At 33.0% G+C, this 57,671-nt stretch carries 61 protein-coding genes and 1 riboswitch (1 of these 62 cut by a window edge); of the genes, 2 read left to right on the forward strand and 59 right to left on the reverse strand.

Annotated features, from left to right (window positions below):
* The 25 genes from ACYQ39_RS04405 to ACYQ39_RS04525 form a co-directional block, all read right to left on the reverse strand.
* Positions 1–93, reverse strand: partial view of a purine-nucleoside phosphorylase gene (locus tag ACYQ39_RS04405; protein ID WP_459840659.1) — the 5' end (the start) only. Its footprint begins 732 nt before the window's first position; 93 of the gene's 825 nt are visible here — the first part of the coding sequence; it begins with the start codon at positions 91–93; the stop codon falls past the left edge of the window.
* A gap of 153 nt (positions 94–246) precedes the next feature.
* Complete coding sequence (locus tag ACYQ39_RS04410; protein ID WP_459840660.1) at positions 247–1,431, reverse strand: phosphopentomutase; 1,185 nt, start codon at positions 1,429–1,431, stop codon at positions 247–249.
* Between the two features lie 76 nt (positions 1,432–1,507).
* Positions 1,508–2,161: a stage II sporulation protein M gene (gene spoIIM / locus ACYQ39_RS04415; RefSeq protein ID WP_459840661.1), complete on the reverse strand. Its 654-nt coding sequence runs from the start codon at positions 2,159–2,161 to the stop codon at positions 1,508–1,510.
* Positions 2,162–2,179: 18 nt separating this feature from the next.
* Positions 2,180–2,893, reverse strand: coding sequence for a hypothetical protein (locus ACYQ39_RS04420; protein ID WP_459840662.1), 714 nt, complete (start codon positions 2,891–2,893; stop codon positions 2,180–2,182).
* Between the two features lie 27 nt (positions 2,894–2,920).
* A complete protein-coding gene (locus ACYQ39_RS04425) occupies positions 2,921–3,460 on the reverse strand; it encodes an NUDIX domain-containing protein (RefSeq protein ID WP_459840663.1) in 540 nt (179 codons plus the stop codon).
* Positions 3,444–4,541: a DUF3866 family protein gene (locus tag ACYQ39_RS04430; RefSeq protein WP_459840665.1), complete on the reverse strand. Its 1,098-nt coding sequence runs from the start codon at positions 4,539–4,541 to the stop codon at positions 3,444–3,446. The genes ACYQ39_RS04425 and ACYQ39_RS04430 overlap by 17 nt, the downstream gene beginning before the upstream one ends.
* Before the next feature lie 54 nt (positions 4,542–4,595).
* Positions 4,596–5,720: a M20/M25/M40 family metallo-hydrolase gene (locus ACYQ39_RS04435; protein WP_459840666.1), complete on the reverse strand. Its 1,125-nt coding sequence runs from the start codon at positions 5,718–5,720 to the stop codon at positions 4,596–4,598.
* 99 nt (positions 5,721–5,819) lie between these two features.
* Positions 5,820–5,978, reverse strand: coding sequence for a Spo0E family sporulation regulatory protein-aspartic acid phosphatase (locus ACYQ39_RS04440; protein ID WP_459840668.1), 159 nt, complete (start codon positions 5,976–5,978; stop codon positions 5,820–5,822).
* Between the two features lie 189 nt (positions 5,979–6,167).
* On the reverse strand, positions 6,168–7,280 hold the full coding sequence (locus tag ACYQ39_RS04445; protein ID WP_459840670.1) for a M20/M25/M40 family metallo-hydrolase: 1,113 nt from the start codon (positions 7,278–7,280) through the stop codon (positions 6,168–6,170).
* Positions 7,281–7,341: 61 nt separating this feature from the next.
* Positions 7,342–7,437, reverse strand: coding sequence for a MetS family NSS transporter small subunit (locus ACYQ39_RS04450; protein ID WP_459840672.1), 96 nt, complete (start codon positions 7,435–7,437; stop codon positions 7,342–7,344).
* Positions 7,437–8,948, reverse strand: coding sequence for a sodium-dependent transporter (locus tag ACYQ39_RS04455; RefSeq protein ID WP_459840674.1), 1,512 nt, complete (start codon positions 8,946–8,948; stop codon positions 7,437–7,439). Before ACYQ39_RS04455 ends, ACYQ39_RS04450 begins: the two co-directional genes overlap by 1 nt.
* Before the next feature lie 117 nt (positions 8,949–9,065).
* The gene (locus tag ACYQ39_RS04460; protein WP_459840676.1) at positions 9,066–9,881 is read right to left on the reverse strand and encodes an MraY family glycosyltransferase; all 816 of its coding nucleotides are present in this window, start codon (positions 9,879–9,881) and stop codon (positions 9,066–9,068) included.
* Between the two features lie 6 nt (positions 9,882–9,887).
* A complete protein-coding gene (locus ACYQ39_RS04465) occupies positions 9,888–10,565 on the reverse strand; it encodes a glycosyltransferase family 2 protein (protein ID WP_459840678.1) in 678 nt (225 codons plus the stop codon).
* Positions 10,558–11,142 (reverse strand): copper transporter, encoded by a 585-nt coding sequence (locus ACYQ39_RS04470; RefSeq protein ID WP_459840680.1) that lies wholly within the window; start codon positions 11,140–11,142, stop codon positions 10,558–10,560. The genes ACYQ39_RS04465 and ACYQ39_RS04470 overlap by 8 nt, the downstream gene beginning before the upstream one ends.
* 14 nt (positions 11,143–11,156) lie before the next feature.
* Positions 11,157–12,275 (reverse strand): putative cytokinetic ring protein SteA, encoded by a 1,119-nt coding sequence (steA, locus tag ACYQ39_RS04475; protein ID WP_459840682.1) that lies wholly within the window; start codon positions 12,273–12,275, stop codon positions 11,157–11,159.
* Between the two features lie 173 nt (positions 12,276–12,448).
* Entirely contained in the window at positions 12,449–13,249 is an 801-nt protein-coding gene (gene spo0A, locus ACYQ39_RS04480) for a sporulation transcription factor Spo0A (RefSeq protein WP_459840684.1), read from the reverse strand.
* Positions 13,250–13,377: 128 nt separating this feature from the next.
* Positions 13,378–14,706: a SpoIVB peptidase gene (gene spoIVB, locus ACYQ39_RS04485; protein WP_459840686.1), complete on the reverse strand. Its 1,329-nt coding sequence runs from the start codon at positions 14,704–14,706 to the stop codon at positions 13,378–13,380.
* Between the two features lie 167 nt (positions 14,707–14,873).
* Positions 14,874–16,550, reverse strand: coding sequence for a DNA repair protein RecN (recN, locus tag ACYQ39_RS04490; protein ID WP_459840687.1), 1,677 nt, complete (start codon positions 16,548–16,550; stop codon positions 14,874–14,876).
* Between the two features lie 16 nt (positions 16,551–16,566).
* Positions 16,567–17,022, reverse strand: coding sequence for an arginine repressor (gene argR / locus ACYQ39_RS04495; protein WP_459840689.1), 456 nt, complete (start codon positions 17,020–17,022; stop codon positions 16,567–16,569).
* Positions 17,023–17,052: 30 nt separating this feature from the next.
* Positions 17,053–17,910 (reverse strand): NAD(+)/NADH kinase, encoded by an 858-nt coding sequence (locus tag ACYQ39_RS04500; protein WP_459840691.1) that lies wholly within the window; start codon positions 17,908–17,910, stop codon positions 17,053–17,055.
* 11 nt (positions 17,911–17,921) lie between these two features.
* Positions 17,922–18,737, reverse strand: a complete 816-nt coding sequence (locus ACYQ39_RS04505; protein ID WP_459840693.1) for a TlyA family RNA methyltransferase — start codon at positions 18,735–18,737, stop codon at positions 17,922–17,924.
* 10 nt (positions 18,738–18,747) lie between these two features.
* Positions 18,748–20,607, reverse strand: coding sequence for a 1-deoxy-D-xylulose-5-phosphate synthase (gene dxs / locus ACYQ39_RS04510; RefSeq protein WP_459840694.1), 1,860 nt, complete (start codon positions 20,605–20,607; stop codon positions 18,748–18,750).
* 43 nt (positions 20,608–20,650) lie between these two features.
* On the reverse strand, positions 20,651–21,532 hold the full coding sequence (locus ACYQ39_RS04515; RefSeq protein WP_459840696.1) for a polyprenyl synthetase family protein: 882 nt from the start codon (positions 21,530–21,532) through the stop codon (positions 20,651–20,653).
* Positions 21,522–21,773, reverse strand: coding sequence for an exodeoxyribonuclease VII small subunit (gene xseB / locus ACYQ39_RS04520; protein WP_459840698.1), 252 nt, complete (start codon positions 21,771–21,773; stop codon positions 21,522–21,524). The genes ACYQ39_RS04515 and xseB overlap by 11 nt, the downstream gene beginning before the upstream one ends.
* A gap of 271 nt (positions 21,774–22,044) precedes the next feature.
* Positions 22,045–22,320, reverse strand: a complete 276-nt coding sequence (locus tag ACYQ39_RS04525) for a hypothetical protein (RefSeq protein WP_459840700.1) — start codon at positions 22,318–22,320, stop codon at positions 22,045–22,047.
* Between the two features lie 125 nt (positions 22,321–22,445).
* Between ACYQ39_RS04525 and ACYQ39_RS04530 the strand changes: the two genes are divergently transcribed.
* Positions 22,446–22,976 carry a hypothetical protein gene (locus ACYQ39_RS04530; protein WP_459840702.1) on the forward strand — a complete coding sequence of 177 codons (531 nt, stop codon included), beginning with the start codon at positions 22,446–22,448 and terminating at the stop codon, positions 22,974–22,976.
* 90 nt (positions 22,977–23,066) lie between these two features.
* On the opposite strand, the gene ACYQ39_RS04535 is transcribed toward ACYQ39_RS04530, so the two are convergent.
* The 30 genes from ACYQ39_RS04535 to spoIIIAA all read right to left on the reverse strand — a co-directional run bounded on the left by ACYQ39_RS04535 (position 23,067) and on the right by spoIIIAA (position 53,301).
* Positions 23,067–23,432 carry a hypothetical protein gene (locus ACYQ39_RS04535; protein WP_459840704.1) on the reverse strand — a complete coding sequence of 122 codons (366 nt, stop codon included), beginning with the start codon at positions 23,430–23,432 and terminating at the stop codon, positions 23,067–23,069.
* Positions 23,433–23,447: 15 nt separating this feature from the next.
* Complete coding sequence (locus ACYQ39_RS04540; protein ID WP_459840706.1) at positions 23,448–24,710, reverse strand: ParM/StbA family protein; 1,263 nt, start codon at positions 24,708–24,710, stop codon at positions 23,448–23,450.
* Positions 24,700–25,005, reverse strand: coding sequence for a hypothetical protein (locus tag ACYQ39_RS04545; RefSeq protein WP_459840707.1), 306 nt, complete (start codon positions 25,003–25,005; stop codon positions 24,700–24,702). The genes ACYQ39_RS04540 and ACYQ39_RS04545 overlap by 11 nt, the downstream gene beginning before the upstream one ends.
* A 205-nt stretch (positions 25,006–25,210) precedes the next feature.
* Entirely contained in the window at positions 25,211–25,399 is a 189-nt protein-coding gene (locus ACYQ39_RS04550) for a helix-turn-helix domain-containing protein (RefSeq protein ID WP_459840709.1), read from the reverse strand.
* Between the two features lie 210 nt (positions 25,400–25,609).
* Positions 25,610–26,977, reverse strand: coding sequence for an alanine/glycine:cation symporter family protein (locus tag ACYQ39_RS04555; RefSeq protein ID WP_459840711.1), 1,368 nt, complete (start codon positions 26,975–26,977; stop codon positions 25,610–25,612).
* Positions 26,978–27,107: 130 nt separating this feature from the next.
* Positions 27,108–27,201: riboswitch (glycine riboswitch) on the reverse strand.
* A 171-nt stretch (positions 27,202–27,372) separates the two neighbouring features.
* Positions 27,373–28,617: an exodeoxyribonuclease VII large subunit gene (xseA, locus tag ACYQ39_RS04560; RefSeq protein ID WP_459840713.1), complete on the reverse strand. Its 1,245-nt coding sequence runs from the start codon at positions 28,615–28,617 to the stop codon at positions 27,373–27,375.
* Positions 28,592–29,449 (reverse strand): bifunctional methylenetetrahydrofolate dehydrogenase/methenyltetrahydrofolate cyclohydrolase FolD, encoded by an 858-nt coding sequence (folD, locus tag ACYQ39_RS04565; protein WP_459840714.1) that lies wholly within the window; start codon positions 29,447–29,449, stop codon positions 28,592–28,594. The genes xseA and folD overlap by 26 nt, the downstream gene beginning before the upstream one ends.
* A gap of 114 nt (positions 29,450–29,563) precedes the next feature.
* The gene (locus ACYQ39_RS04570; protein ID WP_459840716.1) at positions 29,564–33,733 is read right to left on the reverse strand and encodes a DUF445 family protein; all 4,170 of its coding nucleotides are present in this window, start codon (positions 33,731–33,733) and stop codon (positions 29,564–29,566) included.
* A gap of 201 nt (positions 33,734–33,934) precedes the next feature.
* Positions 33,935–35,500 carry a SulP family inorganic anion transporter gene (locus tag ACYQ39_RS04575; RefSeq protein ID WP_459840718.1) on the reverse strand — a complete coding sequence of 522 codons (1,566 nt, stop codon included), beginning with the start codon at positions 35,498–35,500 and terminating at the stop codon, positions 33,935–33,937.
* Positions 35,501–35,794: 294 nt separating this feature from the next.
* Positions 35,795–37,183, reverse strand: coding sequence for an NADPH-dependent glutamate synthase (gltA, locus tag ACYQ39_RS04580; protein ID WP_459840719.1), 1,389 nt, complete (start codon positions 37,181–37,183; stop codon positions 35,795–35,797).
* Positions 37,165–38,016, reverse strand: coding sequence for a sulfide/dihydroorotate dehydrogenase-like FAD/NAD-binding protein (locus tag ACYQ39_RS04585; protein WP_459840721.1), 852 nt, complete (start codon positions 38,014–38,016; stop codon positions 37,165–37,167). Before ACYQ39_RS04585 ends, gltA begins: the two co-directional genes overlap by 19 nt.
* Positions 38,017–38,315: 299 nt before the next feature.
* Positions 38,316–39,482: an iron-containing alcohol dehydrogenase gene (locus ACYQ39_RS04590; RefSeq protein WP_459840723.1), complete on the reverse strand. Its 1,167-nt coding sequence runs from the start codon at positions 39,480–39,482 to the stop codon at positions 38,316–38,318.
* A gap of 181 nt (positions 39,483–39,663) precedes the next feature.
* Positions 39,664–40,125: a chemotaxis protein CheX gene (locus ACYQ39_RS04595; RefSeq protein WP_459840724.1), complete on the reverse strand. Its 462-nt coding sequence runs from the start codon at positions 40,123–40,125 to the stop codon at positions 39,664–39,666.
* A 1-nt stretch (position 40,126) separates the two neighbouring features.
* Complete coding sequence (locus ACYQ39_RS04600) at positions 40,127–40,540, reverse strand: bacteriohemerythrin (RefSeq protein ID WP_459840726.1); 414 nt, start codon at positions 40,538–40,540, stop codon at positions 40,127–40,129.
* A 175-nt stretch (positions 40,541–40,715) separates the two neighbouring features.
* Entirely contained in the window at positions 40,716–41,606 is an 891-nt protein-coding gene (locus ACYQ39_RS04605) for an aldo/keto reductase (RefSeq protein ID WP_459840728.1), read from the reverse strand.
* 27 nt (positions 41,607–41,633) lie between these two features.
* Entirely contained in the window at positions 41,634–42,575 is a 942-nt protein-coding gene (locus tag ACYQ39_RS04610) for a Kae1-like domain-containing protein (RefSeq protein WP_459840730.1), read from the reverse strand.
* 6 nt (positions 42,576–42,581) lie between these two features.
* Positions 42,582–43,010: a transcription antitermination factor NusB gene (gene nusB / locus ACYQ39_RS04615; RefSeq protein ID WP_459840732.1), complete on the reverse strand. Its 429-nt coding sequence runs from the start codon at positions 43,008–43,010 to the stop codon at positions 42,582–42,584.
* Positions 43,011–43,091: 81 nt separating this feature from the next.
* A complete protein-coding gene (locus ACYQ39_RS04620) occupies positions 43,092–43,331 on the reverse strand; it encodes a DUF2273 domain-containing protein (protein ID WP_459840733.1) in 240 nt (79 codons plus the stop codon).
* 14 nt (positions 43,332–43,345) lie between these two features.
* On the reverse strand, positions 43,346–43,897 hold the full coding sequence (gene amaP, locus ACYQ39_RS04625) for an alkaline shock response membrane anchor protein AmaP (RefSeq protein ID WP_459840735.1): 552 nt from the start codon (positions 43,895–43,897) through the stop codon (positions 43,346–43,348).
* A gap of 191 nt (positions 43,898–44,088) precedes the next feature.
* A complete protein-coding gene (locus ACYQ39_RS04630; RefSeq protein ID WP_459840737.1) occupies positions 44,089–44,526 on the reverse strand; it encodes an Asp23/Gls24 family envelope stress response protein in 438 nt (145 codons plus the stop codon).
* Positions 44,527–44,549: 23 nt separating this feature from the next.
* The gene (accC, locus tag ACYQ39_RS04635) at positions 44,550–45,911 is read right to left on the reverse strand and encodes an acetyl-CoA carboxylase biotin carboxylase subunit (RefSeq protein WP_459840739.1); all 1,362 of its coding nucleotides are present in this window, start codon (positions 45,909–45,911) and stop codon (positions 44,550–44,552) included.
* A gap of 105 nt (positions 45,912–46,016) precedes the next feature.
* Entirely contained in the window at positions 46,017–47,921 is a 1,905-nt protein-coding gene (gene accB / locus ACYQ39_RS04640; protein WP_459840741.1) for an acetyl-CoA carboxylase biotin carboxyl carrier protein, read from the reverse strand.
* A gap of 230 nt (positions 47,922–48,151) precedes the next feature.
* Complete coding sequence (locus ACYQ39_RS04645) at positions 48,152–48,796, reverse strand: SpoIIIAH-like family protein (RefSeq protein ID WP_459840743.1); 645 nt, start codon at positions 48,794–48,796, stop codon at positions 48,152–48,154.
* A gap of 9 nt (positions 48,797–48,805) precedes the next feature.
* A complete protein-coding gene (locus tag ACYQ39_RS04650; protein WP_459840744.1) occupies positions 48,806–49,378 on the reverse strand; it encodes a hypothetical protein in 573 nt (190 codons plus the stop codon).
* A 14-nt stretch (positions 49,379–49,392) separates the two neighbouring features.
* Positions 49,393–49,953 carry a stage III sporulation protein AF gene (spoIIIAF, locus tag ACYQ39_RS04655; RefSeq protein WP_459840746.1) on the reverse strand — a complete coding sequence of 187 codons (561 nt, stop codon included), beginning with the start codon at positions 49,951–49,953 and terminating at the stop codon, positions 49,393–49,395.
* On the reverse strand, positions 49,950–51,131 hold the full coding sequence (gene spoIIIAE / locus ACYQ39_RS04660) for a stage III sporulation protein AE (RefSeq protein ID WP_459840748.1): 1,182 nt from the start codon (positions 51,129–51,131) through the stop codon (positions 49,950–49,952). Before spoIIIAE ends, spoIIIAF begins: the two co-directional genes overlap by 4 nt.
* Before the next feature lie 13 nt (positions 51,132–51,144).
* Positions 51,145–51,534: a stage III sporulation protein AD gene (spoIIIAD, locus tag ACYQ39_RS04665; protein ID WP_459840750.1), complete on the reverse strand. Its 390-nt coding sequence runs from the start codon at positions 51,532–51,534 to the stop codon at positions 51,145–51,147.
* Positions 51,535–51,546: 12 nt separating this feature from the next.
* The gene (gene spoIIIAC / locus ACYQ39_RS04670) at positions 51,547–51,741 is read right to left on the reverse strand and encodes a stage III sporulation protein AC (protein ID WP_459841650.1); all 195 of its coding nucleotides are present in this window, start codon (positions 51,739–51,741) and stop codon (positions 51,547–51,549) included.
* A gap of 89 nt (positions 51,742–51,830) precedes the next feature.
* Positions 51,831–52,340, reverse strand: a complete 510-nt coding sequence (gene spoIIIAB, locus ACYQ39_RS04675) for a stage III sporulation protein SpoIIIAB (RefSeq protein WP_459840752.1) — start codon at positions 52,338–52,340, stop codon at positions 51,831–51,833.
* A gap of 10 nt (positions 52,341–52,350) precedes the next feature.
* A complete protein-coding gene (gene spoIIIAA, locus ACYQ39_RS04680; RefSeq protein WP_459840754.1) occupies positions 52,351–53,301 on the reverse strand; it encodes a stage III sporulation protein AA in 951 nt (316 codons plus the stop codon).
* 288 nt (positions 53,302–53,589) lie between these two features.
* Between spoIIIAA and ACYQ39_RS04685 the strand changes: the two genes are divergently transcribed.
* Positions 53,590–53,922, forward strand: a complete 333-nt coding sequence (locus ACYQ39_RS04685) for a LysM peptidoglycan-binding domain-containing protein (protein ID WP_459840756.1) — start codon at positions 53,590–53,592, stop codon at positions 53,920–53,922.
* Between the two features lie 77 nt (positions 53,923–53,999).
* Here the strand turns inward: ACYQ39_RS04685 and efp are convergent, their stop codons facing one another.
* The 4 genes from efp to aroQ form a co-directional block, all read right to left on the reverse strand.
* Entirely contained in the window at positions 54,000–54,557 is a 558-nt protein-coding gene (gene efp, locus ACYQ39_RS04690; protein ID WP_459840758.1) for an elongation factor P, read from the reverse strand.
* A 12-nt stretch (positions 54,558–54,569) separates the two neighbouring features.
* Entirely contained in the window at positions 54,570–55,976 is a 1,407-nt protein-coding gene (locus tag ACYQ39_RS04695) for a BamA/TamA family outer membrane protein (protein ID WP_459840760.1), read from the reverse strand.
* 33 nt (positions 55,977–56,009) lie between these two features.
* The gene (locus tag ACYQ39_RS04700; RefSeq protein WP_459840762.1) at positions 56,010–57,086 is read right to left on the reverse strand and encodes a M24 family metallopeptidase; all 1,077 of its coding nucleotides are present in this window, start codon (positions 57,084–57,086) and stop codon (positions 56,010–56,012) included.
* Between the two features lie 151 nt (positions 57,087–57,237).
* The gene (gene aroQ / locus ACYQ39_RS04705; RefSeq protein WP_459840763.1) at positions 57,238–57,669 is read right to left on the reverse strand and encodes a type II 3-dehydroquinate dehydratase; all 432 of its coding nucleotides are present in this window, start codon (positions 57,667–57,669) and stop codon (positions 57,238–57,240) included.
* Between the last annotated feature and the right edge of the window lie 2 nt (positions 57,670–57,671).

The following is a 57,671-nucleotide window of genomic DNA, read 5'->3' on the forward strand; positions in this document are numbered from 1 at the left end:
ACCTAAAATTAAAGCTATCTCCGGTTCTACTTCTGAATTCTTCTTTATATAATCTGCACTTTCTTGTAATTGATCTACTAAATTTTGTGACATATTTATCCCTCCAATATATTTAATTGACAATGTACAATTTACAGTTTACAATTAAAATCAAGATCAAATTAAAACTATTTACATCTCGATATATAGCAAAAAACTTTGATTTTAACTATCAATTCTCAATTTTCAATTATTAATTATAATTTGTTATTTATTCTCTATTATTTGCTCTTTGAAACTAGTTCCATTGCCTGTTCCTGTTACATCAAAAATATCAGCAATAGTAGCTGCTAAATCACTAAAACTTTCTCTAGTTCCTAAATCAACTCCAGCTTGTACATTAGCACCATAGACCAATAGAGGTACATATTCACGTGTATGATCTGATCCTTCATAAGTTGGGTCACAACCATGATCAGCAGTAATAATTAATAGATCATCATCACATAAATTATCTATAATTTCTGGTAGTCGATTATCAAAATCTTTAAGTGCTTGGGCATATCCTGCTGGATCTCTTCTATGACCATACTTCTGATCAAAATCAACTAAATTAGTAAAGATCAGTCCTGAATTATCCTCTGTTAGATAATCAATCGTCTTATCTACTCCATCCATATTATCTTCAGTATGAACAGCAGAAGTAACTCCCTGTCCCGAGAAGATATTTTCAATCTTACCTACTGCTATCACCTCTTCTTTTGCTTCCTTAAGATGATCTAATAATGTCTTTTCTGGTGGTTCTAAAGAAAAGTCTTTTCGTCTAGCTGTTCTAGTAAAATTACCTAATTCTCCTACAAAAGGACGAGCAATTACTCTAGCTACAGCATCTTCTCCTGTTAAGATCTCTCTTGCCTTATGACACATTTCATATAATTCTTCAACTGGAATGACCTCTTCATGTGCTGCAATCTGGAATACACTATCAGCTGATGTATAAACAATTGGTTTACCTGATTCTAAATGTTCTTTTCCTAACTCTTCAATAATTACTGTTCCTGAAGCTGGCTTATTACCTAAACTACCTTTACCAATTGCTTTATGAAACTGCTCCATTATTTCAGATGGAAATCCATCTGGGTAAGTCGGAAATGGATTTTCAGAAACCAACCCGGCTAGCTCCCAGTGACCAGTTGTAGTATCTTTTCCATTTGATTTCTCAGCCATCCTTCCAGTATTTGCTTCTGGAGCATCTACCTCGTCTATTCCTTCTAACTCTACAATATTTCCTACCCCTAACTTTTCTAAATTAGGTAGCTCCAATCCATTTAATTCTTCTGCTATATGTGGTAGAGTGGCTACTCCCTCATCTCCAAATTCTTCAGCATCTGGCAAGGCTCCAATACCTAAACTATCTAATACAATAATAGTTGCTCTATTAATTTCTTTCATTTTACCCCTCCTTAGTGTTGTTAGACATCAGACAACTTTCATTATCTATTATTCTTGACTAAAACCAAAGTTCCTGCTAATTAATTAAAAAATTAGCTATAAATTTTACTAAATTTGGGGTTACATAAGCCTCAATTAAACTTGCTACAAATAATAATCCAGCTAATCCCAACATCAGTGCCGAATATCTAACTAATATCTGACCAAAACTATAATTTAATCTAGGCAAATTAAAGAACCAGTTTTTACCTATTAATGAAGCATAAATTAAAGTAAATAGGCATCCCAATAATAAACTAGGTACAATAATTAAGTTCTGTGGTAGAATAGAAATAGCAGCAAGCAAAAATCCCTTAAGAAATAATTCCTTGATTAAAAAAGAAATAGTAAATCCTAGAATAAAACCCCTTAAAGCAATAATCACTGGTGCTACTATTGATCCTACAACAGTTAACCCTAAAAACCATAACATAAGAATAAACTTTAAATTAGAAATAATTAACTTCTGTACTAAAACATTTTGTTGTGTAGTTACTAATTTATTAATCTGTACTGTAAATTGATTAAGATAATTAACCAACTCTTCTTTTTGTTGATAATCAAGGTTATTAACAGCAATAGAACCAGCCACAATGCCTAACACAAAACAACCTAAAACTATCATTAATAGAAATAAATGATTACGTAAATAATAATTAAATCCCAATTTAGAGTATTTATTCTTTAGCATCTTCCACCTCCTAACCAATCATAAATCAATGCTATCTCCACTTAAAAAACCAGTATCAATAATTAATTTAGCTATCTGCTCAGCAGCTAATAAATCTTCATAACTATTAGAGCTAGCAGCTACTAAAGTAATTCCTGTCTTATACTTTCTAGCTAGTTTAATTGCTCTTGAAGCAGAATCTTGGGCTGGTTTAATTCCTTTCTTTGCTAATGTTCTAACTACTGTTCCAGTTGTCACTGCTGGAGCTCCATAATTATAAGCTGCATCAAAAGCTACCCCACCTGATTTTGTAATCAATAAGACTACTTTATCAGTAAAGTCAGTCAACTTAGTTATTTCAGTACCTATATTAGGTAAGACTTCTTCTACTTCTATTCCAGCCCGTTTAACTCCAACCAAAGCCTGTTGAATATTTTTCTTTCTAGTTTCTTCATCTTCTAAACGTGGTTCAGTTACAATTACTAAATCACTACTATGTTTTAAAGCTGTCTTACCAGCAAAATAACCAATCTTCTCTGGATTAACCTGCACTGGGGCCAAAGTATAATCAGGACTTGCTGCAAATATATCCAGAGCACCTCCATCTAATGCCGCTTCAGCACTAGTTGACATATCAATAGTATCAACAATAACTACTACATCTCCTTGTCTAGCTGCTGCTGCTGCCCCAGAGGCATTAGAGGTAATATTTAGAGTAGCTATATACTCATTATTACCAACTTTACTTTCCATATTCTCCCTCTTTTCTAGTCAATATATTTAATTATTGTCTAGCCACTGTAGTAAATACTGTAAAGCAATAATCGTCTTAGCATCCTTAAATTCTCCTGCCTCTAACTTTTCAACTACCTGATCTATAGTCATATCCCGTAAAGCAATAAACTCATCAGCATCAGTCTGTTGGTTGTATTGAGTCAAGTCAGTAGCTAGATAAAGTGTTATTAACTCATTACTAAAACCTGGGCTAGTATAAAACTGGCATAGTTTCTTAAAAGAACCAGCTCGATAACCAGTCTCTTCCTCTAACTCCCTTCTTGCTGACTCTAAAACTTCTTCCTTAACTTCTACTTTACCTGCTGGAACTTCTAATAATAGTTCTTCTGTAGCAGCCCTAAATTGCTCTACTAAAGTTACTTTACCATCTTGATAAGGAATAATAGCTACACAACCATCATGTTCAACTATCTCTCGACTAGAAGTATTCCCATTAGGTAGTTTAACCTCATCTAACTTTAAAGTAACTACCCTTCCTTCATATAACTTTGTACTCTTAAGAGTCTCCTCAGTTAAGGTATCCATCAGGTAACTCCCCCTTGATTTTTTCAACAGCAATTAATCCAGCTACTCCTGCTGTCATAAAATATTCTTTAGCCTCTTCCAAACTATGTCCCATAGTAGTTATGTTAAAATCCAACTCCTTAAGATTAGTTAATGCTCTTGCTCCTGAACGATAAAATATCTGGTGTTGATTATTAATTCCAGAATCTATTAACTGTTTCTCAACAACTTTTGTCTTATCTTGAGGTAAATAAGGTAATCCTATTAAAGCCTTAACAAAAGTCAACTCTCCTAAATTAGTTCTACTATGATGACTTAATCCATAATGACGCCCTCTGCTATCACTAAAATTAATCCTTGGGACAGCAATTGGCTCTCCATCTAATGCCTTAACTGCATGTAGAATATCAGCCTGTTCTGTACCACTAAAACCATACTTAGTTCCAGTTCCTACAATACCTGGCCCCATAGTAACTATAATTACATCAGCCTTAGCTATCTGGTAACTTCCAATTAAGCCTGAATAGATATTTACTGCCTCTAAATCACCACCAAAAGAATGACCAATAGTAATAGTCGTATCAATCAGTTCATCAGTAATAAGATAATTGACTAACTTACTAAAAGAAAGTGGTAAAGCTGCTCCATCTGTCATAATATAAGCTATCTCCAAACTAGGATCAATCTCTTTAATCATTACTGCAATAGCAGGCAACATACTATGTAAAGTTCCTACAACAACTGGTGTACCTTTTAACGACTCAAAATCTTGGACTTGATTGTGAGTACTACTTTCCTGTTCAGCTAGACTACAGGTCTGTAGTTGATAAGGAGTATAGCGTAACTTCATAATATGACCTTTATCCTGTAGTTTCGATTGTTGTCCTTTAATCCAGATAATAAAGTCATAACCACCAGTACCTAAATCTAGACTAACAGCTGTTGTATTAACTACTACTTTATCTCCTACTTTGACTGATCCTGTCAATTGGTCATAATTAATAGCTTTTCTTTCTTGATTAGCTACCAATAAGTTAACTTCTGTTATTCCAGGGCGATGGTTAATCACTTCTATAACTTCTCCTTGATTAGTCTCTATCATCAATTAACCCCCACTAAAATTTATTAACAGAAATCTCTTCAGTTCCTGCCATATTCATATATGATGATATGCTTGTTCTATAATACTTATCACTAATTCAGCCAATTTTAATATATCTTTAACTCTTACTCTCTCTTCTAAACTGTGATTACCCTCTACTCCATTTCCTAAGTTCACAGTTGGCAACTGCTGATTATTCAATATATTAGCATCACTACCTCCACCAGTAGACTTTATAGCAGGTTTTAATCCTAAATCTTTAATAGCAGCAACAGCCAATCTAACTACTTGCTCTGAGGCAGAAAGATTAAAACCTGGATAGCTTTGCTCAATGTCTAATTCAATCTCAATTTCCCAAGCTTGAGCTAAAGCTTTACAGATCTTCTTTAAGTTACTCACTTCTAAATCAAGCTTAGTCTGATCTAAACTTCTGACCTCACCTTTCAAACTGACATAGTCAGTAATAATATTGGTTTCTTTGCCACCTTCAATAGCCCCAATGTTAAATGTTGTATCTTGATTAATCCGTCCTATCTTAAGCTGATGTAGTAGTTCACCAGCTACTTTAATAGCACTAATCCCCTCTTCTGGATTTAAACCAGCATGGGCTGCTTTACCAAAAATCTCTATCCGAAAATTAATCTCTGTAGGAGACTGAGTAATGACTGTACCTACTGGATTGGCACTATCAAAAATAAAACCCAATTGAGCATCAAGTTGCTGGTAATCAAAATGCTTTGCTCCATATAATCCTGCCTCTTCTGCTACGGTAAAGAGAACTTCTATTGGCCCGTGTGGAATATCTTCTTCTTTGATCATTCTTAATGTTTCAACAATAGCAGCTACTGCTACCTTATTATCAGCACCTAAAATCGTCCTTTCATCTGTTTTAATTAAACTATCAGTTACTATAGGATTAATATCTGTCGTTGCTTTAACAGTATCAAGATGGGCATTAAATAAAATAGTAGGTCTAGTCTCAAGCCCATCTAATTTAGCTATTAAATTACCTACACTACCTCCAAACTTTTTTTCAGTCTGATCCCTATGCACTTGTAGCCCTAATTCCGATAATAAATCTTGTATATAATCAACTATTTCTGTTTCTTTAAAAGAAGGACTACTAATTTTAACCAATCTAACAAATTGATTTACTAACCGGCTTTGATGTATTTTCAACTTTTTATTATCACCTCATATCTATTATTTGTAGTTACCAACTAAAAAATACCATAAAAAAATGGCCCCTAGTTAATAAAAACTAGGGGCCAACTTGATTTAAAGTGCTAAATTCTCTTTAGTTGCTTTTACAATTAATTCATCTAATCTCTGGCTTGCCTGTAACAATTCTTGTTGCTTATCAGTCGATAATTGGTATTGATTCAACTCTTCTCTTAGCTGCCTTATTTTCTTATACAAATTATTACCGCTTTTCATTTTAATCACCTCAAAGAACAAATTAATCAGCTAATTGTATATACATTAATATAATCTATAATGCTACAATTAATAATTATACTATAAATATGTTAAATTTCAACAATTGTTTAAATTTTAACAACAAAAAAACTAAAAACCCTAGGTTATTAACGACCTAGAGTTAATTTATTACAGATTATGTAACTTTTATTCAACTGCTTGCTGAACTAAAGTTACAGAGTACTTAACTGCATTTAATAAATCTTCTACTTTGATCTTCTCTTCTGTGGAATGAACCTCTTCCATTCCTACCCCTAAGTTGATAGTTGGAATCCCTTGACTATTAAATATATTAGCATCACTACCTCCACCAGTAGACTGTAAATCAGGATTAATACCTAAATTATGAGCTGCTTTAATAGCTAGATCAACAACTTCACTATTTCTTTCTAAATTAAAAGCAGAATACATAAGTCGTTTATCAATTTTAACTTCAGCTCTATACTTTTTAGCAGCTTTCTTAAATAGATTAACCATATGTTCAACTTGTTGCTCTAATTTCTTTTCATTACGACTTCTAGCCTCTCCTTCTAATTCAACTAAATCAGGTACAATATTTGTTGCCTGCCCTCCTTTAATCACCCCAATATTAGCTGTAGTTTCATCATCAATTTGACCTAAATTCATATGAGAAATAGCTAAACTAGATACTTTAATAGCATTGACTCCAGAAGAAGGATTCATTCCTGCATGAGCTGATTTACCTTCCACTTTGACATTCAACTTACTTTGAGCTGGAGCTTGGGTAATAATCGTACCTACTGAACCACTAGAGTCATATGTAAATCCTAAATCCGCCTCTAATAGACTATAATCTAAGTTTTTAGAACCTAAAAGACCTATCTCTTCTCCTATAGTAAAGACTATTTCTAAGTCCCCATGATCTAAATCCTTTTCTTTTATTATCCGTAAGGTTTCTACAATAGCAGTAATTCCAGCTTTATCATCTGCTCCTAAAACAGTATCTCCTTGACTATAAATTACACCATCTTTGACCACTGGTTTTACTCCTTTGCCTGGAGTAACAGTATCCATATGAGCACTTAATAATAAAGCAGGTTTATCTGAATTTCCAGGTAACTTAGCAATAATATTTCCTGTCTCACTATCTACCTTCTCTCCAGTATCATCCTGAGTTACATCTAAGCCTAATTCAGTCAATAACTTAACTAAATAGTCTGCTATATCCCCTTCTTCTTTTGATACACTATCTATCTGTACCAACTCTTTAAATCTGTTAACTATCTTACTTTCTTCCATACTATCTCTCCTTTATGTAGAAAACTCTAGCTTAGGTAAAACCCAAGCTAGAGTAATTGATTTATTGATTCTTTAAAGCAATACTTAAACAGACGCTTAAACCACCTAGTAATATAGTAGAACCAAAAGCTAACATACTCCATGCTCCAATACTCATTATAACTCCTCCTTTAGTTCATCAACTTTTACTTCTCGATTCCATGCTATATGTCTCATAAGATAAGCAATAATAATTAAGCCAAATGTCACTCCCCAACCTAAAGTTAATATTGCACTTAGTGGATAACCGGCATATAAAGAAGTCAATTCTCCTTTTAACTTTATAACTAAACTAATACCTAACACTATAGCAGTTATATATTTAATAGCAACTTTCCACCAGTCTCCAACTTCAAAATCAGAAACTCGGTTAACATGGCTTTTAACATGATCTAAATTCCAGAAGTAACCAAGTAATAAGCATTCAATAACTCCAATTAATGCTAAGTTATAGTTATTCATCCAATTATCTACTACATCTAAAACTACTAATCCCATACCAGTAGCATAAATTGTACTACCTAAAAATCCTACTCCACAGACTAATGAAATAGCTTGCTTTCTAGTCATCTGGAACTTATCCATAATTGAAGATGAAAAAGCTTCTATTAATGACATAGTTGAAGATAATCCTGAAATAACTAAACATAAGAAGAATAAGAAACCAAAAGCTCCTTTAAATCCAGGTAATAGATTTATTGCTTTTGGAAAAGCAATGAAGGCTAATCCAATTCCACTACTAACAACTTTATCAAAGGCAACATTCTGAACTTTAGCCATATAACCTAGAATTCCAAAAACACCTATTCCAGCTAAAAAGCTAAATCCACTATTAGCAAAAGTCGTAATAAAAGCATTATTAACAACATCTGATTTCTTAGGTAGGTAACTAGCATAAGTTATCATAATCCCAAAACCTAAACTTAAAGTAAAGAATACTTGCCCATAAGCACTAACCCAAACACTAGGATCTTTTAAAACAGAAAAATCAGGCTGTAAGAAATTGTTCAGTCCATTTAAAGATCCTGGTAAAGTAACACCTCTCACTGTAATTAACACAACTAATACAGCTAAAATAGGCATAAATACTTTAGCAGCTTTCTCAATACCTTCTTTAATTCCATTGTATAAAATAAAGTAATTCAGTCCCCAAACAGCTGCTAAACCAGCTAGTACATTAAATCTAATACCACCAATCTTCCAAAAGCTAGTCATTTGTAAAAAATCCTTAAAGAAATAACTATCTGGTTTAGAACCCCAACCTTGATTAAAAGCTAAAAACATAAAGTTAATAGCCCACGCTATAACCACCGAATAATAAATTGTAACTACAGCAGTAACTAATACTGCCCACCAACCAATTGTTTCATACTTTTCTTTAACTTTACGAAAAGATAAAGGTGCAGAACCACGCATTTTATGTCCTAATCCCATCTCTAAAACTAATAATGGAATTCCTGCTGTCAATAAAGCAAAGAAATAAGGGATTAAAAAGGCCCCTCCACCATTTTCATAAGCCATATAGGGAAAACGCCATATATTCCCTAAACCAACAGCTGAACCAATAGCTGTCAATATAAAACCAAATCTACTCCCCCATTGATCACGATTTTCTTCTTGCTGCTCCATACTCTTAACTCCCCCTTGAAAAAATTATTTCCTTCTCAATGCTCTAGCTACTAATAATTCACTAAAAGATTGCTTGTTTATTATATACTTTTTGATTATTTTAGTCAACCATAGAGCCTAATTTGGACGACCAAGCCGGTCAAGATAACGTAATATTTTATTATTATTAATCAATTTTGATAAAGAATAAAACTCAGTATAGATATGAACAAATACAAATAATACCATAATAGCCATTCGAACATATATATCAAAACTAATAATCAATAAGTAGCCAATAATAACTCCTAATACATTAGATCCTACATCTCCCATCATTCCTGATGCTCTAAGATCAAAGGGGAGCGAAAATAAAACAGTTATTATTATAGGAATACTTAATAAATAATTGGAAAAATTAAGTGTTAAAATAATCAATAGCCAGAATAAAGTTACCTTTAAAGCTCTTCCAGGCCTTAAATCCAATAGATTAATAAAATTAGTTGTTAATAAAATAAGCAGAGTATTAATAATTATATTACTCCAACTATAACTACTATAAAAATTAATAAAAAAAACTACTAAGAAACTAAACAAAGCTTTTATAGCTCCTGTAGTCAACTGTTGTTTGAAAATTAATACTTTAAAATGACCACTAAACCCCTGACTATCTTTATCTCCTAATACATCATCTAGTGTACCAACAAAAGCCATCACTAAAACTAAAATCATTAGCTGTTGTACTTGAGAAACTTTATAATAACCTAATAGCGAACCGACGATTAAGATAATTAACATATTTAAAACAAATAAAAGGCCATATCCCACAGGAATCTCTTCTCCTTGGTAATTTTCTGTTACTAATCTTCCTTCTAATAATAGAGTAGGAACTAAATTTAATCCTAACTTACTCAGTATAATACTTAAAATAACTAATATCATTACTGGGATCATCTCTTATCACCTTTTGGTTACAAGCTTTCTACTTAATACCATTAAAACATCTTTAAACTGCTTGCCTCGATGACAAAATCCTTTAATATTTCTTCCAGTCTCTCGATGCGCCATCTGAACTGGAACTTCAACTACTTCAAAACCGGCTCGGTAAGCTTCAATAGTCAATGCTACTTCCACTCCAAAACCAGCAGCAAAACCTGATATTTCTGCTGCTAATTCTTTAGTTATAGCTCTTTGACCAGAAAGAGGAGCTTGAAATCTCTGGTTGGTTATCTTTTCTAGCCCCCAACGGGCCAACCCTTTTACTAAACCTAATCCTCCTTTTACTTTAGGAGGAGGAAACTTAGCAATTGCCATATCAGCCTCTTCTCTCAATAAAGGAGTCAATAGTTTCTCAATTTCTATTGCTGTCTTCTGTAAATCAGCATCTATAAGCAAGATAATATCTCCTCTTACATAAGATAAACCATAATTAAGAGCTGCTCCTTTCCCTTGATTTTCTTCTAATTTAACTGCCTTAATTCCAGCTTTCTTAGCCCGACTAAATGTTTTATCTTTAGAACCATCATCAACAACTATTATTTCATCTATAGTCTCTATTTCTTTCACAGTTTCAATAGTAGTTCCAATTCTATCTACTTCATTATAAGCAGGGATTAAAACAGAAACTTTTTTATTCAAAGTTGACACCCCTTAATTGACTTAGATCCTTAGAGGCTAATTGAAGAACTAACTTAATTAATCCTGAAATATTTTGTAATTGCTTAGTACCTACTGTTATAGTTTGTTTCTGTTGGCTATATTCTCTCTTGATATCATTACTTACTTTTCCCACTATCAAAACTTCATTGAACTCTTTTTCAAAATTAATTTTATTATTAACTACTTCCAGTTGATTAATATTAGCTAATTGTAGAGTATTTATCACCTTCTGTTTTAAATCAGAGTTAATATTTTTTCCTGTTACTACTAACAGTTTTTTATTCTTCAATTGCCCTTTAACAACTAAAGGTAATAGTGTCTTTTGAAATTTAAGATTACTAGCTAATTTACCTTCTAATTCTTCTATTTTAGTTTTAAATGAAGAATTTTGTGTTCTCAAATTTACTAAATTATTCTCTAAGTTATTAATCAAGTTCTGTTGTTGTTTAATAAGCAAGTCATTGCCAACCATAGTACTACCAATTAAAATACCAATTCCTAAGGTAATAAAGATAATCATTACTGTAATAATATGATATCTTAAATCAATTAACATTTTTATTACACCCCCTAAAAGCCTAGACTAAACCTTAATTTAATCATTAATAACTTAAATATCTGATGAACTGGGGGAGAAACAATACTAATTGCTATAATAGGGATTAATGAAGCAATCATCAATTGGGCAAGATGTTTAGGTTGTAAACGAGTATTATATAATTTATTAACTCCTTTAGCATCTACTAATTTATTACCTACTTTAAGACGTACTAAAAAGGTACTGGCCATTCCTGGTCTACCTTTTTCTAAGAAGTCAATCATATGCGTATGAGTACCTACTGCTACAATTAATTCTGCTCCTTGTTCATAGCCTAATAACATAGCAATATCCTCACTTGTTCCTGGAGCAGGAAATTTTCTTGCCTCCAAATTTAAATCTCTAATCCTTTCCATACCAGGTGCCTTACCATCAGGATAGGCATGTACAATCAATTCTGCTCCTGAAGCTAAAACTTCATCACTGACACTATCCATATCACCAATAATAATATCTGGTTCAAAACCATACTCTACTAAAGCATCAGCACCACCATCAACTCCAATTAAAACTGGATTTACCTGCTTAATATATGAGCTTACTGCTTCTAAATCCTGTCGATAATCTTTACCTCTAACTACAATTAAAACATCTCTATCCTGTAAATCAGTATTTACCTTAGGAATATCCAAGTCTAAAATTAAGTTCTTTTCCTTTTTAGCATAGTCTAGAGTATTATCAATAAATTTACTCAATTCTGTTTCTAAGTTGGCCCTAGTCTCTTGTAATCTAGACTCTACCCCTTCTAAAGTTAAAATATCTCCTGTAGCTATTACCTTATCTCTTTTGATAATATTTCCGTCTTTAATTTTAATTTTTTCTCCTGAATTTAAAGACTTAAAAATATTATCTCCTACTTGATCAATAATAGGTATTTTAGCTGCTAATATCTTCTGTGGACCTAAATTAGGATACTTTCCACTAATAGAAGCTTTAGCATTAACTACTGCTTTAACTCCTGCTTCTAGTAGTGACTGAGCAGCTAAATAATCTAGATCTTGATGTTTAATTACTGCTATCTCTCCAGTAGTCAAGTTCTTAACTAAGTTCTTTGTTTTGGTCCCTAATCTGACTCTACCACTTAGCTGCATAATAACCCTCCTATAGGGCCAAACTATTGCGATTTAAGTTCTAATAATCACTAATTTACTTTCACCTTTAGTATATATTGATTAAAGTCTTATCATACTTCTAATAATAGGCAGCTAAGGGAGTTTCATATTAGTTATAAAAAATAAAAGCACCCATTATTGGGTGCCTAACATTAGCTAGCTCTTAATTCAATTCTAATTTTATCTGCTATCTTAGCAATAAACTGTGAATTAGTTGGTTTACCACTAGAACTAGTAATTGAATGACCGAAAATCTTATTAATTGCTTGCGTATTACCATTCTTCCAGGACACTTCAATAGCATGACGAATTGCTCTTTCTACTCTGCTAGCAGTTGTGTCAAATTCTTCTGCTACTGACGGATATAACTTCTTGGTTACTGCACCTAACAGTTCTACCTGATCAATTACCATTTCAATAGCTTTTCTTAAATACAAATAACCTTTTATATGGGCAGGAACCCCAATTTCATGCATAATCTCAGTAATTCTTTCCTCGATGTTCAGTTTCTTCTTATTATCACCATTATTATTAATTTCTTTAACCACCCCACTATTATTAGTTATTGGGGTAGTAACCTGCTTAATTCTCTTAGACAGTTTCTCTAAATCAAATGGTTTCAAAATATAATAATCAGCACCTAAATTAACTACTCGCTGTGTCAAATCTTCTTGTCCAAAAGCAGTTAACATAATAATCTTAAATTGACCCATTAAGCCTTTTTCATTTAACGCTTCTAAAACTCCAACTCCATCTAAGTGAGGCATAATAATATCTAAAACTAAAACATCAAGTTCAACATCTTCAATCTGTTCTAATACCTCATTACCATCATTAGCTACTCCTACTACTTCAAAATCTTCTTTCTGATTTAAGTATTCTTTAAGTAGATTACAAAAATCCTTATTATCATCAGCTAATAGGACCTTAGTTATAGAACTACTCTCTGTCATTACCTATTCCTCCTTGTAGAAACTGTAAAATTTGTTCTACAGCTTATATTCTATCTATTATTTCTATACTTTTTATAAAATTCCTGTAAATTTATCTGTAAATTGTGAAAATATGAAAAACCAGAGAATCAAGAAGCTAATTCTCTGGTATGATTTTTCTCTTTAATGAGCCCTGATTCCATAACCATCCACTGAGCCAATATTCCATAGCCACGTGTAGAATCATTAACAAAAACATGAGTTACTATCCCCACTAGTTTTCCATCTTGTACAATAGGACTCCCACTCATACCTTGAATAATTCCACCAGTTCGATTTAATAGCTCAGAGTCAACTATTTTTACAATCAGCCCTTTTTCTGCAGGAGCTTTCTGTCTTCTTACCCTTTCAATTCGAACCTTAAATTTTTCTATCTTCTTTCCTGTAATGACTGTATATATATTAGCTGCTCCTCTTTTAACTTCAGTAGCACTAGCTATAGGAATAGGTTCATTAAAATAAGGGTTCCTAGGTTTAACTGATAATTTACCATATATTCCAAAACGATTATTCTTGAAGATTTCTCCTAAGACTCCTTCATCATTAAAAAAAGTTCCTAATTTTTCACCAGGAGTACCTTCATGTCCTCGGTTGATACCTGAAATATTAGCTTTAACAATTTCACCTTGTCCTACATTAATCTTCCGTTGAGTATTAGCCTCAGTAATCATATGACCTAAAGCACCATAATATCCTGACTCAGGTTCATAAAAGGACATTGTTCCTACCCCAGCTGCTCCATCATCAACATAAATCCCTATCATATAGTAGCCATCTTTATTTTTAACAGGTTTAACCTTTTTAAAAATAATTTTACCATCTTGTTTCTTTATTTTAAATTTAACCTTCTTTTTCTGCTGTCCAAACTTGTGAATTAACTGGGCTAGATGATGCTTATTTTTGATTGAAATACCATTTAACTCTAACAGACTATCTCCTACTTCTATGCCTGCTTCTTGAGCTGGAAACTTCTTTTTCCCAGCCTTAGTTTTCACATAAGAGTTTTTGACCACCATAATTCCTTCTGATCTTAAAATAACACCTATTGAATGTCCTCCAGGAATTACTTTTATCTTAGGAATAACATTGACTCTCATCTTCTGTATAGGAATAAAACCAAATAAATGAAATTTCAGATTATATTGCCCCAACGAAGAAGCTTGAATAGCTAAGGGAGAGGATAGATTAACATCCATTCCTTCCTGAGTTAACTTATGACCATTAATTTTTAAATTTTTAGCTTGTCTAGAACTGACTAAAACTTCAACTGGTAGATCAGTATTTAAATATTGTTCAGAGCCTTTTATAATCTGACAATAGTTTGGTAAGCCTAAAAAAGACATTAAGGTAGGAAATGACAATATTAAAGCTAATACTAGGGCCAAGGTAATTGTAGTAAATTTAAAATGTTTTTTCATTTCTTCTCCACTCCTACACAGCCCCACCTGTGTAGTTCCCTAGACTAAAGAATTAATTTCATCAATCTAAGTGTTATAAACAACTTTATTCTTAAAAGTACCCCAATTATAGATTTGCTATTCAATTATTATTTAACAAAATCTACCCTAGTGTCTTTTTAACTTAATTAAGCTCCTTTTAATAACTCTTCTGCATGCTTTAAAGCAGTCTGATCTGCACTCCCATCTAACATTCTAGCCAATTCTCTAATTCGTTGTTGTTCAGTCAAAGAATTAATATGTGTATAAGTAACTCCTTCTTCTACCTGTTTATTAATTAAGTAATGTTTATCGGCCTGACAAGCTATCTGAGGTAGATGAGTAATACATAATAACTGATAGTTTTGACTCAAAGATACTAATTTATTAGCTACTAATTTAGCCACTCGACCACCAATTCCTGTATCAATCTCATCAAATACTAAAGCAGTTACATTATTAATCCGAGCCATAAGTGACTTTAAAATTAACATCACTCGTGATAACTCACCACCAGAAGCAATTTCAGCCAATGATTTTAACTCTGAACCAGGATTAGGAGCCAATAAAAAATCAATTTTATCTATACCATACTGACTAAAATTCTCTTTTTTAGTAAAATCAACTTTGAATTTAGCTTCATCAATTGCTAAATCAGCTAGTTCTGTTAAAATATTGTCTTCTAATAAAGAGGCAACCTGGTGCCTTAATTGTGATAATTCTTTAGCTAAAGTTAAATATTCTGTTTCTAGCTCTTCTATTTCAGCTTTAAGTTGCTCTTTACTCTGCTTATTATTCTTTAATTTAGCTAGTTCTTTTTTGCTCTGTTGGTAATAATCTAAAATCTCCTCAACACTATCACCATACTTTCGCTTTAAATCATTAATTGTTTCTAACCTATCTTCTACTATAGTTAAGCGTTGCGGATTAAACTCTATCTCAGCTTGATAATCACTTAATTGAAAAGAGATATCTTCTAACTGATAAGTAGTATTCCGTAAAGATTCAACCACTTCTTCAAGATCTTCATCAACTGTGATTAATCCTTCTAGCTTCTTACTCAAACTCTTAAGCTGATCAATAATCCCTGATTGTTGATAATCACTTGTATATAATTGATTATAAATATTACCGACTGTCTGAGACAACTCTTCAGCATTACTTAATCGTTTTCTTTCTGCTAACAACTCTTTTTCTTCTTCTAATTTTAAATCAGCCTCTTCAATCTCTTGTAACTGAAACTTTAATAAATCAATCCGTCTCTCTCGTTCCTTTTGATTCTCTCTAAGTTGAGTCAAAGCTTTCTTTTTACTCTGTAATTTCTGATAGACTGTCCCTACTTTGGCCCGTAAAGATAGTAATTCTTCATTACCTAACTGATCTAGAATTTCTAGTTGATCTGTTGAAGATAATAACATCTGATATTCATGTTGATTATGTAAATCAATCAAGCACTGACTGATCTGTCTAGTAGTCTCTAAAGTTACAATTCGACCATTAATTCGTGATTTATTATTAGTAGTATGGTTGATTTCTCGTGTTAAAATTAAATTATCATCAGCAGATAGTTCAATCCCTAACTCCTTTACTTCTTCTTTCACTAATTTATTATTACTAATATCAAAACAAGCTTCAACAATTGCTTTATTCTCGCCCTGCCTAATAAAATCAGTAGAAGCTCGTCCACCAAGCAACATTTCTAAAGCCTTAACAATAATTGATTTACCAGCACCTGTCTCACCAGTTAAAATATTAAGTCCAAGATCAAATTCCAATTCAACTTCATCAATTAAAGCAAAATTCTTAATTACTAAGTTAGATAACACAACCTCTGTACCTCCTTTAGCCCTTTAATCTGTCTAATTCTTTCATTACCTTAGGTACAGCTTCCTTAGGCTTTACAATTAACATAATAGTATCATCACCAGCAATAGTACCAATCACATTATTTAGTTCACTATTATCAAATAAAGCTGCTATACCTTGAGCAGCTCCTGGTAGAGTATTAACTACAATTAAATTCTCACTATAATCTATATCTATTACAGAATCCTGAAACATACGTTTCATCCGACTATGGACATTAATTTTTTCCTGATGTTGAGGAGGTAGAGAATATTTATAACCCCCATCACGCATTGGAACTTTAATTAGACCAATCTGTTTTATATCACGAGATACAGTAGCTTGAGTAACTTTAATCCCTTCTTGCTGTAAGCGATGAGCCAGTTCTGATTGAGTCTGAATATTCTCCTCTTCAACTAACTCAATAATCTTTAGCTGCCGTTTACTCTTCATTCTTCTGCCTCCTATTTTTAGAAATTAATCTTAAAACTTATTCTCTTTTAATCTATTACGAAGAACTTGATAAAAATTATATCCTTCTAACTTAATCAATCTAGTAGTTAAATCCGACTTACTGACTTTAACTACATCTTGAGGAGATAATCTAAAAGTATCTTGTCCATCAACTGTCAACATAATATCTTGATGATCGGCCTCTATCTCAATCTGTACCTCTTCTTCCTCTCCTATTATAATCGACCGCGAGTGTAGAGTATGAGGACAGATTGGAGTTAAGATTAATGAATCCAGACTAGGATTAACAATTGGCCCACCAGCTGACAGAGAATAAGCTGTAGATCCAGTAGGGCAAGCTACAATCAATCCATCAGCAGGATAAGTAGCCACAAGCTGGCTATCAATCATTGTCTTTAAGTTTATAATACGAGCAAAAGGGCCTTTAGTAACTACAATATCATTTGCTGCTACTGTCTTATTTACAACCTCACCATCTCTAATTACCTCCCCATGCAACATCATTCTTTCTTCAATAGTATATTCTCCAGCTAGTAACTGCTTTAACCCTTCTGCTAAATCATCTACCTCAACATCTGTTAAGAAACCTAAATTACCAAGATTAATACCTAAAATTGCTACATCACTAGTAGCAAAAGTACGAGCTACTTTTAATAAAGTACCATCACCACCTAAAACAATAATAGTCTCTGCTTCTGAAACTACATTATTATATTCTATACTTTCAACTTTTTTCTCTATTAATTTAGCACTAGCTTGATCAAGAATATATTCTTGATCATATTGATCTAATATTTTACAGACTTCCCATAAAACTGGAGGTGTTTCCTCTTTTTTGTTATTAGCAATTATTGCTATCTTATTCACAAAACTACCCCCTATTCCTTTAGTTCCTGATGAGCTTCTTCTATAACCTGATCTACTTTAGTTGACCAGTTAATATTTGGAGTTTCTTTTCGACAACTAAAATGGGCTAAATACTCAATATTATGTCCTTTACCTCCAGTAATTGGCGAATAAGATACGTCTAAAGGAGTCAATCCTAACTCTTTAGCAAACTCTAAAACCTTATTAATTACTTCCTGATGTATTATAGGATCTCTTACTACTCCTTTATCTCCTACTTTATCTGGTCCAGCTTCAAACTGAGGTTTAATTAACGTCATAATCTCTCCTGTAGATTTAACTAATTTATATAAAGCAGGAAGAATCTTAGTCAATGAGATAAAAGATACATCAACTGTTCCTAAGTCCCCTAACTCTTCAATATCATCTTGTTCTAAATAACGAGCATTAGTCTTTTCCATACAGACTACTCGATTATCATTACGTAGTTTCCAAGCTAATTGATTATAGCCTACATCTATGGCATATACCTTTTTAGCTCCATTCTGTAAAGCACAATCAGTAAATCCACCAGTAGAAGCTCCAATATCAACTACCACCTTATCTTCTACACTAAGATCAAATAATTCTAATGCTTTCTCTAACTTCAATCCTCCACGACCAACATAAGGATGAACCTGGCCTTTAACTCTAATATCTGCTTCAATATCTATCTGGGTACCTGCTTTATCAACTTGTTGATCATTAACATAGACTAAGCCAGCCATAATAGCTCGTTTAGCCTTCGACCGACTAGGAAACAAGCCTCTATCTCTAACTACTATATCTAAGCGTTCTTTCTTAGCCATCTTATCCCTCCTACAACGTAGACTTAACCCTTTCTTTAATACCAACTGCATTCAATCCGTATTCAACTCTTAATCTATCTTGTGACCCTTGTTCTATAAATTTATCTGGTAGACCAATTCTTTCTAGTCTTGTTTTTATACTAGAATCTCCTATTAACTCTGCTACTGCACTACCAAAACCACCCTGTAGCACATGTTCTTCAGCAGTATATATAACTTCAAATTCCTGGGCCAACTCTAGAATTAATTCTTCATCAAGCGGCTTTACAAAACGACTATTTACTACTGTCAAGCTAATCCCTTCTTCTTCTAATTCCTGAGCAGCTTGCCAAGCAGGATAAACCATAGAACCAATAGCTAATATAACTGCATCAGTACCTTCAGATAGAACTTCTCCTTGTCCAATCTCTAAGATTTCTGGTTCAGTAAGTTCTACTCCTTCTCCTCTCCCACGGGGATAGCGACAAACAATTGGCCCTTGATCATATTGAGAGGCTGTCTTAACCATAGACTGTAATTCAGCCTCATCTTTAGGAGACATAACTACTATATTAGGTAGATGACGTAGATAAGCAAAGTCAAAGACTCCATGATGAGTCTCTCCATCTCTACCTACTAAGCCACCTCGGTCTAAAGCTAGCTTAACTGGTGCCTCCTGTAAACAGAGATCATGTACAATCTGATCATAAGCACGCTGTAAAAAAGTAGAGTAAATAGTTACAAAAGGCTTAGCTCCTTGTAAAGCTAAACCAGAACCAAAAGTTACTGCATGCTGTTCGGCAATCCCAACATCAAAAAATCGATCTGGAAAATGCTTTCTAAATTCACCAGTCCCTTTAGCCATAGCAGCAGTAATAGCTACAACTTCTTCATCTTCTTGGGCTAGATCAATTAAAGCTTGACTATAGGCTTGAGTATAAGTTATACCCTCTTTCTTCTTCTTGGATTCGCCTGTTCTAATATTAAAAGGGCCAACTCCATGATAAGCAGATGGATTATTTTCTGCTGGAGGATAACCTTTTCCTTTCTCAGTTACAGCATGGACTAAAACTGGTCCACCTATTCGCTGAGCATCCTTAATATGATCCTGCAATATATTAATATCATGACCATCAACAGGCCCTAAGTAGGTAAAACCTAACTCTTCAAATAAAATTCCCGAAACTAATAAGTACTTAATAGCATCCTTTACTTTACTAGCCGTCTTTAATACCTGGTTTCCTAAAGCAGGTATCTTATTAATTAATTTTTCTACTTCCTGCTCTGCTTGATGTAATTGGGGGTTGGCCCGTAATTTATCAAGATAATTAGATACAGCCCCAACATTTTGAGAGATAGACATTTCATTATCATTAAGAACTACCACCAAATCCTTATCTAAATCTCCTGCATGATTTAAAGCTTCAAAGGCCATACCTCCTGTTAAAGCTCCATCACCAATAACTGCTACAACTGTATCATTACTTCCTTTTAAGTCACGAGCAGAAGCCATCCCTAAAGCTGCAGAGATTGACGTACTACTATGACCGACATCTAAATGATCATGTTCACTCTCTTCTCGCTTAGGAAAACCACTTAAACCACCAAATTGGCGTAAAGTACTAAATTCATCTTGACGACCTGTAACTAATTTATGAGCATAAGATTGATGACCCACATCCCAAATAATCTTATCCTGAGGGCTATTTAAGACTGAATGAAGGGCCAAAGTAATCTCAACTGCTCCTAAAGAAGAAGCTAAATGACCACCAGTCTTTGATAAATTAAGAATAACTTCATCTCTAATATCTTCTGCTAATGAATACAACTGATCTGATGATAATGATTTCAAATCTTGTGGTGAATTTATTTCTTCCAATAGATCACCCATAATTATAAATCACCTTCCAACGTAGAGTATAATGTACAATTTATTAGTAATCTCGATCAACTATATAATCGGCTAACTCTAATAAAATTTCTGCTTCCCTTCCAAAGATATGTAGAACATCCTTAGCTTCCTGACATAATCTTCTTGCCATCTTTTTTGACTCCTCTAAACCATAAAGAGCTGGAAAAGTAGCTTTGTCACGATTTAAATCACTTCCTACATCCTTTCCTAATTTTTCTGAATCTCCTTCAATATCTAAAATATCATCAACTACCTGAAAAGAAAGACCAATTTTTTGAGCATAAGTAGTCAAAGCATCTAACTCTTGTTCATTGGCCCCAGCTAAGATAGCACCAATTCTAACTGATGACTGCAATAGTGCTCCAGTCTTATGACAATGAATATAATCTAATTCGCCTTTATCTATCCTTTTACCTTCTGCCTCTATATCTGCTGCTTGTCCACCTACCATTCCTTTATTTCCTGCAGCAGTTGCCAATTCTTTAGTAGCAAGTAAAACTCTATCTTGAGGTAAATCATCTAACTTAGCCATCATCTCAAAGGCTAATGTCAATAATCCATCTCCAGCTAAAATAGCCATTGCTTGACCATAAACCCTATGATTAGTTGGTTTTCCCCGACGCAGATCATCATCATCCATTGCTGGTAGATCATCATGTACTAATGAATAATTATGAACTAATTCTATAGCACAAGCAGCAGGTAATACTTTCTCTTCTTTACCTCCTACTAATTTAGCTGCTACTAAAGTTAAAATAGGTCTTAGCCGCTTACCACCAGCTAAGACACTATATCTCATTGCTTTATGTAACTTAGTTGGTTTATCCTCTTCAGCTGGTAAATAATCTTCTAAAGCTTGATTAATTATCTGTCCTTTATCCGCAACAAAATCTTTAACCTTCATTAACTTTCCCACCTTCTAGTTCATCATATGTTTCAACCTTTACTCCATCGGTTTCTTCCTTAATAATTTCTATTCTTTCTTCTGCTTGCTCTAATTTAGTAGAACAAAACTTAGTTAATTTAACTCCTGTTTCAAACTCTTCTAGTGACTCTGATAGAGACAATTCTCCTCTTTCTAACTTATTAACAACTAGTTCTAGTTTTTCAATAGCTTCCTCAAATGATAGATCCGTCTCAGCCATAAATATTCAACCCCTTATTTCTACCTTAATTCAATATATTTATTCTAGGTTAGGATTTCATTCCCTGCATTTACTTAACAAGGTTATAATAATATAACTTGATTTCTAATCTAATATTTTCCATATTATTTTATCCTAATCTATAGTTTATATAATCTAATCCAGCATCTAACTTACTCTCACGCTATGATTATATCATTTAAAGAAGTAAAAATAAATTATTTAACCGAATTAACAATCTAGAGCAACTATTAATAGTTGCTCTAGATTGTTAATTCGACTTATCATTAGGAATTTGACTTGCTTGGTCTAAAGCCTGCAAAGTAGCATCAGCAGTATCTAAATAATCCTTTATCTGTCTAACATTATCATTTAACAACTGAAAGTGTTCAGAAAAAGTATCCGTCTTCTGAAAAAAGATAAATATAATAATTAATAATAATAATAAGTCACTATCAAAATAATCATAACTTGAATTATCTTCTGTATCTTCTATTCCTTCGCTACTTCCAGCATTCTTTATTACTTCAAAATCATCATTCGCCATTCCACAACCCCTCCTTATCTTTAATTTAACTAAAGTATTTACACTACATCTTATGAAAAATCGAAAAAAATGTGATTTTTTAAGTAGCTATTAATATATTTAATAACAGAGAAGGGAGGGGTAGTATGTATCAGGATGATTATCTGTTCTTTCCTGAAGCCCAAACAGTTGATAAACTATTAAGTGTCTTCAATATTCAATCTCAAAAGCAGTTGAACCCTAATGAGGTAATCAGTATTTTAGGTCTGGTCAATTTATTAAATATTGTAAGTGTTTCTCAAGATGGAAATATTCCTACTTCATCTCTAGCTAATTTAGGAAATAATAACTCTATTAATAATTTGACCCAGAACAATACAAATAATTCACCACAGCTTCAACAATTAGTTGAATCTCTTAATAATGCTAATCAAAATAATAATAACAATCAATCTAATGCTAGCTCACCAATTAACAATATTTTAAACTTATTAAAATCTAATAATAATTCTAATTCAAATAGTAACCTAGATCCATCTGTACTACTAAAATTAATGAACTTATTCAACCAAGTCAAAAATAATAATCAAGAAACAGAAGACGAACCTGTAACTAATGAAGGGAATAACCCAGTAAAATCAGAACCTTATAACCCTGAAGAGGACTCTGAAGAATAAATAATAATAAAAGATAAGAGCGAACCAGCTGGTTCGCTCTATTGCATGATATCATGATATAAAGTAAAAACCCTGCTAAAACTAGCAGAGTTAAAACTGATTTAAAAGATTAAGAGCTTGGTCTGTTCTAGCTTCTTGTTGGTTTTCATTATAAACTTCTTCTTTTGAGCTAGCATCGACATCAAAATTAGATTGACTAGATTTGTTATGTTTTATCTCTTGTAATAAAGAATAATTTCTTTCTATTAATGCCTTCAGTTCTGTTACCTTATCTTCATCTGCTTCTTTATCATCAGCCTGTTCTTTCACTTGTAAATAATTTTTAATTACTTTAACAATAAACTCAGACTGACTTTTATTAGCCAACTCTTCTTTTATATCTTTTACTTCTTCATCAGTAAAAGAGTCTTCATCAATTTGAATATCCAATAAGAACCCACTTCGAATTTGAACCATTATCATCACCTACTATTATTCTGTAGTAGTCGCTACTTCCTCTTGAGCAGTCTTCTGTTCTTTACTTTCAATTTTAATTTCTTGTACCCTTTCTTTATTTATATCTTCATTATTAGTTCCAACTTCTGTTTCTAACTGTTGTGAGTTTGCTTTTTCATCTGTATTATCTGATTCTTCTTTAGATTCTTGTTTTTTTCTATGCTGAGCAAATCCTAACTTAACATAACCACGACAGTTACTAAATTGTGGATTATTATGTATCTGCTCACAAGGGAAACTAGCTAAATAATCATTTAACTTATCAAATAATAATAATGAAGCTCCTCCAGTTACTAAGATTCTATCAATCATCAAATATGACTCCCACCGATTCTTAATCTGTAAGGCTATATCTTTAGCCAGTCTATCAATAGCTCTTTCTTTAATCTTTTCAAAATCATAGACTTGATTCCTTACTCTGATTTGATCTTTTCCAGCCAAAATCTGCTTTTTAATTAAATCTTGAGAGATATCAATATCTAAAGAATCTTGAATTCTTTTAAAGATTCTCTTTCTTACACCATCATTAAAAGAAATCGGAGAGTCTTTAATCAATTCTCCCTCATTAAAAGCTACACAATCTATTGTTAATCCACCTAAATCAACAATGCCTAATCCACCTTCCATATTAGTCGTTACTAAGCCCTCATCATTCATAATAAAGTCATAATAAGAAGCTAATCCCTGAGGCATTATAGTAGCTTGTCTAACTTCAATTTTTTTAGGAATAAATTCATTATTAATATTCTTAAATCGAACTTTGAATGTATTCTCTAGTCTATTTTTAAATGATCTTTTATGTTTTTCATAATATTTAATTGGTAATCCTGTTACTAAATTATTAATAACTATTTTATTAGCCTTAGGAAATAATAGACAGATTCCAGATAACAATTTAGAAAACTCTTCTGGTTCCTCATACTTATCATCAGATAGAGAATAAGCAATTGAAGAAGAACGTTGATTTAAGACATAATCTCCTACACGATAAGTAGTAAAACTATCACTTCCCTGGCCTTGAATTAATTCATCTTGAATTTGAATAATCATCTTCTCAGGATCAAATTCCTCTACTAGATTATCCCTATTCTTAATTACTTCAAAAGAAGTATCCGTTAAAACCCCTCCTTCTTCTTCTTCAGCTAGAGAAGGAAATAATAATTCTTTATCCTTAGTCTTAAGTTTAACTGAATCATATCCCAAATCTACGCCTAAGACATTAGCATTTTCAATTCTCATTTTCTGTCACTCCTTTTAAAACCTGTTTTCCATTATTATTAATTGAATAAAGTTTTTGTCTCCCAACTGAATCTACATTAATCAACAGGGCTCCTTCTAATTTATTTAAAATAGAACTAATACCAGACTTACTAGTTATAATCTCCTCTTCTTCTCTTTTAGCTAGTACTTTAACCATTCCTATAATATCTTCTTTATTACTAATTTCATTTTCAGCTATCACTTGTAGAATAAAACGATCTGATTGGGATAAATTATAATCAATTAATCTCAAACACTCTTTACAAAAGTCCATAATTACCACCCCCAATTAATCAATCTATCCATCTATCTATATTATAACTATAGTGGTATTATTTGTCAATAAATAAAGAAATTTAATTTATATACATATCAATGAATGAATTAATTAATTTTACATCATTTTTTTACAGTTAAACTTTAGATATAGATAATATAAAAAACAGGTAAGTGCTTGTAAACACCTACCTGCTTTCTTCTTAATTCTCTGCTATCTGTTCTTGCATCTTCTGATCTAAAAACTTATCTAAATCCTTCTTTCGAACAATCCATTTTCCACCTAACTTAATTCCTGGTAACTGGCCATTGTTTAACATATTGTAAATAGTCGTTTCAGACCGATTCAAATATTCAGCCACATCCTTAACTGTTAAATTATCTTTTTCCATTTATAATTCCTCCTTATTTAAAGTTATCTACATAATTATTGTGATTTCCACTTTAGTTATTTTATCAATATTATGGAAAAAAATACTTCCTATTTATATTATACTAAAAAGTTGATAAAAATTTCAATAATCTTTTAAAACTTTAATACTAATTTACTTAATAATCCAAATCAAATAAAAAAACAGACTGCTTTAAGCAGTCTGTTTCTTCTAAGCTACAGATTCAACCTTGTCATTATAATCTTTAGAAAAATATTCTTTAGTTAATTTAGTTACTACTCCTGATAAACCTAATAGAGCAATTAAGTTAGGAAAAGCCATTAAACCATTTACTACATCGGAAATAGCCCAAATTAATTTTAACTTAACTGTAGCCCCTAAAATAATACATAAGATATAAATTAATTTATATGGCTTAACTGCTTTAGTTCCCAATAAGTATTCAATACATTTTTCACCATAATAGCACCAACCAAGAGCAGTTGAGAAAGCAAAAAAGATAATACCAACACCAATAATTAGTCCCCCTGGCCCTGGCATTCCTACATTGAAGGCTTCTGTAGTCATTTCAGCTCCAGTTAGACCATTATTCCAAACACCAGTTACAACAATAGTCAATGTAGTCAATGTACAGATAATGATAGTATCAATTATGGTTCCTAACATTGCTACTAATCCTTGTCGAACAGGGCTATCTGTCTTAGCAGCTGCATGAGCAATTGGTGCACTTCCTAATCCAGCCTCATTAGAGAATACACCTCTAGAAATACCTTTTCTAATAGCTAACATAATTCCTGCTCCTGCAAAACCACCTACAGCTGCATGACCACTAAAAGCAGAATTTATAATTAATTTAATAGCTGCTGGTAACTGACCTGCATTAGTTAAAATAATATATAGTGTTCCTAAAATATAAATAGCACTCATTAAAGGTACAATCTTACTAGCTACTTTTGCAATCCGTTTAATACCACCTAAAATAACCATTCCTACTAACAGAGCCATAACTACTCCTGTAGTTAGTTTAGAGATACCAAAACTTGCTTCTAAAGCATCAGCCATAGAATTAGCTTGTACAGTTGCACCAATACCAAACCAAGATACCATTACTCCACAGCAAGCAAAAAAGATAGCCAATGGTTTCCATTTAGCACCTAATCCTTGTTGAATATAGTACATTGGCCCGCCGGCCATTTCTCCGTCATCATTCTTAACTCTATACTCAACAGCTAAAACTCCTTCTGCATACTTAGTAGCTGTCCCAAATAAAGCGGCCAGCCACATCCAAAGAGCAGCTCCAGGACCTCCTACTGCTATTGCTGTAGCAACTCCAGCAATGTTTCCTGTACCAATAGTAGATGATAAAGCTGTAGCTAAAGCTTCAAATCCAGATACGTCTCCTTCTCCTTCTACTGCATCAGGCATAAAAGCTAACTTAAAAGCATGCGGAATTTTAGAGATAGTAACACCTTTTAAACGAAAAGTTAGATAAACTCCTGTTCCTAATAACAAACTCAATAATGGTATACCCCAAATCAATCCACTTACCTGGTTGAAAAAGTTTAATAATGAATCCATATTACTCACTCCTTATACTAGTTACTTATATTAGTTATTAAATTATAAAAATAAAAAAGCCTAAACCAATAATGGCTTAGACTCTGAAGTAAACTTATAGAATAGTATTAAGTTATAAGGCTACCTTCTATTCTATAACCCTGTCCTTTAACCTGAGAGATTCCTCTAAAATTAGAGTTACTCCTTCGGTGCCTAACTGTGTAAGTCTCTCCAGAGTTTCGTCCTGCTACAGTAATACCAGCTTATAAGCTGAACCTGAGAGTTTCGCCTCTTTGGGCTTGCCCCTTCGGCAGAACAGTATATGCTGTTCTTCTCCTATAGCAATCATCCGAAAAATATTAAGTTATCTTCTCTAGCATAACATATTGAAATTAATTTATCAAATCTAACTATTGCTAATTATTAAGTTTCTCTTCTTTTATCTCTTTTATCTGACATTCTAGCTTACCATCTTTTAAAATCACTTCTATTAACTCTTCTGCTTGTACCTGCTTAATAGAGCTAACCTCTGATTTATCATCACTTTTTCTACTTAAACTATAGCCTCGCTTTAAAACTTGCAATGGAGATAGACTATTAAGTTGGCCCATTATTGTTTCTAGCTTCTTATGCTCTGTTTCTAATTTTTCCTCAACTACTTCATCTAACCTTCTACTTAAGTCATCTAATTGTTGAACTGACTCCTGTAGTTTCTCCTTTGGTAATTCAAAAACTCTACGTTGAGTTAAGTAATCTAGCTTATCTTGAGTCTTCTTAAGCTTACGATCTATTGCTTGATAGAGATTATCTTCTAGCCTTTTAAGATAACGCTGTAACTCTTTTCTATCTGCAACTACTAACTCTGCTGCTGCAGAAGGAGTAGGAGCTCGTAAATCGGCTACATAATCAGAAATAGTATAATCCGTTTCATGACCTACAGCAGAAATAATAGGAATCTGAGAACTGAAAATAGTTCTAGCTAACTCCTCTTTGTTAAAAGCCCATAAGTCTTCTAAAGAACCTCCACCGCGACCAATGATAATTACATCTAAATCATAATTATGAAGCAACTCTAAAGCATTAATTAAGCTATTCTCTGCTCTATTACCTTGCACTGTTGCTGGCGCAATCAATAATGAAGTATTGGAAAATCTACGTTTAATAACACTAATAATATCACGAATAGCTGCTCCAGTAGGAGAAGTAATAACTCCTACTCGTTGTGGAATTTGAGGGATAGACTGCTTATACTCTTCATCAAATAATCCCTCCCGGGCCAACTTCTCCTTAAGCTTTTCAAAAGCAATATGTAAATTACCAACTCCAGCCGGCTTAAGCTTGGTAACTTGAATCTGATGTTGGCCCTGAGGAGGATAGAGACTGATTCTCCCTTGAGCTACTACCTCTTTGCCATCTTCTAAATCAAAATCCAAGTTTTGGGCCTCACTATTAAACATAACTGCTTTTAATTTGGCCCGATTATCCTTTAAAGTAAAATAGATGTGACCAGAGGAACTATGTTGATAGTAGTTTGATACCTCTCCTTTAATTACTACTTCTCTTAAATTAGAGTCAGAGATCAATCTTTCTTTAATATAAGCAGTTATCTGAGAAACTGATAGAATATCTTCCACTTTAACCCCTTCTCTGCTTACAGGCAACTAATGTATTCTCCATTAAACTAGCAATGGTCATCGGGCCAACTCCTCCTGGAACAGGAGTAATTGCAGCTACTTTATCCTGTACTTCATCAAAGGCTACATCTCCTACTAAACCATCATCAGTCCGATGAATTCCTACATCAATCACTACAGCTCCTTCTTTAACCATATCCGCTGTAATAAACTCTGGACTTCCTACCGCAGCTACTAAGATATCAGCCTTTTTAGTATGTCCTTTTAGCTCTTCCGTTCGACTATGGCAGACAGTTACTGTAGCATTAGCCTGCAGTAACAGGTTAGCAATTGGTTTACCTACAATATTACTTCTACCAACTACTACTGCCTCTTGTCCTTCTAAGTCAATATCATATCTATTCAATACTTCCATAATTCCTTTAGGAGTACAAGGTATCAGTTCAGTACTACTAGCTACTAATTTTCCTACATTGACTGGATGAAATCCATCTACATCCTTCTTTCGATCAATAGCTTCAATTACCTCTTCTTCATCAATCTTTTCTGGTAATGGTAACTGAACTAAAATACCATCTACTTGATTATCCTGATTTAACCTTTCTACCTCAGCTAATAACTCTTCCTGACTAGTATCTGCTGGTAAGTTAATCAGCTCTGAGTTAATACCTACTCGCTGACAAGCCTTCTCCTTATAAGAAACATAAACTTCTGACGCTGGATCATCTCCGACTAAAATTACAGTTAAACCGGGAGTAATATCTTCTCCTTGTAACTTCTCTACTTCTGCTGTAACTTCTGCTTCTAACTTCTGAGCTACTTTCTTTCCATCTAAAATTTTATTCTCTCCTACTTTCATTCTTAACGCCTCCTGTCATGTCATTATATTGTCCTTATTATAGCATAAAATAGATAAAATAAAAATATTCCCTTAGGAGGACCATTCCCAAGGGAACTTGAATTAAAACTCTAGTTATCCTAATAAAGCAACTATTTCAGCAACTGTTCCAATTCCAGCACCTAACCAACCATAGTGTTCTAGCTTTTTGAAATAATGAGCAGCAAAAGAGTCAAATAGTTTCTCTATTTCTTGAGGATGCATCGCATTAATCTCCTGTTTAGTAACTTCTTTAACATTAACACTATTAGTTAAATCTAAAAAGTGATCTTCCATAGAATCTAAAGAACTTTCAAGTCCTAAATCAAGCACAAAGTCTTTAGTCTCTTCTTCTATTATATCATTTGTATTATCAACAACAACCTCTGTAATTTCTGTTAACACCTTCAATAAATCCTCTTTCGCCTGAGAATTTATCAGTAAACCTTGTAAAGCAGTCTTTATATCTCTTTTAAGATAATTAAATTCCACAGTTTCATCTATCTCTTGATACTGAATTTCTGTGATTATATCCTTAATTGTTGCTTCTAAATTATTATTAAAAGCATCACTACGATTAATATTATTTAAAATACGCTTTACAGATTTACTTACATCAGCACTATCGACACCTCTACTAAGCTGATTAACTTTAATTGATAATACAAGCCTTTCAAATACATCTTGTAATAAACTACCAACTTCTTTACTGATAGTTTCTTCTTTAGAATATAAATTATCTGAAAGTTCATATCTAAGCATATCAACTTCCTCAGCAAAAACATCTACTATATCAACTAAATTAGTAATCGAAACAATTCTCAATAAAGATTTCAGTCTAACTTCTAATACTGAATCAATTGTTCCATCTAATAGACTAGTTAAATGATTGACCAATATATCATTCTCTACTAATCCATCAACTATATTCTCGACTCCTTGGCGATCTAGATCGATTCCAATATCACCAACTCTTTTTCTTTCCATTCGTGATAGAAACTTATTAACTTCTTCTCTAAACTCGTCTTCTTTCTGCTTTAAAAACTTAGGAAACTTATAATCAACTAGATTATCTATCACATCTTCCACAGTATCATCAGCATCAGTAGCACTTCTACCTACACTCTTAGCTGTTCCTTTAAGCCAACCAATAACCCCACTACTCTTTTCTTGTTCAATACTTTCATCAATTTTATCTATTGCCTTACGTTTAAAACTAGATCTTTCAGCTTGTAAATATTCGTTGGCTTTATCAAATAACTGATCAATTATAAAGTTTGTATTATTATGTACTCCATCCATTAACCTTCCATCAAAAAGCTGACTTATTTTCTGTTGAGGACGAACTTCCTGCAGAAACTTCTCTTCAATTAAATTCAAGATTTCATCTCTAACTTCAATTGATCTAATCTTCTTTAAAAAATAATCTCTAGCAAAGCCTTTTAATTTCTTCTGTTGAGAAGTAGAAATTAAATTATTAACCTTTTTTTCTACTATTTCATCAAAATCCTCTGAATAGTTTCTAACTAAATCATCTATTTTACCTTTATCACCTATAAATTCCAAACCTTTTCTTACATTTTCTTCAACTAGTTTGTCTAGTTCTTTAGTCAACCCTTCTTTTAACGAATCAGGCATTACTTTCTTAATAGATTGTTGATTATTCAACCCTTCTTCTAGATATTCTTCAATAAGATCATCAGTATTCAATAATGCCTCTTTACTTTTTTGTTTCAGCTCTGACTCTAGACGACTAGTATCAAATCTTCCTAAATCAATCTGTCCTAACTGTTCCATTATTTGATTAATTATCTCTTTCTGTTTCTGACCAACAAAATTCAAAGTACCATAAAAGGTCTTCTCTGCTATAAACTCATTATTATTCTCTAACATCTCTTGCAACATCTGATAGTTATTATTAGAAATAGTCTCTTTAAAATTAATCTCTAGTCCATCTCGTTTAGTCTTAAATATCTCATCTACAGCATTAGAATTTAATAATTCATCATCTACAAAATCTGCCATAGAATTAGCAAACTTAGGTTTCTTCTTAGTTATAACTCCTGGAGTAAAAGGAACTTTCATACCTAAAAACTCTTTTTCTTCATAAGGACGGAAGATCATCTTTAAAGCAATCACATTAGTTATATATCCTACTGCACCATAAGCAAAAATAGATAAGCCAAATCTAAGTCCGGCAGGTATAGAACCACTCATAGCTCCTTGCCCAAAATATAATCCAATTGCTGATCCAAATCCTAAAATAGAACCAAGAAGAGTAATTGGTTTTAATTCTGTTCCCATAAATTCTTCTACCATATCTTGAATCTTTTCATCTGGTAATTTAGATAAGTTATCTGCTACTGCACCTTCTATTTTACCTTCTATCATATCTGATAGATTCTGATTAACTAGATCTAATATTAAATCAGTTAAATTAGTAGTTAAATCTTTCTTTTTATTCAACTTATCATACAGATCAGTTACTTCTTGATACTTCAATTCACTAATTTGATCTTGTAAATAATAAGTAGAACTTCTTTCTACTTCTTTACTTATTTCATCTCTTGACTCATTAGTTATTAAATCGGAGAAACGCTTATTAGATATAAAATCATTTATTGTTTTAATTATCTTAGTTAAAACTTCTTCTTTATTTTTATTAATTTTAGCCAGAACTTGCTCATTAATTTGATCAAGATTTTCATCTACCTTTTGAGCAGAAATTAATTCTTCTAACTCTAAATTAACAACATCTAATACTCGATTAGAAATCTCTCGTTGTACAGTTTTAGTTAACCGTTTAGTAAATAAAAATTCATCTTTAAACTTTTTGATCAACATTCCTTTGATATTATCCTCAAAATACTGCTTTAATTCTATATTTATAACTTTACCAATCTTCGTCTCAAATAAATAATCAAGCTGAGTTAAATCTAATTTACCTATTATCTGGTCTATGTTTTTATCTATCATTCGAGTTAAATCTTTGATTCTAATTACATTTTTATCATCTAAATACTGAATAATCTCTCCAATACTATTATCTTTAATATAATCTATAATTTCTTTAGTTACTTCTTTACTTAACTTTCTAATATCTACTCCATCTTCTATGCCTGTTACTATCTTATCAACTACTTCAAATTCTCTGGCTATATTGCCCATAAAAATATCTTTAAGCTGTTTCTTTATCCAGTTTTTAACTCCAGATCCACTATCTAATGTTTCCTGTGCTGCTTCTTCAATCAAATCTTCTATCTCTCTTTTATTTCTTTTAATCCATCTAATACCTTTCTCTACTAAATCAGGTAATTGATTCTCCATAAAGTATTCTAAGTTACCCTGTAGGTCATCATTTAATAGTTCTAATAATGATAGATCAATCTTCTTCAAAATATCTAAAATATCTTCTAAAAATTTAGTTATTAACTTTCTACCTTCATTAGACCTTAAAAAGCGAACTGTTCTTTCTAATAACTCGTTAGCTATATTATCTGTATTATCTCTACCTAATAGATCTGCAAAGGTCTTTTCTTGAATCTGATTTTCAACTTGACTTAAAGTAGAAGAAATCTCTAGCCTTCTATATAGCTTGTCTATTGTTCTATCAATCTGACCTTCAAATTTACTTTCTAATTGATGATGAAAGTTACTTGTCGAATCTTTTAAATTATTAGCTACTTGCTTAAATACACGTGGAGAAATAAAGTTTGCTACTTCTTGCTTACTATTTTCATAATATAAATCATTAACTAAATTTTCTATAGTATTTGTCTCTTCTAAAGTATCAATAACTGTATCTAAGCACTGACTAGAAATATGTTCTACCTGGTTAACTCCTACTACATCTTCTACCATTATATTATCAAACAATGAATCTAAGGCATCAGTTATGAAATCTTGATTGTTATCTTCATAAAATTCAAGGAAATTATCAAATGACTGCTCTAATTCTGGAATATCACTTAATCTAATATTGTCTTCAGTATTTTGATAAAGATATTTACCTAAAATATCCTCAATTATATTCTCAAAAACACCTCTAAACTCATCTTTAGCCAATTCATCTTCAATAGTATGGTGATTAATAATTTCTCGCTCTACTAATTCACTTGTATTCTTTATAAAGTCCTCTTTGGTCTCTAAAATCACACCACCTAATGGCCCATATTTTCTAAACAACATCTTAATAGCTAGATCATTGGTTATGTAACCTGTAATACCGCCACCTAAAGCTTTAGCAATAATAGAAGTTGTACTCATATTTTTCCTCCTTTTCTCTATATTACTATTATGACCTTTTTCAATAAGTCCTTCATATAATTTATTTTGTTTATAATAACATCTTATAATAGACATATAATGTCCATTAAAAATAAAAAACGCATCATAATGATGCGTCATTAATCTTTCAGTATATTTAACAACTATATCTACAGAAAATATTTTTTTATAAAGTTAAAATTATAATAGATCATCAGCTACATGATAGTCTGGATCTTCTATATTAACCTGTATAATACTTTCAGCATTTTCTAAAAGCAATTGACAGTCTTTACTAAGATGTCTTAAAATAATTTTCTTTCCTACAGCAGAGTATTTTTCAGTAATAGAGTCAATTGCCTCAATAGCAGAGTGATCCATTACCTTAGAATCTTTAAAATCAATTATAATATCATCAGGGTCCTTATTAATATCAAATAAATCTTTAAACTCTAATACAGAAGCAAAGAATAGCGGTCCATCTATTTCATAGATTTTAGAACCTTCTTCATTCTCCTCTACATTAACATGGATAGCTTTCCCTTTTTTCCAAGCAAACATCACTGCAGATAATACTACTCCTATAATTACAGCTGTTGCTAAATTAACAAATACTGTAACCAAAGTAACTGCTATTACCACTATAATATCTTCTTTAGGAATTTTATTTCCGTACCTTAAACTTTCCCACTTAAAAGTTCCTATTACAACCATAAACATAACTCCTACTAAACCTGCTAGAGGAATAGCATTTACAAAACTTGAACCAAACATTATAAATACCATTAGTGCTGATGCTGCTACTAATCCTGATAATCTTGTTCTACCACCAGATTTGATATTGATAATAGACTGACCTATCATAGCATCTCCGCCCATTCCTCCAAAAAATCCAGTGACAGTATTAGCCATCCCCTGTGCAATACACTCTTTATTAGTATGACCTCTAGTATCTGTCATTTCATCAATTACTCTAAGTGTAAGCACTGCCTCTGTCAATCCTACAAGTGCCCCAATTAAAGCATAAGGAAAGACAACCTTTAGCATATCTAGGCTTATTTTTATTTGAGGTATATGAAATTTAGGTAATCCACCCTTTAATTCCATTCCCGCAAAGTCTTGTACAGTTCTTAAATGATAGCCATTGTTATCTAAAACAACTGCAATAATTGTCATTACAACAATAGCCACTAAACTTGATGGAACTGTTTCAGTCAATTTAGGAACAAAATGAATAATTGCCATAGTAAAAGCTACAAATAATAACATTATCGCCATATCAGATGCAGGCATCCAGACTTTCTGTACCATCTCAACACCATCTACTATTACTGTCCTATTTACTTTAAACTGTTCCCACTGGGCCAAAAACATAACTATGGACAACCCATTAAGAAAACCAAGCATTACTGGATAGGGTATCATTCTAGCATATTTTCCTAATTTTAGTACCCCTATTGCTATTTGAATAATTCCCATTAGAACTACTGTTGCAAAAAGATACTCTAAGCCATACTGAGATATTAGTGAAGCAAATACAACTGAAACAGCAGCTGTAGATGAGCTTATCATCCCTGGTCTGCCAGTAAAAAGAGCAGCTATAAGTCCCATCATAACAGCAGTTTGTAGACTTATAATTGGACTAACACCTGCTACAAATGCAAAAGCCACCGATTCAGGAATCAGGGCCAAAGCTACTGTTAAACCAGATAATACATCATCCTTAATCATCTGCCTGTTCATACCTTCCTTGATTCTTTTTACCATAAAAACATCTCCTCCTTATATTCTTATAAACTTATATGAATGCTTTTATAATCACTTATTAAATTATTAACTTAAACTGAAGATCTTCTTATATCAAATTATAGTTATAATATACAAAACTTAATCAGCTTATTGTTACCTATACTAAAAGGCTTGAGCGCGAAAAAATTATAACATACATTACACATCCAGTAAAAGATTAAATGAAATTTCCTTCATTCTGACTTTTATTAATTGGATATATTATCTTTACATAATAAAATGCAGGTGTTATAGAACACCTGCATTTAGAGATTAATTATTTTCTTTCTGAATATATTCATCAATTGCTTTAGCTGCTTGCTTTCCAGCTCCCATAGCTTCAATTACTGTAGCAGCACCAGTAACAATATCTCCACCAGCAAAGACTCCTTCTTTAGAAGTCTGGCCAGTCTCTTCATCAGCTTTAATTGTACCCCACTCAGTTGTTTCAATCTCTGGTGTATCCTTTAATAAAATTGGATTAGGGCTCTGTCCAATGGCCATAATTACTGTATCAACATCTATTTCAAATTCAGATCCTTCAATTGCAATTGGACGCCTTCGACCTGATTCATCAGGCTCTCCTAACTCCATCTCAACACACTCTATACCTGTCACAAAACCTTCTTCATCACCTAAGATACGAGTTGGATTATTCAGTAATTTAAATTCAACTCCCTCTTCTTGAGCATGGTGAATCTCTTCTTCACGAGCTGGCATCTCTTCTCGTCCTCGACGATAGACAATCATTGACTCTTTTGCTCCTAACCTTAAAGCAGTTCGAGCAGCATCCATAGCTACATTACCAGCTCCTACAACAGCTACTTTATCTCCTACATGAACTGGTGTCTTATACTTAGGGAACTTATAAGCCTTCATTAAATTAACTCGTGTTAAGAATTCATTAGCAGAATAGACTCCATTTAAATTCTCTCCTTCTAAACCTAGGAACCGAGGTAGACCAGCCCCTGTACCAACAAATACAGCATCATAGCCTTCTTCAAATAATTCATCTACACCTTTAATCTTACCAACTACTTTATTAAGCTCTATATCTACACCTAAATCTTTAATCTTTTCTACTTCATCTTGCACAATATCTTTTGGTAATCTAAACTCAGGAATACCATAAGTTAAAACTCCACCTGGTTTATGAGAAGCCTCAAAGATAGTTACTTGATAACCCATCTTAGCTAAATCAGCTGCCGCAGTCAATCCAGACGGGCCAGCTCCTACAACTGCTACCTTCCCTAGATCCTGCTTAACTGGCTCAACCTGCTCACTATCACGTATATAATCAGCTACAAAACGTTCTAATCTACCAATAGCTACTGGTTCATTCTTGATTCCTACTATACACTCAGCTTCACACTGCTCCTCTTGAGGACAGACTCGTCCACAGATAGCTGGTAGATTATTCTTTTCTTTTACCTTATGAGCTGCCTTCTCAAACTTGTTTTCTGTTATCAATTCAATAAATTCTGGAATATCAATTCCTACTGGACAGCCTTCTTTACACTTAGGATTAGAACATTGTAAACAACGTTTAGCTTCTTTTATAGCTATCTCTTCATCGTAACCTAAAGCTACTTCACCAAAATTATTTGCTCTTTTCTGAGCATCTTGTTCTGGCATCTCATGTTTTACTGATTTTTGTGACATTGATACTCACCTCCAGCGTGTCCACATTCTTCAACTTCTGATTCATGTTTTACATAAAATTGTTGCCTACTCAACTGCTCATCAAAATCTACTAAATGACCATCAAAAGCTGGACCATCTACACAAGCAAATTTAGTCTCATTATCAACAGTTACTCGACAACCACCACACATACCTGTCCCGTCAATCATTAAAGAGTTCAAACTAACCATAGTTTCTAAATCATATTGAGCTGTCAATTTAGAAACAAATTTCATCATAATCATCGGGCCAATAGCAATAGCCAATTCAAACTCTTCTCCTGATTCTAATAACTCTTCTAACACATCTGTTACAAAACCTTCATGTCCTTTAGAACCATCATCAGTAGCTATATATAGTTCATCACTTATATCATTAAATTCTTCTTCTAGAATCAACTTCTCAGCTGTCTGAGCCCCTAAAATACTAACCACTTCTGCTCCATGCTCTTTTAGAGACTTAGCCTTAGGATATAATGGTGCATTACCTAATCCCCCACCAATACAGACTACTTTATCATAATCTTTAGTCTCAATTGGCTCACCTAACGGGCCAACTAAATCTAAGAAGGCATCCCCTTCATCTAATTTACAGATCTGACGACTACTAAAGCCTACCTCTTGTATAATGATTGTAATTGTTCCTTGATCTCGATTGTAATCAGCGATTGTCAATGGAATTCTTTCTGCCTGCTCATCTACTCTAACAATTAAAAAATGACCTGGTTGAGCTTTAGCAGCTACTTCAGAGGCAGCTACTTCAAGACGCACAATCTCAGGCGCTAACTTATCTTTTGCTAAAATCTTATACAACTTATTGCCCTCCTCAATACTTATTTAGTGTCAGTAAAATCAAAATTCAATAATTTGAAATTCTACAAGTCCTTCAGACTCTTCATGATTGTCTCTATAAGTTCCAACAGAAACTTTTCGTAATAATTTTTTACTCACACTCACACGACTACTGACACTATATATCAATTAATCTCTCTAAATACTACATAGTTACTCATAATTATATCAAGCCTTCTTTTAAAAGCAAGAAAAAATAGCAGGACCAGTAAAGTTGGCCCTGCCTTTTACAACTCTAGCTATAATATATTAAGTATTACTTAGCTTACCTGTTCTAAATCTGAATCCTCACCATAAAAGGCCTGCTGATAAATCTTCTTCATATCTTCAACTGTAGGCTCCGCTGGGTTAGTTAAAGTACATGGGTCATCTTTAGCATTAGCAGACATTCTATCTAATACTTCTTCAAAGTCTTCCTCAGTAAATTCCATCCAGTCAATCTCACTAAAGGAACTAGGGATATTTAACTCTTCATTTAACTCTCTTACAGCATCAGCTAAATTATCTACACCTAAAGCCGCTTCAGCTCTGGCAAACTTCTCTTTAGCAGATTCATAATTAAACTCAATTACATAAGGCATTAAGATAGCATTAGCTAATCCATGTGTAATATGCAACTCTCCTCCAATCTTATGGGCCAAGCTATGTACAATACCTAAAGAAGAGTTAGAAAAGGCCATTCCTGCAATTGTAGAAGCATTATGCATCTTTTCTCTAGCTTCCATATCATCACCATTTTCATAAGCCTTAGGTAAATAATCAAATACTAGATTAATAGCCTTTAAAGCTAAAGAATCAGTATAATCACTAGCACCTGTAGAAACAAAAGCCTCAACAGCATGTGCTAAGACATCCATACCAGTATTAGCAGTAATATGATCTGGCATAGTTGCTGGAATCTCAGGATCAACAATTGCAACATCAGGAATAATCTCTGGAGATACAATTGGATACTTAATACTTTTCTCAGTATCAGTAATTACAGAGAAAGCAGTAATTTCAGAAGCAGTACCACTAGTAGATGGAATAGCTACAAACTTAGCCTTATTTCTTAACTCAGGTAAAGAACCTACTTCAATAATATCTTCAAATTCAAGCTCAGGATGTTCATAAAAAGCCCACATAATCTTAGCAGCATCTAAAGCAGATCCACCACCAATAGCAATTACCCAATCAGGTTCAAAATCTAACATCGCTCTTTTACCTCTTAGTACTGTCTCAACTGATGGATTAGGTTCTACTCCATCAACTACTCGAGATTCAATTCCAGCTTCAGCTAAATAATCTTTAGCCTCATCTAAAAAGCCAAACCTTTTCATAGAACTACCACCAGTAACTAATACAGCTCGTTCGCCATCTAACTCACTTAAGTAACCTAATGTCTTTTCACCAAACTCAACATCACGAGGAATCATAAATGAATTCATATGTATTAACACTCCTTTGTGATTTTTTTAACTATTTACTTTGTTAATAATATAACATGGATTAGATGTATAGTCAAGATTGATTGATAATATAGTTCCTAAACTCTTTGTGAATATCTACTCACACTAATCACTGAAATTTTATAAAAAATAAAAAGAACACGGCATTCCGTGTCCTAAACTAAACTTCTTCAACTGCTAAATTAATATCAAATTGTCCTATTTCAGTCTGTAGCGAAATATTTAATACCTGATTTACATCTAAGGATGTAATCTCCCCTTCACCAATCATTACCTGCGGAGGAGTTATATCACATTCATAATCAACTTCTTCTAAATTAGTCATAGCATGACCACTAATGATATTAGCCAACTCTCCAATAGCTGATGTAACAAACTTATCTAGCTGGTCTATCTCCATTCCAGACATCTCTGTTACAATCTTTAAGGCTAATTCTTCAGAAAAGCTGAAAATAATTCTTCCTCTTAAATCGCCAGTAACTCCAATAGAAATATTAGCTTTTTTTGTAGCAATTACATCTTCTTCTGTAGTTATCTCATCTTTATCTGCTTCTAATTCAAACATATTCTTTAATACTTGATTAGTCGCAATAAAAATAGGATCTATATATTCTGTCTTCATATTATCTATACTCCTTATCAATATGTTCAGCAAGTTGTTGATCTTCTTCAGCTACATGATTGATCAACCAAGTCAATATCCTACCACTAAATTCCATAATTAAACCTTCATTATATTTATCCTGCTTAAACTCTTCTTGAAATTCTCTTATCTGCCCTTTAAATTCTTCATGAACTTGATGATGCTCTTCATAATTAGGATAATCATACTTCTGTTGAAACTTTTCTTCAGCATTAAAATGTGCTACTACATACTCTCCCATGAAATCTAATGTTTCTTCTATCTTTTCAGCCTTTATTTCTTTATCTTCTTTACCTCGTACCACCTGAAGAAAACTATTAAATCGTTTAAATAACTCTTTATGTTGTTGATCAACTTCTTCAATTCCTATCTTTAGACTATCTTTCCAAATCATATCTTTCACCCCTTATTTTTCATCTTTATTAATAGACTATCAATAATAATTACTAGTTTCAAGTTATAATAATTATTATTTTACCATTATTAATAACAAAAAGGATAACCTATTATGGCTATCCTTAAACTTTTAACGTTATAAATAATTTTTAGGTTATAGAACAATAACTTCTTTACGGCACTTCATAGCCCATTGAACTTTCTAAGATTTCAAACCATTGTTGCCTTGTTAAATTTATTTCTGTTGACTTGGCTGCTGTTTCTATTCTCTCTATCTTACCACTACCAACAATTGGAACTATATTAGCTGGATGATTTAATAACCAAGCATACATAATCTGATCAATACCTTCTACAGCAACTTCTTTTGCTATCTTCTCTAAAGTCTCTCTGACTCTAACTGCTTTCTCTTCTTGTGAATTAAAGACACTACCCCCAGCCAGTGGAGCAATTCTTTCTTCTTGACATCTTTCAATTGTACCATCTACAAAGTTTTCTAGCTCCATTACAGAAATCTCAATCTGATTTGTTACCAACGGAAAATCTAATCTAGAACTTAACATATCAAATTGCGAAGCTTTAAAGTTAGAAACACCAAAGTTTAGAACTTTACCTTCCTCCTTTAGCTGATTAAATGCTTCTGCTACTTGATCTGGATCCATAAATGGATCTGGTCTATGAATTAATAGTAAATCAATATAATCTGTATTTAGATTCTGCAAAGAATTATCTACCGATTGAATTATATGTTCTTTACTGGTATCATAATGTTTAATCTTATGTTCAGGCCGATTAGGGGAGACTAATTTAATTCCACACTTGGTGATTAATTCTATCTTCTCTCTTAGTTCTGGTTTTAATGCTAATGCCTCACCAAAGATAGATTCACAAGTATAGCCTCCATAAATATCAGCATGATCAAAGGTAGTTATTCCTAAGTCTATACATTGCTCAATTAATTCTAGCACTTCTTGCTGTGACATATTCCAGCTTGATAATCTCATTAAACCATGTACTACTCTAGAGATTTCTAAATCATCTGATAAGCTAACTTTTTCAACCATTTTCCCCCTCCTTAAATTATCTAATAATTACTGGTTCTCTAAACCTAGTGCAGCAGTTCCTATGGCGTTATCGCTACTCCACTTAGTATCAGCAAAGTGTAACTTAGCCCCTACTGCTTTATGTTCCAGTCTTTTCTCTAATCTATCTCGAATATATTGATTAGCAGATACTCCACCAACAATTAAGATATCTGTTAATCCTTCTTCCTTGATTGCTTTCTTTAGTATCTTCTCTAAACTATTAGCAATTGCTTGTTGAACCCCAAGAGCAATATCTGCTTTATTCTTATCTTGGTCAATCAATCTCATAGCTGCTGAAGCAGGTCCAGAAAAACTGATTTGATATCCATCTACTGCTGAAGGAATAGTTACTCCCTTTAATTCACCATCTGTAGCCAATTCTTCTAAAGCTGGACCAGCTGGAAAGGATAAACCTAATTTAACTCCGATACGATCAATAAATTGTCCAGCATGTAAATCTTGACTACCACCTAATGTCTCTATCTTAAATCCAGCTCGTTTCGAAACTGAAGTTACCTTTAACAAGTCAGTAGTTCCACCTGAAATATGTACTGCTAAAAATTTATCAACTTTTAAGTCAGATGACCAGACACCGGCCATCAAATGACCCTCTTGATGAGAAACTTCAACTAAAGGAATATCTAATATCTTGGTTATAGTCTTAGCCTGTCCTTCTCCTACTCTAAAAACAGGCATATAGGAATCTTCTTTCGAACGTGGTCTAGTACTGACTACTACTTTAGTCAGTTCTTCCTCTTTATGATCTATTACTTCTTCTAGTACTTCTGGTAACTGATTAACATGTTGAAAGACTGCCTCTGATTGGCGTAAACCTCGATGCCCTTCCTTTACTTCTAATAATTTTCTAGTTTGATTTATTAACCTACCAGAAGAGTCCATTAAAGCAGCCGAAGTAGTATAATTACTGGTATCAATCCCTAGAATCAATGTACTTTACTCCTCCTCTTTTAAATCTAAACTATTAGCTACTTTACCTAAAATCCCATTAACAAACTTACCTGCTTTTTCTCCACTAAAGTTTTTGGCTAATTCTATTGCTTCATTGATTGAAACTGGTACTGGAACTTCCTCTTCGTATAACATTTCATACAAGGCCAACCTAATAACATTTCGTTCTATCTTCCCCATTCGATCAGTCTTCCAATCTGAAACATTATCATCAACCATCTGATCTAATTCATGCTGTTTATGATAAGTACCTTCAATAATATCAGATAAGAAGCTACCTCTTAATTCTAACTTTGGCCTTTCCTCATGTAAATTTTCTAAATTCTTAACTAATCCTTGTTTATTAATATCTGCCTGATATAAAAACTGAACTGCAACTTCTCTAGCTTGACGTCTAGTTATTGTCTGTGTCATTTTAACCCTCCAAAAATTTAGAATTGATTTTAATTTTTTAACTGTCAATTATAAATTGTCCATTGTCAATTGTTTTATTATCTATTCTCTATATTGTTGTGGGAAAATTTCATCTAATACATCTCTAAAATCTTTACGATTATCATATCTAGCTCCTAGATAATAACCAATACCCATACACATCATAATAAATAAAGCTGGAATAACCCCAAAACTAATAATCAATAAAGCAGCCAATAAACCTATTACTAATCCTAGAATTCTGCCTCTATAATCACTTAACCAGAGCAATAATTGCTCTAAATTATCGAATTGAGTCACCTTTAACACCTCTTTTAATCTAGTCTTACATCTGTACTCGTATCTGTATAATCCTCTTCCCGGCTAACTTCATTGATTAAAATCTCTATTTCTTCTACTTCGGCTCCAGTAGAATCTTTAACCTGTTCTTTAATTTCTTCCTGTAAATGCTCAGCTATTTCAGAAACATTGGCCCGAGAAATAATTGATAGATTCAATAATATATTGACTCCTTCTTCTGTAACATCAACTTGAGATTGAATATCTTCAACCTCCTCTTCTTTAGATACTATCTCTTTAACTAAATTTTCTATTGCTGCTAAACTAATCTTTATAGTACCTAATTGGCCTTGAGATACTATAGTCTGCTTAGCTCTTCTCTTTTTAGGTAAAAATAGTTGTAGTATACGTAATGAAATTAAGAAGAGAATAAATCCTCCAATCCCTAACAAGCGTAGGTCTTGATTAATTAAATTCATCAATTGAATACCATTAACCCACCCCATAAAAGTCCCCATCATTGTCAGAGAAATAATAATTGATAATAGAGTAAGCAGTAACACGAAAAAACGGTCTAAATACTGCATCTATCTACTCCTTTCTTTAACAGAAAGTTACTTTACTAATATTTTGCCTTTATTTAAGAATATCTTTGACTAATTATTAAAACTTATTCCTAATATTTGTAATAAAAGAAGAAAAAGCTAACTCAAAACGAGTTAGCTTTTTAATAGTTCAAAGATAAGATTGCTTTGTCAAGTTACAAATTAATTAATTATTATCTGACTCGTGGTAGTTCAGTAGCTTCTGGTTCTTCTAGTTCAGTTGTTTCCTCTTCTGGCTCTTCGGTCTCTTCTTCCTCTTGTTCCTCATGGAAACTAACTCCTTGAACATGAACATTAACTTCAACAACATCTAAACCAGTCATACCTTCTATAGCTTGCTTAACATTATCTTGAATATTCCAAGCTACTTCAGGAATCTTAACTCCATACTTCATAATTACATATAAATCAATAGCAGTTTCAGTCTCTCCTACCTCAACTTGAACACCTTTGGATAAGTTCTTACGACCTAACATCTCTGCAATTCCACCAGCTAAACCACCACTCATTCCAGCTACCCCTTCAACTTCAGTTGCAGCCAAGCCAGCAATAATACTGACTACTTCATTAGCAATTCTAATAGCACCTACACCATTTTTTTCTTCTTCCATATTGCTGCCTCCTCTATTAAAGCTTAATCATCTTGATCATCAGAAAAGTGTTTAGGAATAAAACCAGTATCAAAGGTACCAGCAACAAACTCATCATTTTGTAATACTTCTTGATGGAAAGAAATAGTAGTATTAATTCCTTCTATCTTAAACTCTTCTAAAGAACGTAATGCTCTACTTAGAGTCTCTTCTCTATCTGCACCCCAGACAATTAATTTAGCTACCATTGAATCATAATGAGGTGGTATTAAATAATCTGGATAAGCAGCACTATCAATTCTAACTCCTAAACCACCTGGAGTAATATAATTCTCAATCTTACCTGGAGAAGGTCTAAAGTCTTTAGCTGGATCTTCAGCATTGATTCTGCATTCAATAGCAGTACCATTAATCTCTATATCATCCTGAGCATATCCTAATTCTTCTCCAGCAGCAATTCTAATCTGTTCTTTAACAATATCTATTCCTGTCACAAACTCAGTTACAGGATGTTCTACCTGAATTCTAGTATTCATTTCGATAAAATAATAATTATTATCTTTGTCTAATAACATCTCAACTGTTCCAGCATTATAATAATCTACTGCATGAGCAGCTTTAACTGCTGCTTGACCCATTTCTTCTCTTAATTCTGGGTCTATTGCTGGAGATGGAGCTTCCTCAATCAACTTCTGATGTCTTCGCTGAATAGAACAGTCACGTTCTCCTAAATGAACTACATTACCATGCTCATCAGCTAAAATCTGAAACTCAATATGTCGAGGATTTTCAACATATTTTTCTAAGTAAACTTCTGCATTACCAAAAGCTGCTTCAGCTTCTGAACTAGCAGTCTGAATAGCCTGAGCTAACTCATCTTTATTATGAGCAATTCTCATACCTCGACCACCACCACCAAAAGAAGCTTTAACAATAACTGGATATCCTATCTCTTCTGCTCTTTCTATAGCATCCTCTTCACTAGTCAAGGCTCCTTCAGTACCTGGTACAACTGGTACTCCAGCTTCAATCATTGTCTCTCGAGCTATGGCTTTATCTCCCATCTTTTCAATAGCTTCTGCTTCTGGGCCAATAAACTTAAAACCACACTCTTGGCATACTTCGGCAAAATGAGCATTTTCAGACAAGAAACCATAACCAGGATGTATAGCATCAACATTAGCTATCTCTGCTACACTAATTAAGCTTGGAATATCAAGATAGCTTTCATTAGAAGGAGCAGGGCCAATACAGTAAGCCTCATCAGCATACTCGACATGTAAAGCATTCTGGTCAGCTTCTGAATAAACAGCTACTGACTCAATCCCTAGCTCCCTACATGCTCTAATAATTCGTACAGCAACCTCACCTCGATTAGCCACCAACACCTTGTCAAGATCAAGCATTCTATCACTACACCTTTCAAGATTCTTTACCCTATTCATCTTATATTTTATTTAATAAATTTTAGTTCTAATTCTACTCAAATAATATTTCTAATTATAAACAAATTATAATTTTTCTACTACAAATAATGGCTGACCATATTCAATTGCTTCAGAATCATCAACTAAAATATCTACAATCTTACACTTAAATTCAGCTTCAATCTCGTTCATTAACTTCATAGCTTCAATAATACAGACTGTATCTCCTTCTTCTACTACATCTCCAACTTCCACAAATGGATCAGCATCTGGAGATGGGCACCGATAGAAAGTACCTACCATTGGCGCTTCAATCTCTTCACCATCTACCTGTGCAGTAGTTTCTGTTTCAGCTGGTGCTTCAGTCTTTACTTCTGTAGTCTCTGGTGCAGCTTGAGTTGTTTCCCTTTGAACAGGTGCTTCTGTCTGCACTGTAGCTACTTCATTACTAGCTTCTTGTGTAACTACTTGACCACCTTTCTTAATACTAACCTTTGTACCATCATCTTCTAGATTGATTTCAGAAATATCAGTTTCATTTAACATCTCAACTAATTCTTTAATGTCTTTAAGTTCCATATCTTCTTGGGCCTCCTTATCAGTTTCTTCTTGTCCTTGTTCAGGTTCTTCTTCTCCAAAGATATCTCGTTCCTTTTTCTTTTGCTTCAGGAACTTTAATCCCATTTGTGGGAATAATGCATAAGATAGATAATCTTCTTCCTTCTCTACATATTGTTCAACTTCATCCTTTATATTATCCAAAGTCGGCTCTAATAAATCAGCTGGCCGACAAGTAATTGGTTCTTCATCACCAATAGCCTTCTTCTGTACCTCTGGATTGATTTCTGCTGGAGGTTTACCATAGTAACCTTTGATATAAGACTTAACTTCATCAGGAATAACCTTATATCTCTCTCCTAATAGTACATTAAAGACTGCTTGCGTTCCTACAATCTGACTAGTTGGTGTTACTAATGGTGGATAACCTAAGTCTTCACGCACTCGTGGTATCTCTCTTAGCACATCATGAATCTGATCTAGAGCATCTTGCTCTTCTAACTGAGATACTAAATTAGAGATCATACCACCTGGCACCTGATGGGAGAAAGTCTGCATATCAGTAATCTTAGTTACTCCCCGGTTAAAGCCACGCTTTCTTCTGATTCTTTCAAAGTAACTATCTATATCAAATAATAGATCAAAATCTAAACCAACATCATACTCTGTATTCTGCCAAATAGCATTCATTGTCTCTACTGGTGGTTGAGAAGATCCAAAAGCTAAAGATGCAGTTGCAGTATCAATTACATCTGCTCCTGCTTCTACCCCCTTAAGATAAGTGGAGATAGCCATACCACCAATATAATGGCTGTGTAATTCAACTGGAATATCAAGCTCGTCTTTTAGAGCTGATACCAATTCATAAGCTCGATATGGTTTAAGCAACCCTGCCATATCCTTGATACAGAGAGAATTGGCCCCCATTTCCTGTAAAGTTACAGCTGTCTCTACATAGTGCTCTATTGTATGGACAGGACTAATAGTATATACAACTGTAGCTTGAATATGCTTCCCTGTCTCTTTTACTGCTTCTATTGCTGTCTTCATATTTCTAACATCATTTAAAGCATCAAAAATTCTAAAGATGTCTATTCCATTCTCAGCTGCTTTATGAACAAATTCTCTTACTACATCATCAGAATAATGCTTATACCCCACTACATTTTGCCCTCTTAATAACATCTGTAAAGGAGTATTATTAACATAACTATCTAATAAGCGCAACCTCTCCCAAGGATCTTCATCTAAATATCTCATACAGACATCAAAGGTTGCACCTCCCCAAACCTCCATTGCATTATAACCTACTTCATCCATTTTACCAACTATTGGTAACATGTCTTCAGTTCTCATTCTAGTAGCCCATAAAGATTGATGGGCATCTCTTAAAGTCGTATCAGTAATTCCAACCTTCTTCTTATCTACCATACTTCTCCCTCCTAAACTGCTCTTTTTATTATTCTATGTCTAAAAATAAAATCCTTTACAAAATCAATACCTTTTATAAAAATACCTCAATCCTATACTATATTAATCTATTATAAATAATTATACATCATTATGCAATAAAAATAAAAAACTCAGGTTAACGAAGATTTAACCCGAGTAAGCGGTGAATGTGTCTTATAATTATATCTTTTCTTAAATATTTTGTCAATTCATTCAGGTTTCTTTTCGATAATAGTAATATCCTGTAAAGAAACTCCAGTACTATTAACTATAATATCACCAATTTTAGCTACATCATCTCTCTGTAATCCTGTACTAGCTATTACTAATTCTACAGAATCGTCATGAATAAAAGCAATTCCATCTTCATATCCTCGCGCTCTAATTAAACTTTCAATCTCCATCTCTTTCTCAATATTATTAGTAATCTGTAACAATAGCTTTTGGGCTTGAGCCTTTAACTCTTTATCTGAATTTGGATTATTAATCATCTCTCGTAATAAATTAATCTGTTCACTACGAGCTTGATCACGCTCTACCCTATACTCAACAAAGAAATCTTTATTGCTTTTTTTAGCCTTTTTTTCTACTTTAGCTACATCTAAAGAGTCTGCCTTTACAGATTCTAAACTATTCTCTCCCTTCTTTCGAGCATTAGCTTTAACTTTTTTATTAATATTATTAGTATCAATCTCTACATAACCTTCTTGAGAAGAAACCTGAGCAATATGATCATTAGTACTTGGAGTCTGATGAAGGATTACTCCAGTAACCATACCTACCCAGATCATCAAAATTAAAAACCAACCCAGTCTCTTCTTTAAATTCCATTTGCTCCAAACATTAATTTTCACTTTAATCCCCTACCCTTCTTGTGGTAATATTGCAATCTTATAACTTGGAATTCCTAACCCTACCTCTACTGCTCTAATCAACTCAGCTTTAATATGAGAGTTTGCTGCTCCTTCAGCTACAACTAAAACCCCTCTAATCTTGGGTTTGATCTCTTTTCTGACAACAGGTTTTTCTGATCCACTGCTATCTAAAACTACTAATTTATCTTCTCTTTCTGTTTCAGTAGTCTTTCTAGTCCCCCCATTATTATCCTCTTCCACTATCTCTTTATTAGAATGACTATTATCTCTGACATAGATATATTCAGAACCTGAATCCAAAGTAATATCAACTTGTACCTCTCCTACTCCAGCAACAGTAGCTAATATCCTTTCTAATTTATTCTCTAATTCCTCTTCTACAGAAAGATTATTTGCTGTTGCTTGACTTTTTACTTGCTTAGAGCCTTTAGTGGAAGAGCTAGAAGTAAAGTTGCCAGTAAAATCACCTAACAAAACTAAAATTATACCTGCTAAGCCAAGTAATAATAATGTTTTAGGGATTGGAAAATCACTTTCACCAGTTAAAATATCTTTTAACATCTACTCCCTCCTTTCTATTGGAATTGGACTTGAATCTGATTACTATTTAATCCATATAAAGTAGCAATCACTCCTTTTAGTTTCTCTTCTTTCTCTTCTTTAGGATTGGTTTGCTTCTTATCTGACAAATCAACCTCAACTGGAACAACCTTATTCTCAGTTCCTATTATAGAAATACTAGTTAAATTATTCCTCTGATCTAATTTAACTTTAGTCTCAAAATCCTCTAAATCAGAATTTAATTTAACAACAGAATTTATATGTTGGATTAATCGTCGTTTATAATCATCTGTTAAGTGTTGGTGCTGTTCTTTTTTTAGTGAGTTACCTTGCTGAACTATCTTTTGCCAAGAAATCTTTTTATCTTTGATTAAATCAAAGGTTGGCTGTTCTAACCCCTGATTAACTAACTTTAAAAAAGGAGTTAAAATAGTTAAGATAACAAAAAAACCTACTACTACCTTAACATACTTCTGCATCTTACTACTAGGCAATAACATCTCAATAAAATGGGCCAACAAGACAACCAAAACTAAATTTCTGATCCAATCTCTTAAAAATTCGATCTTTATCACCTCATCATTACTGTAAAGTTAGCAGTTCCTACTACAATAATAATTACAACAAAGAACATTACCCCCACCACTGCTACTGAGCCAAATATACGCAATAAATTACTGGCCAAAGTATTTAAGCAACCTACAATCTTTTGATCACTAACAGGCTGAATAGTTGCCGCAGCAAAACGATAAATTAAAACTAAAGCAAGAATCTTAATTATTGAAAAAGAACAAAACACTAAGATAATTAGAACACTAAAAACACCTAAAGCATTCTTAATTAATAAAGAACCACCAACTACAACATCTAAAGCATTTGCTAAAAAGCTCCCTACTATAGGAATAAAATTACCTGTTAAGTATTTAGCAGTTCTAATAGTTACTCCATCACTGACTGTAGCTACTGTTCCTTGAGTAACAATAGCTGCCAAAAAGATAGTAGTAACTACTCCTAAACCTCCCATAGCCAACTGCCTTAACAGATTGACTAAGCCAGTAACTTTAAATTCATCAGATATATTATTGACAATCTCTAAAACAGTAGAAAAAAAGATCAAAGGAAAGACTACATTCTTGACTATTGAACTTAAAGTATTGACTATTAAAAAGGTAACAGGGTGAAATAAAGAAGCAGAAGTTATATTTCCCATACTAACTAATAAAGAAAGCAATAAAGGAATAATAGCATACATAACTCCCACCATATCCTTAATAGTCTCTTGACCAATAGTTACTGCTATCTTAAAAGAATTAAGAGCTACAATAGCCAATACTAAATAGACAATCCCATTGGCCAACTGACTGACTCTACTACCAGCAAAATTAGCTTGAAAGTTTTTTAATACAGCTACAATCATAGCCAAAATTATCAACTTTCCTAGTAATTTACTATTAACTACTATCTCATCAAATAAATACTGTAATAAACCACGTATTATCTGATTAAATTTATTTTCTAATCCTTCTTTACTAAATAAACTTATAATATCTTTAGGCTCTAAAGGAGGCAGATAGTCACCTGTTTCTTTATTTAGCTTGTCAACCTCATTTTCTAATTTATTCAAATCAAGCTTTTTTAATTGACTCTTAATTATCTCTTCAGGTTGCATCTGTTTAGCTTTATCTTTATCTGCAGCATTAATAGAAGGAACTATTAATAATAATAACATCAACACTATAAATAATTTCCTCATCTTGATCACGCCTTTAAGGTAGAAGTTGTAAGACTGACTCTAAGATAGCCATCATAATTGGCAAACCTAAAATCATAATTAAAACTTTACCAGCAAACTCGATCTTAGAAGCTATAATCTTCTCTCCAGCATCACGACAAATTTGGGCCCCAAATTCAGCTATGTAGGAAATACCAATTGCCTTCAAAATAGTATTTAAATAAATTTTATCAATGTTAGCTTTAACCGCTAACTCTCGTAAAGCATTGATTACTACAATAACCTTACTAAGCATAAAACCAAAAATTATTAAACCGACTACTAAACTCAACTGTAAAGCCAACTCTGGTTTATACTGTTTTAAAACTATAGAAAAAATAGCTCCTACCAACCCCAAACCAACAATTTGGGTAATTGTATCCATCCTTTCCACTCCTTAAAAACCAAATATACTACGAACATTAGAAAATAGCTGATTAATCAACTGAATAATAACCATTAAGACAATAATAACTCCTACTAAAGTCAACATTTGGGCTTGTTCTTCCTTTTCAGCCTGCTTTAGTACCATATTAAAGACTGAAATTAAGATTCCTAGTCCTGCAATCTTAAAGACTAAATCTATATTCATCATTTACTTTTTGGCCCCCTTACTATTGGCTACTAAGTTGTTAATTATATATTAACTAATAATTCTAATTATAACCTCAACTGCTAAGACTAAAAAATTAAAATAATGATGAACAGACCAGTTAAAACCCCTAAATACCGCCACAATTTAACTTTTTCTTTCCTTTCTGCTATAGCTTCCTGATGTATATTATCTAGATGGTCTTGAGCCAAGGTTAGATAACGCAGTTGATCATCACTAGTTGACTGTCCTAAATTAGTACCTAAATTTAACAGTACCTCTTCTTCTGTTTCTTGTAAGGCAGTCTTAGCTATAATATCTACAACTGCTGCTTGCCAAGCCTCTTTAGCTGTTAATCCAGACTCTAACCCTTTTTTAGCCTGAGCAAAGAATAAAGCTACTGGTGTTTCTAATTTAGATTCTAGTTTAGCAAAGGCTTGAGGCAGAGGAGTCATCCCATAACTTATTTCAGTTTGTAGTAATTGTAGCCCTAACTTTAACTGTTTAAGTTGGCTAGCTCGTAAGATAAACTGGCGAGCAACTTTAAAACCTAAGCCTGTACTACTAACTAAGATCAAAAGAACTCCTATCCATTTCATCTTATCCCTCCTACTGCCTAATAATGCGCTCAATTGTACCTGGACCTTCTCTTCTACTCAAGACAATGATTCTCTCAAAAGCATCTATTTCAAATAACTTCTTTAAACTAGGTCTTGTTTTTACTTCAGACAAGTCACCACCATGAACAGTAGTAATTACTCTTACCCCAGCATTTAATGCCTCTTGTAATATAGCGACATCTTCTGCTGTACCAATCTCATCAGTAGCCACTACATCAGGAGACATTGATCTAATTAATAATAAAATTCCAGCTGGCTTAGGTGCTCTATCCAATAGATCAGTTCTAACTCCTATCTTATTCTGGGCTACCCCTTGGTACGCACCACCAATTTCAGATCGTTCATCAACTACTCCTACTTGTACACCTTGAAACTTCAACTTAGTAACTCCATTACTAATCTGTCTTATTAAATCACGTAATAAAGTTGTCTTACCACATCTAGGTGGTGAAATAATTAGAGTATTATAGATATCATCCCTTCCTTTAACTACCTTCCTAATAACCCTATCAGCAGCACCAATAATCTCTTGACAGAAGCGAATATTCAAAGCTGAAATATGCTTAATTCGCTTAATACCAGAATTCTCTCTAATTGCTTGGCCTACCAACCCAACTCTATGTCCACCTGTTAAAGTAATAAAGCCATCTTTTAACTCTTCTTCTATAGAATATATAGAACTATTGGCCATCAAATTCAGTGTGTTTTGGACATCTTCTTTAGTAACTTGATAGGCATGTCTAATATCTGTTACTACTTTGCCTGACTTACTGACTAATAATTCTCCTTTAGTCTTTTCTAGTAATAAAGGATTGTTGGCCCGTAGTCTGATCTCTACTAAGCCTTTTAATTTCCTACTAGAAACTCTATCTATAATACTCCTTATTTTAGGAGCTAAAACTGGTAAAATAGTCTGCTCTAAAGCTTGATTTATTTTCACAAATATCACCTCAACTAGTTAATTATATTAACTGTCTGGTAAAAATATGAATATAAAATAAAAAAATACAAATGGTTCCATAATAAAATAAGGTGCCAAAAAAGTAACTCTAATCTCTAACTTCTAGTAACAAGAAACAAGTGACGAGTAAACTCATAGTATTTTAGGTCTTGTTATTTATCACTCGTTACTCATCACTGCCACAATATATCAATAAAAAATAAACTTATCAAAGTTATACTAAACAACATAGTATATACTACCAACTCTAGAAAGGAGGTAATTTAAATGCCTACAGCACCTTTAGGCACTTTTACCTATACTGTACAAGCTGGCGATACTCTCTATGGAATTGCAGATAGGTTTAATACTACCGTCTCAAATATCCTTGCCTTTAATGATATCTCTGATCCTGATATGATCTATCCAGGCCAAGAATTAACTATTCCTGAATCTCCGCCAGAAGCTATCATCTATACAGTAGAGCAAGGTGATACACTTTATTCAATAGCTCAAGAATATGGAACTCAAGTAGATACAATTGTAGAATTTAACTATCTTAGTGATCCTAATCAAATCTACCCTGGGCAACAACTAGTAGTTCCAGTATCTTTACGTTAGATCGGACTTAAAGTTTAGTACGATAAAATAAAAAAGGAGCAACCTTTAAAGGTTGCTCCTTTCTCTTAATTATAAAATTATACTCGTTCTATGTATTCACTACTTCGTGTATCAATCTTTAATACATTACCTTCTTCAATAAATAAAGGAACTTGTACTTCTGCTCCTGTCTCTACTGTTACCTTCTTAGTACCACCAGAGACTGTATTTCCTTTTACAGCTGGTGGAGCATGGGTAACCTCTAATTCAACAAAAGTCGGCAAATCAACTCCAATTGGACTTCCTTGATACATCTCTACTTTAATTTCAGAGTTCTCTTTAATAAACTGAGCAGCATCACCAATCTGCTCTTCATCTAAAGTAATCTGATCATAGCTTTCTTGGTCCATAAAGACATAACCATTAGCATCTTGATATAAAAATTGAAATAGTCGAGTATCTATATAAGCCTTCTCTACCTTTTCACCAGATTTAAAACGCTTGTTAACTGTCCGACCAGAATCAAGATGTTTTAATTCTGTCTGAATGTAAGCTCCTCCCTTACCTGGCTTTGTATGATCATAATCAACAATAGTATACAACTCACCATCTAGTTTAATAGTTAAACCAGTCTGAAAATCTCGTGTAGTAATCATTATTTTACCTCCTTAAAAAGTTTGACCTATATTCATTCTAATCTGTGTCCCTTCACCAGAATGGCCAATATCACCACGAACAATTATATCATCATTAAAGTAATATTTCACACCTAACCCACCACTATAATGCATATCTTCAGTAAATAATTGACTATTAAAGCTATTGCTTACTCGACCTGTTTCAGCAAATAAAGTTCCCTGTAAGCCAGATAATAGATAGTCCATTGGAAATCTAAACTCTGCTTGATATAAGGCAGAATGATTATCATAGAATCTATAATAACGATAACCCTTCATAGTATTTAAATTACCTAGTAAGGACATATCAAAGAAAGGTGCTACAGTGTAAACTTCAGCCTCTGGATTACCAGTATAAAGCTTTTTTAAAGCCGTTCGTTCTTTATCAAGCACATCATCACCTGAAACACTTTGCGTTCTAAACCTAAGGGCCAAAGTAGAGTTAGTAAAGACAGGAATATACTTACGAGCGTCAAAGGTTAATTTAGTATAATTCCAGTCATTTTCCTTATCATGGCTTAAAAGATTTAAACTCTTTTTAGCCTTAGTAATAATCTTATGACCTTGGCGAGGATTTTTTTGGTTATCAAGACTTTTATTCTCCCAACCTAAGGAGATCGTGTCAGATTTGTAATCACTCTCTTGATTAGTCAACATCTCATAAGCATACTCAGTAATAATAGAATTGTGCTGGTCAAGTTCATAAGTTAAATTAACTGCTGCACGATTATTCCAACCTTCATAACTTTGGTAACCATCTAATGTATCTTGATTTTTTTGTAGCGTATCAATTACTACTTCTTCTTTACTAGTTAATGGATCACTACCCAAAGCACCTAATGCTTTATTTGCGTCTGTTTTTGTCATTTGACCAGTAACAACTGCGTAAATAGTTTCTCGTCTTGTTAAATTACCTTTCTGAGTAAAAGCAGCATCATATTGATCATCTACCTTTTTAAAACTATGTAAAGCATCTAAAGTCTCATCAGAGATTTCTTGGTCAGGAGTATTATTACCAATTCCCCCAACATTAATTTCATTATATTTAATAATACTTAAATTTCCACCTAGTTTCCATTTACCAGATAGAGGATAGTTACTAATTTGAGTAAAGGAAGTAAAGATACCTGTTGTAGGTGATATCAGATTTACTGAAGTAAAATCAGCATCATTATCAAATAGATTAGAGTCATAAAAGAATTCTCCTGCCATTAATCCTCCTTCACTGATATAGGAAACAAAAGGAACCTTCCCAGACTCTCCCTCCATTTTCGGGCCAACAACCTCTTGGATACTGGCTATAAAGTCATCAGCTGCATTGACACTAGGACTAACAACTAACATTAGTAATATAAAACTAGCTATCAACCTTATCATGATTTTCTTACTAAAATGCATTATCATACTCCTCTCTAAATTTATAATTTTATATCAGCTGTCATTCGTTACTATTAATTCCTTATCTGACTCAGTTAAGACTTGACAGCCATTTTCTGTAACTACTACTATATCTTCAATTCTAACTCCACTCCAATCAGGTAGATAAACTCCTGGTTCTATAGTAACTACCATCCCTGGCTCTAAAACTGTATCATCACGCCAAGACAATTTTGGCCCTTCATGTATCTCTAGCCCTACTCCATGACCTAGACCATGTCCAAAGTAGTCACCATAGCCTGCTTCAGAAATTGTATCTCGAGCTACTTGATCTACTTCAGAAGCCTTTTTACCAGCTTTAATTGCTTTAATCGACTCTTTTTGAGCTTTAAGTACTAACTGATAAATTTCCTTCTGTTTATCAGTTGGACTATCTCCAACTACTAATGTTCTAGTCATATCAGAATGATAACCTTGATAGACACAACCAAAATCCATAGTTACAAAGTCACCAGCCTCAATCTTCTTCTCACTAGCTACACCATGAGGTAAAGCAGCACGCTTACCAGAAGCAACAATAAAGTCAAAGGCATTCTTACTAGCACCATGCTGCTTCATAAAGAATTCTAATTCTAAAGCTATTTTATTCTCTTTAACTCCAACTTGTAGTTTATCTTGAATATAAGTAAAAGCTTGGTCAGTTATATCAACAGCTTCTTTTAACTTATTAATCTCTTGTTTCCCTTTAATTAACCTTAATTTCTTAACTAAATTTTGAGTACCTTTCAACTCTACAGGTAATTTATCTTCATACTTAAGATAAGTACTATAAGTCTCATATTTAGCTTCAAATCCTAACTCTTTAACACCTAGCTCAACTAATAAATCAGCTAAAAGATCAAGTTTCTTCTCTTTAAACTCTACTACCTCAAAACTTGAGACCTCTTCCTTTGCTTGTTTAGTGTAACGAAAGTCAGTAATCAAGATTGCTTCCTGTTGAGTAATCAATACTGTTCCTGCTGTTCCAGTAAAGCCAGTTAAATACTGTCTATTCTCTGGTGTATTAACTAATAATGCTGCAATCTCCTTTTCAGCTAATAACTCTCTTAATCTATCTACTCTCTCTTGCACTATTACCACTCCTGTTCAATTAAGAGTCTCTTATAAACATCTCTAGAATATATGGATTATACTGATTTAGTTTTTGAATTGGCTGATAGCACATAGCAGACAGCTGATAGCTGTGTCACTAGAAATGACACAATATATCAATAACAAAGTCTTATTTAATCAACCTAATTGCCTGCTCTAAGGCCAATCTATAACTATCTACTCCAAAACCAGAAATCTGACCTGTTACTACTGGTGCAATTACTGACTTATGTCTAAACTCTTCTCTTTGATAGATATTACTTAAATGAACCTCAATTATTGGCACCTCTATAGCTGCTAGAGCATCACGAATAGCAATACTATAATGAGTAAAAGCACCTGGATTAATAACAATTGCTTCTATATTCTGCTCTAGTGACTGATGAATAATATCAATAATCTTTCCTTCAGTATTGGACTGGATAATCTTTAACTCTAAACTATTGTTAGAAGCAATCTCTCGTAACTCTTGATTGACATCATCTAAAGTCTTAACCCCATAAACCTCAGGTTCTCGCATACCTAAAAGATTTAAATTTGGCCCGTGGACTACTAAAATCATCT

The sequence above is a fragment of the Halanaerocella petrolearia genome (assembly GCF_054657875.1).

What these genes read in the sequence shown, in the direction of transcription:
- ACYQ39_RS04410 (WP_459840660.1), bottom strand. Translation starts at nt 1,431, where the DNA reads ATGAAAGAAATTAATAGAGCAACTATTATTGTATTAGATAGTTTAGGT.
- spoIIM (WP_459840661.1), bottom strand. Translation starts at nt 2,161, where the DNA reads ATGCTAAAGAATAAATACTCTAAATTGGGATTTAATTATTATTTACGT.
- ACYQ39_RS04420 (WP_459840662.1), bottom strand. Translation starts at nt 2,893, where the DNA reads ATGGAAAGTAAAGTTGGTAATAATGAGTATATAGCTACTCTAAATATT.
- ACYQ39_RS04425 (WP_459840663.1), bottom strand. Translation starts at nt 3,460, where the DNA reads ATGGATACCTTAACTGAGGAGACTCTTAAGAGTACAAAGTTATATGAA.
- ACYQ39_RS04430 (WP_459840665.1), bottom strand. Translation starts at nt 4,541, where the DNA reads ATGATAGAGACTAATCAAGGAGAAGTTATAGAAGTGATTAACCATCGC.
- ACYQ39_RS04440 (WP_459840668.1), bottom strand. Translation starts at nt 5,978, where the DNA reads ATGAAAAGCGGTAATAATTTGTATAAGAAAATAAGGCAGCTAAGAGAA.
- ACYQ39_RS04445 (WP_459840670.1), bottom strand. Translation starts at nt 7,280, where the DNA reads ATGGAAGAAAGTAAGATAGTTAACAGATTTAAAGAGTTGGTACAGATA.
- ACYQ39_RS04450 (WP_459840672.1), bottom strand. Translation starts at nt 7,437, where the DNA reads ATGAGTATTGGAGCATGGAGTATGTTAGCTTTTGGTTCTACTATATTA.
- ACYQ39_RS04455 (WP_459840674.1), bottom strand. Translation starts at nt 8,948, where the DNA reads ATGGAGCAGCAAGAAGAAAATCGTGATCAATGGGGGAGTAGATTTGGT.
- ACYQ39_RS04460 (WP_459840676.1), bottom strand. Translation starts at nt 9,881, where the DNA reads ATGATCCCAGTAATGATATTAGTTATTTTAAGTATTATACTGAGTAAG.
- ACYQ39_RS04470 (WP_459840680.1), bottom strand. Translation starts at nt 11,142, where the DNA reads ATGTTAATTGATTTAAGATATCATATTATTACAGTAATGATTATCTTT.
- steA (WP_459840682.1), bottom strand. Translation starts at nt 12,275, where the DNA reads ATGCAGCTAAGTGGTAGAGTCAGATTAGGGACCAAAACAAAGAACTTA.
- spo0A (WP_459840684.1), bottom strand. Translation starts at nt 13,249, where the DNA reads ATGACAGAGAGTAGTTCTATAACTAAGGTCCTATTAGCTGATGATAAT.
- spoIVB (WP_459840686.1), bottom strand. Translation starts at nt 14,706, where the DNA reads ATGAAAAAACATTTTAAATTTACTACAATTACCTTGGCCCTAGTATTA.
- argR (WP_459840689.1), bottom strand. Translation starts at nt 17,022, where the DNA reads ATGAAGAGTAAACGGCAGCTAAAGATTATTGAGTTAGTTGAAGAGGAG.
- ACYQ39_RS04505 (WP_459840693.1), bottom strand. Translation starts at nt 18,737, where the DNA reads ATGGCTAAGAAAGAACGCTTAGATATAGTAGTTAGAGATAGAGGCTTG.
- dxs (WP_459840694.1), bottom strand. Translation starts at nt 20,607, where the DNA reads ATGGGTGATCTATTGGAAGAAATAAATTCACCACAAGATTTGAAATCA.
- ACYQ39_RS04515 (WP_459840696.1), bottom strand. Translation starts at nt 21,532, where the DNA reads ATGAAGGTTAAAGATTTTGTTGCGGATAAAGGACAGATAATTAATCAA.
- xseB (WP_459840698.1), bottom strand. Translation starts at nt 21,773, where the DNA reads ATGGCTGAGACGGATCTATCATTTGAGGAAGCTATTGAAAAACTAGAA.
- ACYQ39_RS04525 (WP_459840700.1), bottom strand. Translation starts at nt 22,320, where the DNA reads ATGGCGAATGATGATTTTGAAGTAATAAAGAATGCTGGAAGTAGCGAA.
- ACYQ39_RS04530 (WP_459840702.1), top strand. Translation starts at nt 22,446, where the DNA reads ATGTATCAGGATGATTATCTGTTCTTTCCTGAAGCCCAAACAGTTGAT.
- ACYQ39_RS04535 (WP_459840704.1), bottom strand. Translation starts at nt 23,432, where the DNA reads ATGGTTCAAATTCGAAGTGGGTTCTTATTGGATATTCAAATTGATGAA.
- ACYQ39_RS04540 (WP_459840706.1), bottom strand. Translation starts at nt 24,710, where the DNA reads ATGAGAATTGAAAATGCTAATGTCTTAGGCGTAGATTTGGGATATGAT.
- ACYQ39_RS04545 (WP_459840707.1), bottom strand. Translation starts at nt 25,005, where the DNA reads ATGGACTTTTGTAAAGAGTGTTTGAGATTAATTGATTATAATTTATCC.
- ACYQ39_RS04550 (WP_459840709.1), bottom strand. Translation starts at nt 25,399, where the DNA reads ATGGAAAAAGATAATTTAACAGTTAAGGATGTGGCTGAATATTTGAAT.
- ACYQ39_RS04555 (WP_459840711.1), bottom strand. Translation starts at nt 26,977, where the DNA reads ATGGATTCATTATTAAACTTTTTCAACCAGGTAAGTGGATTGATTTGG.
- folD (WP_459840714.1), bottom strand. Translation starts at nt 29,449, where the DNA reads ATGAAAGTAGGAGAGAATAAAATTTTAGATGGAAAGAAAGTAGCTCAG.
- ACYQ39_RS04570 (WP_459840716.1), bottom strand. Translation starts at nt 33,733, where the DNA reads ATGAGTACAACTTCTATTATTGCTAAAGCTTTAGGTGGCGGTATTACA.
- ACYQ39_RS04575 (WP_459840718.1), bottom strand. Translation starts at nt 35,500, where the DNA reads ATGGTAAAAAGAATCAAGGAAGGTATGAACAGGCAGATGATTAAGGAT.
- gltA (WP_459840719.1), bottom strand. Translation starts at nt 37,183, where the DNA reads ATGTCACAAAAATCAGTAAAACATGAGATGCCAGAACAAGATGCTCAG.
- ACYQ39_RS04590 (WP_459840723.1), bottom strand. Translation starts at nt 39,482, where the DNA reads ATGAATTCATTTATGATTCCTCGTGATGTTGAGTTTGGTGAAAAGACA.
- ACYQ39_RS04595 (WP_459840724.1), bottom strand. Translation starts at nt 40,125, where the DNA reads ATGAAGACAGAATATATAGATCCTATTTTTATTGCGACTAATCAAGTA.
- ACYQ39_RS04600 (WP_459840726.1), bottom strand. Translation starts at nt 40,540, where the DNA reads ATGATTTGGAAAGATAGTCTAAAGATAGGAATTGAAGAAGTTGATCAA.
- ACYQ39_RS04605 (WP_459840728.1), bottom strand. Translation starts at nt 41,606, where the DNA reads ATGGTTGAAAAAGTTAGCTTATCAGATGATTTAGAAATCTCTAGAGTA.
- nusB (WP_459840732.1), bottom strand. Translation starts at nt 43,010, where the DNA reads ATGACACAGACAATAACTAGACGTCAAGCTAGAGAAGTTGCAGTTCAG.
- amaP (WP_459840735.1), bottom strand. Translation starts at nt 43,897, where the DNA reads ATGCAGTATTTAGACCGTTTTTTCGTGTTACTGCTTACTCTATTATCA.
- ACYQ39_RS04630 (WP_459840737.1), bottom strand. Translation starts at nt 44,526, where the DNA reads ATGGAAGAAGAAAAAAATGGTGTAGGTGCTATTAGAATTGCTAATGAA.
- accC (WP_459840739.1), bottom strand. Translation starts at nt 45,911, where the DNA reads ATGCTTGATCTTGACAAGGTGTTGGTGGCTAATCGAGGTGAGGTTGCT.
- accB (WP_459840741.1), bottom strand. Translation starts at nt 47,921, where the DNA reads ATGGTAGATAAGAAGAAGGTTGGAATTACTGATACGACTTTAAGAGAT.
- ACYQ39_RS04650 (WP_459840744.1), bottom strand. Translation starts at nt 49,378, where the DNA reads ATGTTAAAAGATATTTTAACTGGTGAAAGTGATTTTCCAATCCCTAAA.
- spoIIIAE (WP_459840748.1), bottom strand. Translation starts at nt 51,131, where the DNA reads ATGAGGAAATTATTTATAGTGTTGATGTTATTATTATTAATAGTTCCT.
- spoIIIAD (WP_459840750.1), bottom strand. Translation starts at nt 51,534, where the DNA reads ATGGATACAATTACCCAAATTGTTGGTTTGGGGTTGGTAGGAGCTATT.
- spoIIIAC (WP_459841650.1), bottom strand. Translation starts at nt 51,741, where the DNA reads ATGAATATAGATTTAGTCTTTAAGATTGCAGGACTAGGAATCTTAATT.
- spoIIIAB (WP_459840752.1), bottom strand. Translation starts at nt 52,340, where the DNA reads ATGAAATGGATAGGAGTTCTTTTGATCTTAGTTAGTAGTACAGGCTTA.
- ACYQ39_RS04685 (WP_459840756.1), top strand. Translation starts at nt 53,590, where the DNA reads ATGCCTACAGCACCTTTAGGCACTTTTACCTATACTGTACAAGCTGGC.
- efp (WP_459840758.1), bottom strand. Translation starts at nt 54,557, where the DNA reads ATGATTACTACACGAGATTTTCAGACTGGTTTAACTATTAAACTAGAT.
- ACYQ39_RS04695 (WP_459840760.1), bottom strand. Translation starts at nt 55,976, where the DNA reads ATGCATTTTAGTAAGAAAATCATGATAAGGTTGATAGCTAGTTTTATA.
- aroQ (WP_459840763.1), bottom strand. Translation starts at nt 57,669, where the DNA reads ATGATTTTAGTAGTCCACGGGCCAAATTTAAATCTTTTAGGTATGCGA.